The sequence below is a fragment of the Pseudolabrys sp. Root1462 genome (assembly GCF_001426945.1).
GTDB lineage: Bacteria > Pseudomonadota > Alphaproteobacteria > Rhizobiales > Xanthobacteraceae > Pseudolabrys.
In genome coordinates, this window is record NZ_LMFS01000001.1 from 369,962 (window position 1) to 427,632 (window position 57,671).

Here is a 57,671-nt window from a genome sequence, read left to right on the forward strand (position 1 = left end):
GTCGATCGTTTCGCTCATCGGCCTGTCTGACTATGCAGCGGCGCAGACCGCCGCGCCGCCTCTATATCAGGGGCGCCGGGGGCGACCCATCCCTTTTTGCGCGGGGGGCGGGCTGCAGACAGGTCAGGAATTGAGGATCAGTTCCGCGGCCCTGGCGCCCACCATCATCGCCGGCGCGTTGGTGTTGCCCGAGGGCACGGTCGGGAAGATCGAGGCATCGGCGACGCGCAAGCCTTCGACGCCGTAAACCCGCAGCGCCGGATCGACGACGCAATCCGCCGGGTCGACGCCCATGCGGCACGTGCCGCTCGGATGAAACACCGAATAGGCGCGCTGCCGGATATCGTCGAGCAATTCGGCATCGGAATGCCGAGCCGCGCCGGGCGCCAGCTCTTCCCTGACGAGATCGTTGAAGGTCGGCGTCCGCGCCAGCGCGCACAGAAAGCGCGCACCCGACAGCAACGTGTCGACGTCGTCCTGATGCGACAGATAATTCGGCGCGATCTCCGGCGCCACGGTCGGATCGGCCGAGCGGATGGCGACATGGCCGCGGCTCTTCGGCTGGCATGGTGATACGCTGGTCGAGAAGCCGGAGAACGGATCGGGCTTCATCAGCGCGCGCACGCGCGGCGGCGCCTTGGTGTAGCTCAGTGGCGAGAAGTAGAGCTGGATATCGGGTCGCGCCAGTTCCGGTCGCGAACGATAGAAGCCGCCACCCTGGTTCACGCTCAGCGACAGCGGGCCGCGGCGGCCCAGCAGATAGGCCAAGCCGACGCGCAGTTTGCCGGCGAGCGGCAACAGATCGTCGTTCAGGCTCGGCCGCGTCGATTTGTAGACGTGGTCGTAGCAGAGGTGGTCCTGGAAATTCCGACCGACGGCAGGACTGTCGCTGATGACGTCGATGCCGTGCTCACGAAGCAAGGCACCGGGGCCGATGCCGGAAAGCTGCAAGAGCTGCGGCGAATTGAACGCGCCGCCGCAGAGAATGATCTCCGCGTTGGCGTGAAAGGTTTTCACTTCGCCATGTTGCCGGCATTCGACGCCGACCGCGCGGCGGCCGTCGAATAGAATGCGCGTCACCAATGTTTCTGCTTCGACGCGCACCCGCCCGGTGCGCATCGCCGGGCGCAGGAAGGCGCGCGCCGCGGATTCGCGAATGCCGCGACGGGTCGTAATCTGATAGGTGCCGACGCCTTCGGTCGTCGCGCCATTGAGATCGGGATTGAACGAAAGGCCCACTTCGGCGCCGGCCTTGATGAACAGCGCTGTGAGCGGATGCGCCGTCGACGCGATATCGGTGATATGCAGCGGGCCGCCCGCGCCGTGCCATTCGGATGCGCCGAGGTCATGATCCTCGATGCGGCGATACAGGCGCAATACATCCGGCCAGCCCCAGCCGCGGTTGCCCAGCGCTTCCCAGCCGTCATAGTCCTCGGCCTGGCCACGCGAATAAACCATGGCGTTGATGGCGCTCGAGCCGCCGACGACCTTGCCGCGTGGCTGATAGATGCGCCGGTTCGCCAGTCCGGGTACCGGCTCGGTTTCGTACATCCAGTTGACGGCGGGATTGTAAAACATCTTGCCGTAGCCGATCGGCAGATGCAGCCACGGGCTGCGGTCGTGCGGGCCGGCTTCGAGCACCAGGATTTTGCGCGTGCCGGCGGCCGCCAGTTGACCGGCGATCACGCAGCCGGCTGAGCCGGCGCCGATGATGATGGTGTCGAAAGAATCCAAGCCGCAATCCTCCGTCGCGTGCGCGACTTTAGGCAGGCCGGCGGCGAATGCAGAGGTCCATTCTCGCGTTAGCGTCGGACCAGTACCGGCTGACGGTCATGAGGGCTTGCAAGTCATGCCGACTTGGCGCGGACCGCCGGCGAGAGATCGGCGAACACGTCCTTGAGCGCAGCGATCCCGGTCTCGATCTGTGCCGGGGAGAAGCCGCTGAAGCCGAGAGCGAAACCCTGGCGGTCGTTGGGCGCGATACAGAAACGCCCGATCGGCGTCAGGGTCAGGCCGCGCTCAGCGGCACGCTGGGCGATCATCTCGGCATTCAGGCCCGGTGCGAGATAGGCCACGGTGTGCATGCCTGTAGTCGAAGGCCTGATGTCGAGATAATCGCCGAGATGTTTCCGCACGCCCTGATAAAGCGCCTGGTAGTGCTCGTGATAGGCCTTGCGCATCCGGCGAATATGCGTGGCGAAATGCCCTTCAACGATGAAGTCGGCGACGATGGCCTGGATCGCGGTGGGCACGCCCGGCAAGAACGCTTCGAGGCTGGTCCGGAAATGCTCCATCAGCGCCGGCGGCGCCAGGATGAAGCCGAGGCGCAGCGACGGAAACAACGACTTTGAAAACGAGCCGACATAAATGACGCGGCCCGCCTGATCCATACTCTGCAAGGTCGGCATCGGCATGCCGGAAAAACAGAACTCGCCATCCCAATCGTCTTCGATGATCCAGGCGCCGTTGTTCTGCGCGGCGGCGAGCAGCGCGACGCGGCGCTCCAGCGACATGCTGACGCCGAGCGGTTGCTGGTGCGACGGCGTCACGAAGGCGAGCCGGAAGTCGGGCGCCTTGCGCAGCGCGTCATCGACGTCGAGCCCATCGTCATCGACGCGCACCGGCACCAGATCGGCGCCGGAGACGACGAAGCTGTTGCGGGCGCCAATCGCGCCGGGATCCTCGAACCAGACCTTGTCGCCGGGATCGATCAATGTCGAGGCGATAAGCTGAAATGCCTGCTGCGCACCGGCGACGATGAAGATCTGCTGCCAGTCGCAGCGGATGCCGCGGTTGATTCGCAGATGATCGGCGATCGCCTTTCGCAGCAAGTCATGACCGTGCGGGTCCGGATAACCGAGCACATCCTTGCGTGCCTCGCGCCAGTGCTTGCCGGACAGCCGCGCCCATTGCGCCATCGGGAAGGCGTCGTAAGCGGGAATAGCGGTGGTGAAGGCGCGCGGTTCATGCACCAGCCGCGGCACGAAGCGGCTCGACGCGGACGTCATGGATTGCGCCAGGCGTGCGCTCTTTTCCGACACCACGGGCTTTTGCGTCGCGACCGGCAGCCGCTCATGCTTGAGCGCTTCGCTGACATAGGTGCCGGCGCCGACGCGTGACTCGATCAGGCCCTCGGCGGCCAACTGGTCGAAGCATTCGACGATGGTGGCGCGCGCCACATTGAGTTCGTTGGCCAAGGTCCGCGTCGAGGGTAACCGCCCGCCGGCCTTGAGCGAACCGGACAGGATGAACTCGCGCAGATGCGCGCAGATTTGAACGCTCAGGCCGTGCGAGGCCTCGCGATCGATGGCGATCGACTGCAGCAATGCGCCTCCCGCCCGCTTGACCACTCAGTCTCCCCACGTCGCATGTTGCCGGAATAGGCCACCTTGTCCCGCGCCAAGCGGAGTGGCCTTCTTATTCGGTCAGAATGGACCTTAAGAGCAGACCATTTCAACTCTAAAAGTTGGAGAACGACGGACAAGAGTGCTGGGCCCTCGGCCCGGGCATCGCTTCCGCCGCCTGTAGGTTGAATGGCGAAGCCGATGAAAATCACGAAGCTCGAGACGTTTTCGAATACCTCTGTCGGTTTCGTGCGGGCCACAACGGAAAGTGGGGCGCAAGGGTGGGGGCAATTCTCGCCCTACAATGCTGACATCACGGCAGCAGTCTTTCACCGCCAGATCGCGCCATATTCACTGGGCGCCGACGCTTTCGACATCGCCCATCTGGTCGCGACCATTCCGGAGCGCGAACACAAGTTTCCGGGCTCGTATCTGTTCCGGGCGCTGACCGGGCTCGATACCGCGCTTTGGGATCTGCGCGGCCGCATCGAGAACAAGAGCGTCTGCGAACTTCTCGGCGGCACGCCGCGGCCGTTTCCGGTCTACGCGTCGAGCATGAAGCGCGGCGAGATCACGCCCGAGGCCGAGGCGGAGCGGCTCAAACGGCTGCAGGGCGAATTCGGCTACACCGCATTCAAGTTTCGCGTCGGCAAGGAATGCGGCCACGACATCGACGAATGGCCGGGGCGCACCGACGCCATCGTGCCGCAGGTGCGTGCCGCCCTCGGCGACGAGGCGCGGCTGCTGGTCGATGGCAACAGCGCCTATACGCCGGCCAAGGCCATCGAAGTCGGTCACATGCTGCAGGATTACGGCGTCATCCATTTCGAAGAGCCGTGTCCCTATTGGGAGCACGGCTGGACGTCGGAGGTCAGGCAGGCGCTGAGCCTCGACGTGACGGGCGGCGAACAGGACTGCGATCTGACGCTGTGGCGCTACATCATCGACAACAAGGTCGTCGATGTCGTCCAGCCCGACGTTTGCTACCTCGGCGGCGTGACGCGGATGTTGAAGGTGGCGCGCTGGGCCGAAGCTGCCGGGCTGCCGTTCACGCCGCACTCGGCCAATCAGTCGCTGGTCACTGCGTTCACACTGCACATCATGGGCGCGATCCCGAACGGCGGACCCTATGTGGAATTCTCCATCGAGGGCTACGATTACTACCCGTGGGAGGAGGGGCTGCTGCTCAACCCGCTGCGGGCCAAAGACGGCATGGTGGAAATCCCGGCCGGTCCGGGCTGGGGCCTCGAAATCAACCCGGCCTGGCTTGACGCCGCGGAATACACCGTGAGCGAACTGCCATGAGCGGTCCGGCTGACGCCCTGGTCGCGGAGGTCATGACGACCGGCACGCTCACCGGGCTGCCGCAGGGCCATTACATCGGCGGCCGCTTCGTCCCGGGGCTGTCCGGCAACACGATGGAGAGCTTCGACCCGGGCCGCGGGCGGGCTTTCGCGCGATTTGCCGCTGGCGACGCCGCCGACGTCGACGCCGCCGTCGCCGCCGCCAGGACCGCGCTCTGCGGTCCGTGGCGACAGATGGGGCCGGCCGAGCGCGGCCGCATCCTTGCCAGGGCCGCCAGCCTGCTGCGCGAGCGCGCCGCGCGCTTCGCCGTGGTGGAGAGCCTCGACAGCGGCAAGCGCCTCACCGAGGCCGAGGGCGACCTGCGCGGCGTGGCGCGGGCGTTCGAGTATTACGCCGGCGCCGCCGACAAGCTGCATGGCGACAGCCTGCCGCTCGGCCGCAACTATGTCGGCTTCACCACTGAGGAGCCGATCGGCGTCGCCGCCCAGATCATCCCCTGGAACTATCCGCTGTCGACTGTGGCCCGTGGTATTGCGCCCGCCCTGGCGGCCGGCTGCACGGTGGTCGCCAAGCCCGCCGAGCAGACGCCGTTCACCGCCCTGATGCTCGCCGAGCTGCTGCACGAGGCGGGCCTGCCCGACGGCGTGCTGAATGTGGTCACCGGGACGGGCGCCCAGGCCGGCGCGCCGCTGGTCGCCCATCCGGGCATCGATCACATCACCTTTACCGGCTCCGTCGCGACGGGGACGGCGGTCATGCGCGCGGCGGCCCAGCACGTGACGCGGTTGGTTCTCGAGTTGGGCGGCAAGTCGCCGCTGGTCGTGCTCGCCGACTGCGACATGGACGCCGCCGTCAACGGCGTGATCGAGGCGATCTACGAGAACGCCGGCCAGATCTGCTCGGCCGGATCGCGCCTCGTTCTCGACCGCGCCATCGCCGTCGCCTTCATGAGCCGGCTCACGACGCGGGTGAAGGGCCTGCGGATCGGCCACGGCCTGACGAATCCCGATCTCGGCCCCGTCAACTCGCTGCGGCAACTCGAGACCATCGACGGTCATGTCCGGCGCGCGGTCGCCGCGGGCAATCGCGTCTATGCGGGCGCTGCGATCGCAAAACCCGAGGCCGGCGGTAGCGGCTGGTTCTACGAGCCGACCATCATCGAAGCGCGCGGTGCGGACGATCCTCTCGTCCAGGAAGAGATCTTCGGTCCGGTGCTGGCGGTGCAGATCGTCGATGGCGCGGACGAAGCGCTGGCGGCGGCGAACGCGACGTCCTACGCCCTCGTCGCCGGCATCTATTCGAAGAACATCACCGACGCATTGCGCTTCGCCCGCGATGTCGATGCCGGGCAGGTGTTCATCAATGAATGGTTCGCCGGTGGTATCGAGGTCCCGTTCGGCGGCAACCGGAAATCCGGCTTCGGCCGGGAAAAGGGCATGGCGGGACTGCGCAGCTATTGCAAACTGAAAAGCGTCGTCGCACGGATCTGATGACAATAGGACCGGTACACGTGAACGCAGCACTCTTCACCGATGATTTCAAACCAGCGCCCTACTGGTGGGATCATGTGCCGCGGCCCGAGCTGGCAACCAAGACTCCTCCGGCGCGCGCCGATGTCGTCGTCATCGGCTCCGGCTACACCGGGCTGCACGCCGCGCTGCAGACGGCGCGGGCCGGGCGCCATACCGTCGTGATCGATGCCGAGGCGGCGGGCTTCGGCTGCAGCACCCGCAATGGCGGGCAGATCTCGACCAGCATCAAGCCATCCTACGCCGCCCTGGCGCGCCGCCACGGGCCGCAGCGCGCGTTCGACATCGTGAAGGAGGGACAGAACTCCCTGCGCTTCATGGGCGACTTCGTTCGCGACAATCGCCTCGATTGCAATTTCGCGGTGGTCGGCCGGTTCCATGCCGCGCACAACGCGAAGCAATACGATGTGCTGGCTGCGGCGGTGAAGAACCAGCCCAAGGGGCTTGAGGTCCCGGCGCACATGGTGCCGCGCAGCGAGCAGCGCCGCGAGATCGGCTCCGACGGCTATTTCGGCGGCGCCGTGTATGAGCAGCACGCGTCGGTCGATCCGGCGCGCTATCACCAGGGGCTGCTCGACCTCGCCGCCGCTGCAGGCGTCGACATCGTCGTCTATTGTCCGGCGGTCGCGATCGAGCGCAGCGGCGACAGGTTCATCGTCAAGACGACGCGGGGCACCATCGACGCGCGCGACGTCGTCATCGCCACCAACGGCTATACCGGCGGCGTGACGCCATGGCTGAAGCGGCGCGTCATCCCCATCGGCAGTTATGTGATTGCTACGGAAATGCTCGATCGCTCACTGGTCGACGAGCTCATTCCGCAGAACCGTATCGTCAGCGATACCCGCAAGGTCGTTTACTACTATCGCGCCTCGCCGGATCGCCGCCGAATCCTTTTCGGCGGCCGCGTCTCCTTGAGCGAGACCGATCCGATGCTCAGTGGCCCCAAGCTGCATGCCGACATGGTCGGCATCTTCCCGCAGCTGGCATCGAAGAAGATCAGTCATTCCTGGTGCGGCTTTATCGCCTACACGTTCGACGAACTCATGCACATCGGCCGGCAGGACGGCATGTATTACGCCATGGGCTATTGCGGCTCGGGGGTCGGCATGGCGAGCTATTGCGGCATGCGCCTTGGGCACAAGGTGCTCGGGCTCAGTGAGGGCCGCACCGCCTTTGACGATCTGTCGTTCCAGACGCGGCCATTTTACACGGGCAATCCTTGGTTTCTGGCGCCGTCGGTCCTGTACTATCGCTGGCGTGACCGGCGCGGATGAGACGATGGCAGGTTTGCGCCGCAGCCACACGGGGAGTGGACCCCTCCTATTTCCAGACTGGCCCTTCTTTCCCGTCCGGGAATACGGACCGATAAGGCGCGGGTTTAGGATCGGCGATAAGACCAATTAAACAACGGTCGCCCCTGAAAACCCGGGCTGACATTCATGAGCAGGGTGAGGAGCACGGAATGACGATCAATCGATCCCAACTAGCCATCGCTTCATTGGCCATCTTCGCCGCCGTCGGTCTGGTCGGCGCGACCGCCGGCGCGCAGGAACTGACCGTCGTTTCGTTCGGCGGCTCGTACCAGGAAGCGCAGAGCAAGGCGCTGTTCCAGCCGGCCGCCAAGGCGCTCGGCATCAAGCTCAAGGAAGAAACCTACACCGGCATCTCGGACGCGGTCGTCAAGGTCAAGGCGGGCGCCGTGACGTGGGACGTGGTGGCGAGCGGCTCGGGCAGCGCGGCGCGCGCCGGCGCGGCTGGCTATCTGGAGAAGCTGGACTACAACGTCATCGACCGTTCGACCTTCGTGCCGAACACCGCACAGGACTATTGCGTCGGCGGCGACGTGTTCTCGACCGTGATGGCCTGGAACACCAAGACCTATGACGACAATCACCCGAAGTCGTGGGCCGACTTCTGGGACGTCAAGAAATTTCCGGGCAAGCGCTCTTACCGCAAGGGCGTGGCCGGGGCGCTTGAGCCGGCGCTGATGGCCGACGGTGTGCCGGCCGGCAAGGTCTATGAGGTGCTGTCAGCGCCGGGCGGCATCGAACGCGCCATCAAGAAGATCAAGGAGCTCAAGCCGCACATCAGCGTGTGGTGGACCTCCGGCGCGCAGCATGCGCAACTGATGAAGGATGGCGAAGTCGATATGATCACCGGCTGGAATGGTCGCTTCGACGTGGTCGCCAAGGATGGCGGCAAGGTCGCCTACACGTTCAACCAGGCACTGCTCGACTACGATTGCTACGCCATTCCGAAAGGCGCACCGCACAAGGACTTGGCGATGAAGTTCTTGAGCGAGATATCCAAGCCGCAATATCAGGCGGAATTCACCAAGTACATCACCTACGGGCCGACCAACAAGAAAGCCTACGAAATCGGCGCCATCGACGCGACCTACGCCAAGAAGCTGCCGTCGCATCCCGACAACGTGAAAGAGCAGCTTTCGATCGATCTCGACTGGTATATCAAGAACGAAGAGAAGGCCGCGGCCGCCTATCAGAATATGCTAACCGAGTAGCAAGTGCAGCCGGGGCGCGGCTCAAGGTGCCCCGGCCGACCACTTCAAGGAACAGGCGACAGTCGCTCATTTTATGGCATCCGCATCGGCACTCGACATTCATGCCCGACAGGTCACCAAATCCTACGGTGCCATCGTCGTGCTCGATCGGGTCGACCTGCATGTTCAGGCCGGCGAGTTTCTGACGCTGCTCGGCCCGTCCGGATCGGGCAAGACCACGCTGCTGATGGTGCTCGCCGGTTTTACCCGTCCCGATTCAGGCAGCATCCTGTTCGGCAGCGAGGAGGTCATCCGCCTGGCACCGCAGAAGCGCGATCTGGGGATGGTGTTCCAGAACTACGCGCTGTTTCCCCATATGAACGTGGCGGGCAATATTGCTTTCCCGCTGCGGCTGCGGAAAGTCGGCGCCGCTGAAATCGCCAAGCGCGTCGAAGCCGCGCTCGAGATGGTGCAACTCGGCGGCTACGGGACACGCGGCATTCATGAACTGTCCGGCGGCCAGCGCCAGCGCGTCGCGCTTGCGCGCGCTCTCGTCTTCGAGCCACGCATCATCCTGATGGATGAGCCGTTGTCGGCACTCGACAAGCAGTTGCGCGAACTGATGCAGCTCGAACTGCGCCGCCTGCACGAAAAACTTGGCACGACGACGATCTACGTGACGCATGATCAGCGCGAGGCGCTGACGATGTCGGACCGCATCGCCGTGATCAATAAGGGCAAGCTCGCGCAGCTCGACTCGCCGCGGCACATCTATTCCAAACCGAATAGCCGCTTCGTCGCCGAGTTCATCGGCGAGTCCACTTTCCTCAATGTGGCGGTGAGCGGCGGCGTCTGCCGTTATCGCGACACGGTTATCAAAGCCGACGCCGCGCCGGTGCGTGACGGCCGCTGCCTGTTGATGATCCGGCCCGAGCAGGTGCAGATCGTCGATGGCGCGGCGTCCGACAATATGAACTGCTTCAGCGGCCGCACCGTCGGCCGGGTATTCCAGGGCGATACGCTTCGCATCGACGTCGATCTCGGAGGCGGCGACGCGATCACGCTGCGCGTTCCGGCGAACAGCGCCGGCCTGCAGTCGGTGCCGGCGGATCGCGAGTCCATCACGCTCGGGCTGTCGGTCGCCGACACGACGCTGCTGCCGGCCGAGGATTGAGCCGGCCATGAGCGTAACCACCGGACCCGCAGCAATGTCTCTCGGTGACGGTCACGCCGCAGCGTTGCGCCGGGACCGCACGATCGAGCGCTGGCTGATGCTGTCGCTCGCGGCGCCGGCGCTGTTGCTTGTATTCGTATGCTTGATCGTGCCGGTCGGCTGGCTGTTCTATCTGTCGTTCTTCACCGATGGCGGTGTCGCCACGCTGCACAACTACCGGAACCTCGTCGAACAGCCGTCCTATGCGCGCATCTTCTGGACCACGTTCAAGGTGAGCGCGCTCACCACGGCGATCTGCGCCGTGCTTGGCTATCCGCTGGCCTATTTCATGTCGCAACTCTCGGCGCGCGCCGCCAATCTGTGCATAATCCTGGTGCTGCTGCCGTTCTGGACGTCGCTGCTGGTGCGCACTTATGCGTGGCTGGTGCTGCTGCAGCGCACCGGTCTGATCAACACCTGGGGCATGCAGCTCGGCCTGTGGTCGGAACCGCTGGCCCTGGTCAACAACATGACCGGGACATTGATCGGCATGGTCCACATCATGCTGCCGTTCATCGTCCTGCCGCTGTACGGCAGCATGCGCACGATCGACCGTACGCTGGTGCAGGCCGCGGCCAACCTCGGCGCCAGCCCGGTGCAGAGTTTTGTCCGAGTGTTCCTGCCGCTATCGCTGCCGGGGCTGACCGCCGGCGCGCTGGTCGTGTTCATTCTTTGCCTCGGCTTCTACATCACGCCGGAGGTGCTCGGCGGCGGCCGGGTCACCATGGTGTCGAGCCGGATCGCAACCGATATCGACACTTTCCTGAACTGGGGCTCGGCCAGCGCGCTCGGCGCGGTGCTGCTGCTGCTGACGCTGATTCTGCTGTGGGTAGCCTCGCGCCTCGCGAAAGGTCTTTCGTTGGTGGGAGCGGGGCACTGACATGAGCTGGCTCGACAAGCCCGCGACGGAAACGCAGATCACGCATCGTTCGCGGCTGTGGCTCTATGCGCTGGTCGTCGTGCTGTTCGCTTTCCTGGTGCTGCCGACGCTGCTCGTCATTCCGATGTCGTTCTCGGAATCGCAATATCTCGAATTTCCGCCGCGGCATTTGTCGTTGCGGTGGTATGAGGCCTATTTCAACTCGCGCTCGTGGATGCATGCGACGGCGACGTCGTTCAAGGCGGCGACGCTCACCGTGATCGTGGCGACTCCGCTCGGCACCATCGCGGCTTATGGGCTGTACAACGCCGAGCTGGCGACGGCACGGCTGGTGTCGCTGCTGCTGATCACGCCGATCGTCATTCCGATCATCCTGGTCGGCACCGCGATCTTCTATGCGTATGTGCGACTCAAGCTGGTCAACTCATTGATCGGCGTCGTGCTGGCGCACAGCATTCTGGCGATCCCGATCGTCATCATGATCGTGACGTCGGCGCTGAAGAGCTTCGACATGAATCAGGAGCGGGTCGCGCGCAGTCTCGGCGCCTCGCGGGTCACGGCGTTTTTCACGGTGGTGATGCCGCAGATCAAGTTCGCGGTGCTGACCGCCGCGGTGTTGTCGTTCCTGACGTCGTTCGACGAAGTCATCGTCTCGCTGTTCGTGTCGGGCGGCGAGAATTCGACGCTGACCCGCATCATGTTCACGGCGCTGAGAGATCAGATCGACCCGACCATCGCCGCGATTTCCACGATCATGATCGTGGTCACCAGCCTGTTGCTGGCGCTGGCACAGATGTTCGGCCGGCAAGCGAAGCCCTGAACGCAGCGCCACCGGCCGTCTCTCTTACTTCATCTCGCCGCGAAAGGCCTTGTCGAGCAGGGCGCGCGCCGCCGCTTCGGTCAGCGGCACCGGATTGCCGCCGGCTGTAGGATCGTCCGGCGCCATCCTGGCGACGAGATCGAATTGCGATTCATCGACGCCGAATTCCTTCAGCGTATGCGGCACGCCGAGCGCTTTGCGAAAATCCATGACCCAGGCGAGGAAAGCATCGAAGTTCGGCGCAAGTCCAAGATAGGCGGCAAGCCGCCCGATCTTGGCTTCGATCGCCGGGCGGTTGAACACCAGCACATAAGGCATGAACACCGCATTGGTCATGCCGTGATGCGTGTCGTACAGCGCACCGACCGGATGCGACAAGGCGTGAATGGCGCCGAGGCCTTTCTGAAAGGCGGTCGCACCCATCGCCGCCGCTGACATCATGTGCGCGCGTGCCTCGAGATCGCTGCCGTTTTGATAAGCGCGCGGCAGATAGTCTTTGGCAAGGCGGGCGCCTTCGACCGCGATGCCGTCACCCATCGGATGATAGAACGGCGAACAATAGGCTTCGATACAATGTGCCAGCGCATCCATGCCGGTGCCGGCAGTGATCTTCGGCGGCATGCCGGCGGTCAGTTCCGCGTCGCAGATCGTCACCTTCGGCATCATGCCGGGATGGAAGATCACCTTCTTCGAATGCGTTGCCTGCTGCGTGATGACGCCGGCGCGACCGACTTCCGAGCCGGTTCCGGCAGTGGTTGGTACGGCGATCACCGGTGCGATGCCTTTCGGATCGGCGCGCGTCCACCAGTCGCCGATGTCTTCGAAGTCCCACATCGGCCGCGTCTGTCCGGCCATGAAGGCGATGACCTTGCCGGCGTCAAGCGCCGAACCGCCGCCGAAGGCGATAACGCTGTCATGGCCGCCGGCCTTGAGCACCTTGAGCCCGGCTTCGACATTGGCATCATTCGGATTGGATTTGACGTCGGAGAACACGCCGACGCCGAGCCCGGCGTCGCGCAATCCCTTGACGACGGACTGCGTCATCGGCTGCGCCGCGAGGAACGGATCGGTCACCAGCAAAGGCTTGGCGAAACCGAGATCCTTGCAGACCTGCGGCAGTTCCTTGATGCGGCCGGCGCCGAAGCGCACCGACGTCGGATAATTCCAGTTGGCGGTAGGCGAGGTGGACATTGAAAACTCTGTTGCGTGAGTGTTGAGATGAGCGGAAACGATATGAACGCTCAGGACAAGGCCCTGAGATGGAAGCTCTTGGCGCGCGTGAGCATGTCGTAGCCGATTTCCGACAGGCTGACGCCGCGGCCGGTATCCTTGACGCCGGTCCAGGCGAGCGCCGGATCGAGATAATCGCAGCGGTTCATGAATACGGTTCCGGTCTCAACCTGCTGGCCGATCGACAACGCGGCGGCTTCGTCGGAAGTCCAGATTGCCGCGGTGAGGCCGTAAGGGCTGTCATTCATCAGCCTGATCGCTTCGTCGTCGTTTGAGACTTTCATGATGCCGACGACCGGTCCGAAGTTCTCGACCGTCATCAATTCCATGCTGTGATCGACTTCGGTGAGCACTTGCGGCATCACGTAGGTGCCACGGCCTTCATCGGCAGGAAACAGCTTCGGATCGATGTGGCTGCGCGTGCCTTTGGCGATAGCGTCCTTGATCTGGCGGCGCACGACGTCGGCGCCGCGTGGCGTCGCCATCGGCCCGAGCGTCGTCGTCTCATCAAGCGGATTGCCGAGCTTGTAGCTGCTGGTCAGTTCGACGAAGCCCGCGACGAAGTCGTCATAGAGCGAGTCGTGGACATAGATGCGCTCGATGCCGCAGCAACACTGCCCGGAGTTGAAGAAGGCGCCATCGACCAGATTTTCCACGGCGTGCTTGAGGTTGGCGTCGGCGCGCACATAGGCGGGGTCCTTGCCGCCGAGTTCGAGCCCGAGCGTTGTGAATGTCCCTGCCGCCGCGCGTTCGATCGCCTGTCCGCCGGCGACCGAGCCGGTGAAGTTGGCGTGATCCACCGCGCCGCTCGACAGAATGCGCGCGGTGTCGTCATGGGTCAGCACCAGATTGGCGAACAGGCCGGGCGGCAGATCGGCGGCGCGCATCGCCTTGTCGAAACGCTCGCCGACCAGAATGGTTTGCGCCGCATGCTTGAGGATGACGGCATTGCCCGCGACCAGCGCCGGGACGACGCTGTTGACCGCGGTGAGATACGGGTAATTCCACGGCGCGATGACGAGAACGACGCCGGCCGGCGTTTTGTCGATGAAGCGCGTGAAGCCTTCGATCGGTTTGGGCACATGCGGCTTGAGCGCGTCCGGCGCGATCGCGATCATGTGGCGTGCGCGTTCTTCGAATGGCCTGAATTCGCCGCCCCACTTCACCGGGCGGCCCATCTGCCGGGCGATCTCCGGTACGACCTCCTGGTTCATCGCCAGCATGGCATCGACAAAGGCGGTCATCTTCGCCATGCGGGTCGCGAGCGGCACTTTTGCCCACTGCTTCTGTGCCTGACGCGCGGCGGTGAGAGCGGCATCAATGGTGGCAGCGCTGGCGGAGGGCCGGCGCGCGACTTCGCGGCCGTCGATGGGCGAGATGCAGACAACGTCGGTCATGGTGAGGTCCGGAACAGGAGAGAAAGGAAAAGCGAGGCGCGCGATCGCGGCTTCGGCTCAGATGATCTCGAAGTAGCGTTGCATTTCCCAGTCGGTGATGGCGCGGCGGAATTCGCGTTCTTCCCACTCGCGCGTCGCGGCGTAGTGCTCGACGAAGGCATCGCCGTACAAGGCGCGTGCCGGAGCCGACGCCTTAAGGCGCTGCGCGGCGTCCCACAAGGTGCGCGGCAGCGCGCGGTCCGCCGGCAGCTTCACCTCATAGGCATTGCCGGTCATCGGCGCACCGGGCTCGATGCGGTGCTCGATGCCCCACAGGCCCGAGCCGATCGCCGCCGCCATGGCGATGTACGGATTGATGTCGGCTGCGGCGACGCGATACTCGACGCGCTGCGATTTCTCCGAACCTTCGATGACGCGCAGCGCCGTGGTGCGGTTGTCGACCGACCAGGCGGAGTCGGTCGGTGCCCAGAAACCGGGGATGAGCCGCGTATAGCTGTTCACCGTGCAGGCCACCATCGCCAGCAATTCCGGCATCAGCGCCTGCTGGCCGCCGACATACCAGCGCATGATGTCCGACATGCCGTGCGGCTTGCCGGCGTCGTGGAACACTCCCTTGCCGGATTTGAGATCCTGCAGCGAGGTATGCAGGTGGCCGGATTGACCCGGCCATTCATGCGACGACTTGGCCATGAACGAAGCCATCCAGCCGCGCTTCTGCGCCAGCACTTTGGTGTAGGTCTTGAACAGCGCCGCCTTGTCGGCGGCAATCAGCGCCTCATCGACGCGGATCGCGGCCTCGAGCACGCCGGGACCGGTCTCGGTGTGCAGGCCCTCGATCTCGAAATTCATATCGCGCGCGAGATCGAGCAAGTCGCGATAGAAGTCGGCATGCACCGAGCTGCGCAGCATCGAATAACCAAAGTAGCCCGGCGTGATGTTCTTCAGGTTGCGGTAATTCTTCTCGCGCACCGAATGCGGCGTCTCTTCGAACAGAAAGAACTCGAACTCCGCCGCGGCGTTGACGCGAAAGCCCATGTCCTTGGCACGTTGCAACACGCGGCGCAGCGTGCCGCGCGGGCAAACCTCCTGCCACTTGTCGGCGAATTCGCAGAGCACCAGCGGCAGGTCGTCCTCGAGCGGCAGGATGCGCAACGTCTCGGGCAGCATGCGCACCGCGGCGTCCGGATAGCCGGAGTGCCAGCCGGTGACTTTGACGTTATCGTAAAGCTGATCGTTGCTGTCCCAGCCGACCACCACGTCGCAAAAGCCGAGGGCTTTATCGATCGAGCTTTCGAATTTGTCGCGGCCGATATACTTGCCGCGGAACACCCCATCGATGTCGAACAGGCCGACCCGGACATAGGGCAGGTCGCGCTGGCGCACGTAATCAATCGCTTCCTGAGCGGATTTAATGGTCGGAATGTCTCGCATGGTGCCCCTCGAAAACCTCTAGAAAGGATAGCAAAAAGGGGACGTTTCCGACAGGGAAAAAGAAGAATATTCAGTAGCTTACATCAATATTGGCGCCTGTTTTTCAGGCCTTGAATCTCTCCCAGGTTGCGATTTCGATGCGGTCAACCCCGCGCGCTGCTTTATCTCGAACGGGCTCGTCGGGCGCGACGCTTTTTAGGAGTTAAAGCCGCAAAACGTCGATAGAGGGGGCGCGCGCAAGCCAGCATAGGTGCGCGTCATGGCTTGCGCCCGCGGGCGGCGAATTCGTCAGGCCTCGACCACAACCTGCGGTTTTCCGTCGGCGATGTCGCCGATGATGCGCGCGGCGGGGTAGCCGGCGGCCTTGATGGTCCCCAGAATCGTGTCGGCTTGCACCGCCGCGCAGGCCACGAGCAGTCCGCCCGAGGTCTGTGGATCGCACAAGAGCTGACGCTGCCAGTCCGGCATGTCGTTCGGCAGCACGACGCTGCTGTCGTAGCTTTTCCAGTTTCGCCCCGAGGCGCCGGTAACGAAGCCCTGCTGTGCCAGGCTCGCCGCCTCATTGAGAAGCGGCAGCGCCTCGGCTTTCACGTTCACGGTCTTGCCCGAGCCGCGCGCCATCTCCAGCGCGTGGCCGAGCAGGCCGAAGCCGGTGACGTCGGTCATCGCGTGCACGGCACTTTCCCTGGCGAGCTTTGCCCCGACGCGATTGAGCAGGGTCGTCGTCGCAATGAACTCATCGTAGGCCTGGCGCGACAGCGCGCTTTTCTTGAACGCCGCCGAATAGATGCCGACGCCGAGCGCCTTGGTGAGGATGAGCTTGTCGCCGGCCTTGGCGTCGGCGTTCCGGCGGATGTCGCTTTTCACCGCGGTGCCGATGACGGCGAGACCGTAGATCGGCTCCGGCGAGTCGATCGAGTGGCCGCCGGCGATGGGAATGCCGGCCGTTTCGCAAACCGCAACGCCGCCTTCGAGGATCTGTCGCACCATTTCCGGCGGGATCTTGTCGACCGGCATGCCGAGAATGGCGAGCGCCATGATCGGCGTGCCGCCCATGGCATAGACATCGGATATGGCGTTGGTGGCGGCGATGCGGCCGAAGTCGCGCGCGTCATCCACCATCGGCATGAAGAAGTCGGTGGTGGCGATGATGCAAGTCCCGTTGTCCAATTCCCACACCGCGGCATCGTCGCCGGTTTCGACGCCGACCAGCAACTGCTTGTAGGGCGACACCGTCGGATGGCTGGACAGCAATTGCTGCAGCACCGACGGTGCCAGTTTGCAGCCGCAGCCGCCGCCGTGAGAGAGGTGGCTGAGCCGGATCGGTTGTTGAATGTTCACGGCGAATCTCCTTGGTCAACTGGCTGCGCGCTCGAGATTGGCGGGATAGAGACCGCGCCACGCCGCGGCGAGCAACGTGGCGGTGCTGTCGATGTCTTCGGCTGTCGTATGGCGGCCGAGCGAAAGCCGGACCGTACCAAGCGCGGCATCGCGCGGAATACCGAGTGCCAGCAGGATCGCCGAAGGCTCTTCGCTATCGGCGTGGCAGGCGGAGCCGTTTGACGCGAGCACGCCCGGGCAGCAGGCAAGCAATTGCCGTCCCGATACGCCGGGAAACAGGACGTTCAGCGTGTTCGGCAGCCGTTCGGTCGGATGGCCGACCAGCGCCAGGCCGGGCACGGTCTGAGTGAGCTTATCCAACAGACGCGCGTTGAGCGCGCGCATGCGCGGCTCGGCTTCGGCGAGCGCCGCGCGCGCCAGCCGGCAGGCTTCGCCGACGCCGACGATGTAGGGCACGTTTTCGGTGCCGGGCCGGCGGCCGTGCTCCTGGCCGGCGCCGACCAGCAGCGGCGGAAGTTCGACGCCGTCGCGGATATAAAGCACGCCGATTCCCTTTGGCGCATAAAGCTTGTGCGCGGCGATCGACAACAGATCGCCGCCGAGCGCATCGACATCGACCGGTATCTTGCCGAGCGATTGCGCCACATCGACATGCACCAGCGCGCCGGCGGCGTGCGCCTGCCGGGCGATGTCCGCGACAGGCTGCAGCATGCCGATCTCGTTCTGCGCGTGGATAATGGTGACGAGCGCGGTGTCGGTGCCGATCAGGGCGGAAGCATCGGCGGCATCGACCCGGCCGTCGACCTTCGCCGCGAGGCGGCGGATCGGATGACCGGCGCGTTCGAGCAAGGCGCAGCAGGCGTCGGTCGCCGGGTGCTCGATGTTGGTGGTGACGACCGCGCGGCGCGCCGGGTTCATGGTTGCGGCGCCGCGGATCGCCATGTTGCTGGCTTCGGTGCCGCCGCTCGTGAACACGATCTCATCGGCGGCGGCGCCGATCAGCGCCGCCACTTCAACTCGCGCGCGCTCAACTGCATCATGCGCCGGCTCGCCGAGCGCATGCGCCGAAGACGGGTTGCCGAATCGTTCGCGCAGATAAGGCAACATCGCCTCCAGGACCTGCGGATCGATTGGCGTCGTCGCATTGTTGTCGAGATAGATTGGTTGAAGCGGCGGCGCCATCGTTCAACCTCGCTTCACGATGGTGAAGACGTAGAGCTCGGCCTTGCGCTCTTGCGCGCTCAACGTGTTGCCGGTCTGACGGCAGAAATGGGGAACGTCGATGACGGTGAGCGGGTCGGTGCATTCGAGCACCAGGGCGTCTCCCGCCGCCAAGTTGCGCAGCGCTTTCTTGGCGCGCAGCACCGGCTGCGGACAACGCAAGCCGCGTAGATCGAGAATGGTCTGGGCCGGCGCGGTCATTGCAGGGGGGCCGCGCCGGCGCAGCGCGACGCCGGGATTATTCCGGCGTCTGGCTCGGCGGGAATTGTTTGGCCGGCCCCTTGAGGTCCTCGCCGGTGGCGACCGGGGGCTGCGTCTTCGCGGCGTCTTGATCGTAGGCGGGGCCGCCTTGTCCGGTCGTCGAATGACCCGGATTGGTCTTGTCGAGCGTGCTGCCGCCGGTTTCCGGATGCGCACCGGTCCAGCCGGTCGAGCCCTTGTTCTGCGGCGCGTCGCCGCTGCTGCCAGAACCGCTTTGCGCCAGCGCCATCGACGAAAACGCCAATGAAACCGCTGCTACCAATATGACTGTTCGCATAGCCGTCTCCGATGAAGAAGATGACGGCCAATGCGCCAGCCGCCGGAATAGTTCCGGGCTGGGATGTGATAGTCCGAAGCGGACGCCGCAAGAACGGCGTCCGCAGATACTGGTCGTAAGAAATCACGCTGCTGTGACTTCCTTGGCGATGATGCTGTATTTGAAATTATCCGGGTCGAGGCAATCGGGCCGGTTCGGGCCGCATTCCGCTTGCGGATACATCAAGAAGCCGAGCCGCGGTCCATCCGAGCCCGGCAGCGCCACGTCGTGGGCGAAATTGTAAGCCAGCCAGTTGCCTTCCCAGCCGCCGAGCAGCGTCTTGCGCGCATCGACGACCTTCGGATTATCGATCGTCAGATTGCCCGGCGGCTCCTCGAGCATCACCTTGCGTACGTCGGCCGGATCGCTGGCGATCCAGCCGTGGCCGGTGATGAAGGTTTCGGCGCGGCAGTGCTGCGCTTTGGTAATGTTAGCGGAGCTAGCGCCCAGGCTCTTGTAGCCGAATTGCGACGGCGCCACGCGGATGCCATAGACATCGCGCGCCGGCAGATCGCTGGCACGGGCCAATCCGACATAAAGTGCATTGAGGTCGGCGCACTTGCCGGAGAGGTTGCCGGTCTTGAGCATCGAGGCGATGTCGCCGATGCCGCAACCGCGGGTCTTGGGATCGCGAACCGTGTTCTCCACCACCCATTCGTAGATCGCGCGGGCCTTGTCGAGATCGGTCTTGGCGCCGGCGGTGATCTTGTCGGCGGTCTGCTTGACGATACCGTCGATCGGAATCAGGTCGGTGCCTTCGGTATAGTGCTTGCGGTCGGCCGCCGACAGGTCGGCAACGGTGCCGGGATTGCTCAGATCGACGGCCCGGTCGCGAGTCGAAATCCGGCTGGTCACCTGGATGACCGGAGCGGCTTCGCCGTCCTTCCACTCAGCGGCCACGAATTCCGCACCATATTTCGGCTCGCGCGCCAGTGTCGCGCCGCCATTGGTGGTCCATTCGCTGCCAAGCGACTTGAACCATTCGGCTTCATTGACGGCGGGAACGGGAATCCAGGCCCGCGTTTTGCCTTCTGGTTTGGCGATTTCCAGTTTCGTCACGATCTCGAAGGTGCGCCAGTTGCCCGGCGTTGGATTGAAAGTGCCGGCTGCGGAAGCAAAGCGCGGCAGGCCGGCAGTCAAGGTGACGGCGGCGCCGGCCTTCAGAAGCGTGCGACGATCGAGATTCATCGTGGTTCTCCTTGAGTGATTAGGCTTTGTTGGACGGAAATGTGAGGGCGCGGCGAAGCAAGCCGCTCTATCAGTTTCGTCGGGTCGACCGTGTCCCACGCAAAATCGCTCTCGACGATCAGCCTGGACTCGTGTCCCGCATTTAGGACGACGGTTGATGGCAATGCCGAGATGGACCAGGCGCGCGCCACGGCCCGGTCGCGGTCCATCAGGACAGGAAAGGTGACGCCGGTGGCCTCGATCAAGCGCCGTAATGGCGCATCGACGTCGGCAACGGCGATGGCGATCACCCTCAAGCCGGGCGCGCCGCGGTCGGCCAGGCGTTTGAGCGCGGGCAGTTCGTCGCGGCAGGATTCGCACCAGCTCGCGAAGAAGTGAACCAGGATCGTGTCGCCCGACTGCTCGGCTAATGACACCGCCGCGCCCGGTGCGGCGCCAAATTGCGGCAGCGTGAAAGCGGGAGGAGGTGGGCCCGCCCAGGGCGCCATCTCGGCTGCGCGCACGGGCGCAGCAAACACGGCAAACACCATGAGCGCGACAAGAACCGTCGTCGCACTCGTCAAAGCGTCGACCGAACGAAAGTATGATACGCCCCGAAACTCGGGAGCTGCGCATGACACCACAACAAGAATACTGCTCTCGTCGTTGGCCGGCGGTCAATCGGTCAATACGTTGTAGGCGTGCGCGATGGTAACGTCATATGCACGCGCTTGGCCGTCGCCATGAGCCTTGGCGGCACACCAAAGCCTTCAATGTAGTCAGAACATTAAAGTCGATAGAACGAGACTATGAATTTTCGCGAATGCGGATGCATTTTCGCATTTCGCATTGCGGTAAGCTATCAAACTACTGTGACAAATTCGCACGTAGTTTGACATTGTAACCCTTCAAAAATAGCTTTCCTTGTGCGCGTGTTCGCGCGCCGCGGCAGGTTTGGAGAAACGCCGTCGCGTCTGTCCCCTGGCAGGGGCCAAAGCTCTCGAGGAGGGCAAAGTCGATGAATATGGAGCTCTCGCGGCGCCAATTGTTGAAGGGCGTCAGCGTGGGTATTGCCGGTACGACGCTCGGCGCGCTTGGCTTCGGAGATATTGAAGAAGCCTTCGCAAGTTCCATCCGACCCTGGAAGCTTGCGAACCTGACCGAGACCCGCAACACCTGCACCTATTGTTCGGTCGCCTGCGGAATCATCATGTATTCCAAGGGTGATCTGAAGAAGGGCGAAAAAGCCGACATCGTTCATATCGAAGGCGATCCGGACCATCCAACCAATCGCGGCACCTTGTGCCCGAAGGGCGCCGGCCTCCTCGACATGGTTCACGCCAAGACGCGCACGCTTTATCCGCAAGTCCGCAAGCCGGGCTCGGACAAGTTCGAGCGCATTTCGTGGGATCAGGCGCTCGATCGTATCGCCCGCCTGATGAAGGACGATCGAGACAAGAATTTCGTGGCCAAGAACGCCGATGGCGTCACCGTCAACCGGTGGCTGACCACGGGTTTCCTGGCCGCATCCGCGACAACCAACGAAACGGCCTGGGCCACTTACAAAGTGGTGCGCGCGGCCGGCATGCTGGCGTTCGATAACCAAGCGAGAGTCTGACACGGACCGACGGTGGCCAGTCTGGCCCCAACATTCGGTCGCGGTGCGATGACGAACTCTTGGACGGACATCAAGAACACCGACCTCGTTGTCATCATGGGTGGCAACGCCGCGGAAGCGCATCCGTGCGGCTTCAAGTGGGTCACCGAGGCGAAGGCCAACCGTGGCGCCAAGCTGATCGTCGTCGACCCGCGCTTCACGCGCTCGGCTTCGGTCGCGGACTATTACGCGCCGATCCGCCAGGGCACCGACATCGCGTTCCTGCTCGGCGTCATCAACTACTGCATGGCGAACGACAAGGTGCAGTGGGACTATGTCAAGGCGTTCACCAACGCGCCTTACATCGTCAAGGAGGGCTTCACCTACAAGGACGGCCTGTTCACCGGCTATGACGAGGCCCGGCGCGACTACAATCGCTCCACCTGGGACTATGAGCTGGGCGACGACGGCTATGTAAAGTCCGACCTCAACCATCCGCGCAGCGTCTGGAGCCTGCTCAAGCAGCATGTTTCGGTCTATACGCCCGAGATGGTCGAGCGCATTTGCGGCACGCCGAAGGACAAGTTCCTGAAGGTCGCGCAGATGATCTCGGAGTGCTCGACGCCGACCAAGACGATGACGTCGATGTACGCGCTCGGCTGGACCCAGCACTCCAAGGGCTCGCAGAACATCCGCGCCATGGCGATGCTCCAGTTGATCCTGGGCAATATCGGCGTGCGCGGCGGCGGCATGAACGCCTTGCGCGGTCACTCCAACATCCAGGGGCTGACCGACCTCGGGCTGATGTCGAACTTGATCCCGGGTTATCTGACGATCCCGACGGAGAAGGAAACGACCTTCGACCAATATATGTCGACCCGCGGCTTCAAGCCGTTGCTGCCGAACCAGATGAGCTACTGGCAGAACTACAAGAAGTTCTTCGTCAGCTTCCTGAAGTCGATATGGGGCGACGCCGCGACGGCGGAGAACGGCTTTGCCTACGACTATCTGCCCAAGCTCGACGTGCCGAGCTACGACGTGCTGCGCATCTTCGAGCTGATGCACGAAGGCAAGGTGAACGGCTACTTCTGCCAGGGCTTCAACCCGCTGCTGTCGTTCCCGAATCGCAAGAAGCTCACTGCGGCGCTGTCGAAGCTCAAGTTCCTCGTCATCATGGATCCGTTGCAGACGGAGACCGCGCGGTTCTGGCAGAATCACGGCGAATACAACGACGTCAACTCGGCCTCGATCCAAACCGAGGTGATCGAACTGCCGTCGACCTGCTTCGCCGAGGACGAGGGCTCGCTCACCAACTCCGGCCGCTGGCTGCAGTGGCATTGGGCCGGCGGCACGCCGCCGGGCGAGGCCAAGCACGACACCTGGATCATGGCGCAGATCTTCCTGCGTCTGAAGGCGCTGTACGAGAAGGAGGGCGGCGCCTTTGCCGAGCCGCTCGTCAAGCTCGACTGGCGCTACAAGGATCCGGGCGAACCAACGCCGGAAGAACTGGCCAAGGAGATGAACGGCTCCGCCATCGCCGACGTGCCGGATCCGAACGATCCCACCAAGCTGGTGCTGCAGAAAGGCAAGCAGCTCGTGTCCTTCGCCGCCCTGCGCGATGACGGCACGACAGCCTGCGGCTGCTGGATCTACTCCGGCTGCTTCAACGAAGCCGGCAACAACATGGCGCGCCGCTCGACCGCCGATCCCGACGGCACCGGCGCCTATCTCAACTGGTCGTGGTCATGGCCGGTCAACCGCCGCATCCTCTACAATCGCGCCTCCGCCGACATCAACGGCAAGCCGTGGGACGACAGCCGCAAACTGCTGTGGTGGGACGGCGCCAAGTGGACCGGCTACGACGTGCCCGACATTGCCCCGACGGCAAAGCCGGGCGAGGTCGGACCGTTCATCATGAACCCGGAGGGCAGCGCCCGTCTGTTCACCCGCGGCATGATGCGCGACGGCCCGTTCCCGGCGCATTACGAACCGTTCGAGGCGCCGATCGCCAATGTGCTGGCACCCAAGGTTCGCGGCAACCCGGTCGCCCGCGTGTTCAAGGGTGACATGGAGCAGTTCGGCGACGCCAAGGAGTTCCCTTACGCGGCGACCTCCTACCGCCTCACCGAGCACTTCCACTTCTGGACCAAGCATTCGCAGTTGAATGCGTCCATGCAGCCGGAGTTCTTCGTCGAGATCAGCGAACAGCTGGCCAAGGAGAAGAACATCACCAACGGCGGCTGGGTGCGGGTGTGGTCGAAGCGCGGTTCGGTGAAGGCGAAAGCCGTCGTCACCAAGCGCATTCAGCCGCTGATCTGCGACGGCAAGGCGGTCCACGTCGTCGGCATTCCGCTGCACTGGGGCTTCATGGGCGAAACCAAGAAGGGCTTCGGTCCGAACTCGCTCACGCCCTATGTCGGCGACGCCAACATCGAGACGCCGGAATACAAGGCGTTTCTCGTCGATATCGAGCCCATCGCGTCCGGGCCGGTGGCATAGGGGGAGGAAACGATGGCGAACTTCGAATTCGTTCTTCCTCCGGCGCCGACCAAGGACATCAAGGTCGGGCTCGGCGACGGCGATCTGGTAAAGCGCTCGGCGTCGACCGTATCGCCGCCGGCGAAAGCTCTGACGCCGGTGGCCAAGCTCATCGACGTGTCGAAATGCATCGGCTGCAAGGCCTGCGAGGTGGCGTGCCTCGAGTGGAACGACAAGCGCACGCCGGTCGGCGTCAATGTCGGATCGTACGATTTTCCGCCCGATCTGACGCCCGACATGTTCACGGTGATGAAGTTCACCGAGTGGGTGAACCCTGAGACCAAGAACCTCGAATGGCTGATCCGCAAGGACGGCTGCATGCATTGCGAGGACCCGGGCTGCCTCAAGGCTTGTCCCGCGCCCGGCGCCATCGTGCAGTACAGCAACGGCATCGTCGACTTCGACCACGACAAGTGCATCGGCTGCGGCTACTGCGTGAAGGGTTGTCCCTTCAACATTCCGCGCATCAGCGAGGTCGATCACAAGGCCTACAAGTGCACTCTCTGCTCCGATCGCGTCGCCGTCGGCCAGGGTCCGGCTTGCGCCCATGCCTGTCCGACCCACGCGATCGTGTTCGGCACCAAGGACGAAATGAAGAAGCATGCGGACGACCGCATCAAGGATCTCAAGTCCCGCGGTTTTGCCAATGCCGGGCTGTACGACCCGCCGGGCGTCGGCGGCACGCATGTCATGTACGTCCTGCATCATGCCGATCAGCCGCAGATCTACGCCAACCTGCCGAAAGACCCGCGTATCAGCCCGATCGTTGAACTGTGGAAGGGCATGACTAAATATGCGGGCCTGGCGGCGATGGGCGCCTTTGCGGTGATCGGTCTCGTCCACCATGTCGTCACGGGCGCCAATCGCGTGTCGCCCGAGGATGAGGCCAATGCCGAGAAACTCACCGGGGACCGGCGATGACAACCTATGACGTCGAGAGTGGCGATCAGGTCCATCCGGGCCAGCCGGTGACCGTGGACCGCTACACGGCGGGCGCGCGGCTCAACCACTGGATCACCGCGATCTCGCTGGTGTTGCTGGCGCTGTCGGGGCTCGCGTTGTTCACGCCGAGCCTCTACTTCCTCACCGGCTTGTTCGGCGGCGGCCAGTGGACGCGGACGATCCATCCGTGGATCGGCGTCGTGCTGTTCGTCTCTTTCTTTGGGCTGTTCGTCAGGTTCTGGCGAGCGAACCTGTGGAAGGCCGAGGACGGCACCTGGATGGCGCGCCTGCGCGACGTGATCGGCGGGCACGAGGAGAATCTGCCTGAAGTCGGCAAGTACAATGCCGGCCAGAAGGTGGTGTTCTGGGCGATGTCGATCCTGATCCTCGTCCTGATCGTCAGCGGCTTCGCCATCTGGGATCAGTACTTCGCGCAATATACCACCATCGATCAGAAGCGCTGGGCTGTCCTGATTCACGCCATGGCCGCGGTCACAATCATTTGTGTCTGGATCGTTCATGTCTATGCGGCGATCTGGGTTCGCGGTACCATCGGCGCCATGACCAAAGGGCAGGTGACCGGCGGCTGGGCCTGGCGGCATCACCGCAAGTGGTTGCGCGAGTTGGTGAGCAAGAAGTAATTCGATACGGGAGCGCCGTCGCCTGTGGCGGCGTTCTCCAAACCACGTGACCCGGAGGGTTCGTGAAGTGAGTAGCATCAGTACGCCTCGGCATGAGCCTATCCCGATCGGGGAGATCGCCGAGCCGCCCTTTGCCAGACTCCCGGATCCCTCGACATTGTTCGCAACGCGCGCCGAGCGCTTCCGCTCTTTGGCGGATGGGCATCAGCTTGCGCCTTATCTGAATTTCCTTGCCGCGCTCAGCATGGCGCAGCATGAGGTCCAGCAAGGCCTGCCGGTGCCGGATATGCCGACGCCGGAAGCCAGGGCGCGGGCGAGCGAGCTCGGTATGCCGCCGCTGGATCGTGGCAAATTCACTACGGAGCCGGCCTTCGACGAGACGCTCGACGGTCTGTTCGCCCGCGCCGCTTCCATCGAGATGCCGGACGCGGCTCGCGTCGCGCTTCAGCGCGCCGGCGCCGCGGATGGCGGCAAGCGTGCGGCTATGGTGCGTGCCGTGCTCGACGACGCCATTCCGGTCGAGGCCCTGGCCGATCATCTGTTCGTCGCCGCCGCCCTGCAGGTGCACTTCGTGCGTCAGGCGGCAATGCTCGATGCCAAGAGTCTCAAGGAAGTCGGCGACGGCGCCTGTCCGTCCTGCGGCGGTGCGCCGGTGTCTTCGCTGGTGGTTGGCTGGGCCGGCGCGCACAACAGCCGCTATTGCGTCTGCTCGCTGTGCGCCACGCAATGGAATTATGTGCGCATCAAATGCACCTTGTGTGGTTCGACCAAGGGCATCAGCTATCACCACGTCGAACATGACAAGACGGTTCGCGCCGAGACCTGTGACACCTGCCATGGTTACGTGAAGATCATGCAGCAAATCCAGAATCCGGCACTCGATCCGGTCGCCGACGACGTGGCGAGCCTGGCGCTCGACCTCCTGGTGCGCGACCTCGGTTATCGCCGCGGTGCCGTCAATCCATTCATGCTCGGGTACTGAGACACGCGATGGACAAGCCTGTCTCTGCCCTTCGCAAACTGCCTTCGGTCGATGAGGTCATGCGCAGCGCGGCACTCGCCGAGGCTGTCACTCGTTACGGGCGCAGCGCGGCGGTGACAGCGGTTCGCGCGGTGCTCGGCGAAGCGCGGGAGCAGGGTGCAGCGTCGGCCGACGTGACGGAAGTGGCCCGCAGCGCGATGGCGCGGCTCGAAGCCGAGGCGCAGCCGAACCTCAAGCCGGTGTTCAATCTCACCGGTACGGTGTTGCACACCAATCTTGGCCGGGCGCTGATCGCCGAATCTGCGATCGAGGCGGCGACGGTGGCGATGCGCAATGCGGTGGCGCTGGAATTCGATCTCGGCGGCGGTCGTCGCGGCGAGCGCGACGAACTGGTGCGCGACCTGTTGTGCGAACTGACCGGCGCCGAGGACGCAACCATCGTCAACAACAATGCCGCGGCCGTGCTGCTGGTGCTCAACACCTTCGCCAAGGGCCGCGAAGCGATCGTTTCGCGTGGCGAGTTGATCGAGATCGGCGGCGCTTTCCGCATGCCGGAAATCATGAGCCGGGCCGGGGCCAAGCTGCATGAGATCGGCACCACCAACCGCACCCACAAGAAGGATTACGTCGCCGCGCTCTCGGACAAAATCGGCCTCATCCTGAAGGTGCACACCTCGAACTACCGTATCGAGGGCTTCACCAAGGAAGTGTCGCCGCGTGAACTCGCCGCGTTGGCGCACGAGCACTCGGTGCCGCTGGTCAACGACCTCGGCTCCGGCACCCTGGTCGATCTCACGCGTTTCGGCCTCAAGCACGAGCCGACGGTGGCGGAGGCAGTCGCCGAAGGCGCCGATCTCGTGACCTTCTCCGGCGACAAGCTGCTGGGCGGGCCGCAGACCGGCTTCATCGTCGGCCGCAAGGCGCTGATCGAGAAGCTCAACAAGAATCCGATGAAGCGCGCGCTGCGGGTCGACAAGATCCGGCTGGCCATGGTCGAGGCGACCTTACGGCTGTATCGCGATCCCGATCGGCTGGCCGAAAAGCTGCCGACCTATCGGCTGCTGGCGCGGCCCATCAAGGAGATGGAGGAGGTGGCGCGCCGCATCGTGCCAGTGTTGCAAGAGAAACTCGGCGCAGGCTTTGCGGTGAAGACAACGCCGTGCACCAGCCAGGTCGGCTCCGGCGCCTTGCCGGTTGAAACCTTGCCGAGCCTCGCTGTCGCTGTAACGGTTTCCGGTCGCGGCGGCGGCCGCGTGCTCACTTCGTTGTCGAACGCACTGCGCAAGCTGCCGGTGCCGGTGGTCGGCCGCATCGAGAAGGACGCGTTGCTGTTCGATCTGCGCTGCCTTGAAAACGTCGATGGCTTCCTCGCCAATCTCTCCACACTCAATGCGCCGGAGGCCGCGTGATGGGCCTGTTCGACGCACTGGCGAGACGAAAGCCGGATCCGTCGGTCGCCGAGCAGATGACGGCGGCTTATGAGGCGGCCGATCGCGGCGATTATGAGCGCGCCTTGGCGATCTGGACGCCGCTCGCGCACAGTGGCGTCGCCCGCGCCGCCAATAATATCGGCGCCTGCTTCTCGGAAGGCCTCGGCGTCGCGCGCGACGCGAAACTGGCCGAACGCTGGCTCACCGTTGCGGCCGATGGCGGTGACACGGTCGGTCAGCGCAATCTCGCCGCGCTCTATTTCAAGGGCGACGGTGTGATGCAGGACAATGGCCGCGCGCTGGAGCTGTACCGCGCCGCCGCCGAACAGGGCGACGCCGTCGCGCAGGACATGTTGAGCTGGATGCTGCTCGAAGGCGAGGGCATCGACAGCGATCCGGTCGCGGCGCGGCGGTGGGCCGAAGCCGCGGCCGCGCAGGGCGTTGCCGCGTCGATGACGCGGCTGGGCATGATCTTCCACAACGCGCTCGGCGTCGAACGCGATGCGGCGCAAGCGGTGTGGTGGTGGCAGCGAGGCGCCACGCGCGGCGACGCCGATGCCCAGGCTATGCTGGGCGCCGCCTGCCACATGGGCATGGGTATTGCGCGCGATGCGCTGGCGGCGATGACCTGGCTGCTGCGCGCCCGCAATGGCGGTAGCGCGCTGGCGCCGCGGTTTTTCGATGCCGCGCGCGCGTCATTGTCACCGGCGGAGTTCATCGAGGCCGAGCGGCGCGCCGCGCTGCCGCTGGAGCCGGCATCATGATTATCGGCACTGCCGGCCATATCGATCACGGCAAGACGACGCTGGTGCGGGCGCTGACCGGCGTCGATACCGACCGCCTCAAGGAAGAGAAGGCGCGCGGCATCTCGATCGATCTCGGCTTTGCCTATCTGCCGGCGCCGGATGGTTCGGTGCTCGGCTTCGTCGATGTGCCGGGCCACGAGAAGTTCGTGCATAACATGCTGGCCGGCGCCACCGGCATCGACTTCGTGCTGCTGGTGGTCGCTGCCGATGATGGCGTCATGCCGCAGACGCACGAGCATCTGGCGATCGTCGATCTCTTGGGGATCGAGCGCGGCGTCGTGGCGCTGACCAAGGCCGACCTGGCCTCGCGCGAACGGCGAGCGGCGGTGACTGACGAGATCCGCCAGACTCTGGCGACGACGGGCCTCGCCGGCGCCGACATCGTTCCGGTCTCGACGGTGAGCGGCGAAGGCATCGACGGCCTGCGGCAGCGGCTGTTCAGCGAAGTGCACGCGCAAACTCAGAGGAGCACGCAAGGCCGCTTCCGTCTTGCCATCGACCGCTGTTTCACGCTGTCCGGCACCGGTACGGTCGTCACCGGCACAGTGCTGTCGGGCGCGGTGGCAGTCGGCAATCATGTCATCGTCAGTCCGAGCGGCCTCGCGGCCCGCGTGCGTTCGATCCACGCGCAGGACCGGCCGACCGAGCGCGGTGTGGCCGGTCAGCGCTGCGCGCTCAATCTCGCCGGCGACGGCGTCAGCAAGGACGCCATTACGCGCGGCGAGATGGTGCTCGATCCGGCGCTGCACAAGCCGACCGACCGCATCGACGCGACATTCAAGCTCTTGCCCGGCGAAAGCAAACCGGTGACCCAATGGATGCCGGCGCGGCTGCATCACGCTTCGGCCGAGGTCGGAGCCCGCATCGTGCTGCTTGGCGACGCGCCGATCGCGCCGGGCGCCGAGGCGCCGGTGCAACTGGTGCTCGACCAGCCGATCGCCGCCGCGGCCGGCGATCGCTTCGTGCTGCGCGATACCACGGCACAACGCACCATCGGCGGCGGCAAGTTTCTCGACCTGCGCGCGCCGCCGCGCAAGCGCCGTACGCCGGAGCGGCTGGCGCAACTCGCGGCTTACGCGCTGTCCGATCCGCACCAGGCGCTGGCCGCGCTGCTGGAGCGGCCGCCTTGTTACGTCGAATTGTCGTCCTTTGCGCGCGACCGCGCTTTGACCGATGCCGACGCCGCCGGGCTGGTGACAAAATGTGACGCGGTAACTGTTGTGACACCGAGTGGCGTGCTGACACTGTCGGCAGCGCGCGCGCTCGGCCTGAAGCGCGCCGTGCTGGAGACGTTGGGTCAGTTTCACACCTCACATCCCGACCTGCCGGGGCTCGGCCTCGAGCCGCTGCGCCTGCAGATGCAGCCGCGACTGCCGGCGCCTGGATTTATCGCGTTCCTTCAAGGGCTTGCCAAAGGCGGCGACATTGCTTTGGACGGCGCCTGGGTGCGGCTCAAGGGTCACGAGGTGCGCCTGACGCCGGAGGATGAAAGTCTCTGGAGTCGCATGAAGCCGCTCATCGGCGGCGACGAGCGCTTCCGGCCGCCGCGGGTGCGCGATATCGCCGGCCTGCTCGGCGTCAAGGAGCCCGAGGTGCGCCGCCTGCTCAAGCTCGTTGGCCGCATGGGGAAAGTGGACGAAGTGGCGCATGACCACTTCTTCCTTCGCGCCACCGTCGCCGAAATGGTTGAGATCATTGTCGATTGCGCGGCGCAGGCGGAGGGCGGGCAGTTCACCGCCGCGCAGTTCCGCGACCGCGTCGACAACGGTCGCAAGGTGGCGATCCAGATTCTCGAGTTTTTCGACCGTCACGGCGTCACCTTGCGCCGCGGCGACCTGCGTCGCATCAACAGGCACCGGCTCGATCTGTTTCGCCGGCTAAGTGAAGGCGAGCCGAAATCAATTGGAAGAGAATCGTCCCCGGTGGGGCGGCCGGACTTCAAATCCGGGAGGGGCCGCGAGACGGCTCTTGGTGGGTTCGACTCCCTCTCTCTTCCGCCAGGTTCCAGGAGAGCGGGATGACACCGGCATCATCCTTCCTCGATGCGCTGAAAGCGGCGGCTGAAGATGCGGCTCGCGCGGAAGGCGATTTCCAGCGTGAAGTTGCCGAGCGCACCAAGGCGCTGGAGCGCGAGCGTGCCTTCGCGCATCGGCGGCTGAATTTCATGCGCGCCATCGCAGACGCGGTGGCCTGCGCCGAAGACGAGGCGATGGCGGTCGCCGCGGCCAACGCCGTGGTGCAAGCGAAACTCGGCTGGGCGAGCGACAGCGAGGCGCGCGGCGAAGTACTGAGTTTCTTCGCCCCGGTGGCGAAAGTCGTGTTCGACAGCCTCGATCCCGAGCAAGGCGCGTCACCGCCTGATGTTGTTGCCGCGCTGCACGATTTCGAGAGCTGGTACGCGAGCACGCGCGGCAGCCCCTTCTGGATTTTGTTCGACAACTACATGCCGGAGACGCCGCGTGTCGATTTCTGAGCGCGGGACCAAGCGCCGTCTCGTCGTCATGCTGCTGAACACCGATCCGCGGAATCCGGAAGAGCTGGCGGCGCCATTCTATTACGCCGCCGTCGCAGCCGCGATGGATTATGAGGTCGACCTCTTGTGCACGGCCACCGCCGGCCGGCTGATGTTTCAAGGCGTCGCCGAGGCGCTGCACGTCAAACCGGGCGATCCGAAGACGGTGCATGACTGGATCAAGGAAGCGCGCGAGCAGGGCGTCCGGCTGTGGGCATGCCCGGCTAACCTCGAATTGTTCGACAAGGAGGAGGCCGATCTGATCGCCGAGTGCAACGGCATGATGGGCGCGGCGGCCGTGATTCAGACAATCATGGACGACGATTGCCGCGTCCTGACGTTTTGAGGCGCGTTGTGGCAATCGTCCAAGGCTACGAGTTTCCGGAAGATCGGCTCTACGACATCGAGAATCAAATCTGGTACCTGCCGCTTGGCGACGGCACCTTGCGCGCCGGATTTACCGCGTGGTCGGCAGCGCTGATGGGTGAAGTGCTGGTGTTTACGCCGAAGCGACTCGGCCACAGCTTCGAGAAGGATCGCTGGTTCGCGATGGTCGAGGGCGGCAAATGGATCGGAGCGGCGCGCGCAGGCTTTGATGGCGTTATCGTTGCACAGAATGAAGGGCTGATCGATAAGCCGGAATTGCTGACGAAGGGTCCCTTCGGGGATGGCTGGATGCTGATTGTTCGCCCGGCCGGCCCTGACTGGCGCGCTGGACTTGTCACCGGCGTTGACGTCGGCCCCGCTGTCGAAGCGTGGATCGCGACTGGGTCATACAAGAGCCGCGCCGGATAAGCCTCGCCGCCGCGCCGTCAGGCGTAGCGCGCAGGCCGGAACGGCGTCGCTTCGACATAGGGCTTCTCGCCCATCATCAATTCGGCGAGCATGCGCGCCGTCGCCGGGCCGAGCGTAAAGCCTTGATGGCCGTGGCCGAAATGCAGCCAAAGGCCGTTGTGCTTAGGCGCGGCGCCGACGACCGGCAACATGTCCGGCATACAGGGCCGCACGCCGGCCCATGGCCGGTTCTCGACCGGCGCGCCGAGCTTTAGAATCGTTGCCGCAGCCTCTTCGGCGCGCCGCAACTGGACCGGCATCGGCAATGCCTCGTTACCGGTCAATTCGGCGCCGGTCGTGATGCGTAATCCTTTTGCCATCGGCGCGATGACGTAACTGTTCGCATCATCCATGATCGGCAGGTTGAGCGTGCCCTGCACGCGATAGTGTCGGTGATAGCCGCGCTTGCGGACCATCGGAAAGTGGTAGCCGAACCGGGCGAGAATTTGCGGCGACCATGGCCCAAGCGCGACCACGATATGTTCGGCCTCGAGGTGGCCGTCGTCGGTGGTAACGCGCCACGCGCCGGATCCGATCTGCTCCAGGCTGGCGGCATCGCCATGGACCAACTGCCCGCCGCGCTGCTGGAACAGCTTGCCATACGCGGCGGTAAGCGCGCCGGGATCGCTGACGGTCCAAGGCGCCAACCAATGAATGGCGCCGGCGCCGGTGCCGATCAGCGACGGCTCCGCCGCGGCAAACTCGGCGGGCGATAGGGCCTTGAAGGCGACGCCGTATTCGGCCTTGAGCCGCTCGGCTGTCGCGGTGCCGCGATCCATCGCCGCCTGCGTCCGGTGCAGCACGCGGAAGCCTTCGCGGCGGACGAGATGCTCCATACGCGCTTCGGCGATCAGCGGTGCGTGCTCGGAGGTTGCCTGCGCGATGATGGTGGCGTAGGCTGCCGAAATGCGCTGGTAGCGCGACGGCGCTGAATTCCACCAATAGCTCAGCAGCGAATTGAGGTGCTGCGGCAGCGTCAGCGGGCGGTAGTGCACGGCGTTGGACGTGCCGAGGGCGATCGACAGCAGCGTGGCGATGTCGCGGGGCATGGCGTAGGGCTCGACTGCCTCGCTCTGGATGATGCCGGCGTTGCCGTAGCTGGTTTCCAATCCCGGCTCGGTGCGATCCACGAGGGCGACAGACCAGCCGCGCTTGCGCAATTGCAATGCGATGGAAACACCGGCCATTCCGGCACCGAGCACGATGACATCCGTCATGAATTATTTTCCTTCGGCCGCGTGGATCCGGCGCAGCATTCGCTTGGCCAAGCACATAGCGCAAATTGCGCGGCCGCGTCATGTTCGGCGCGCGCACACGCAGTATGCCGGCACAAGTTGTCTGGAAATAGGGGCTGGAGCCGCTCTAGGTGGTGCGGCCGCGGGCGGCGACAGGCGCGGCGCCGGAAACATGCCCTTCGGTCATGAAGTACACCTGATCGACCATGTTGGTGACGACGCAGGCGTGGTTGGGCACGATCCGCACCTGGTCGCCGACCTTGAGGCCAATCGGGCCGTCGCTGACCAGCCGGCCGTGTTCCTCCGAGAGCTGGTCGATGCGGATGTCGTCGCGGCCGAGGACATGGCCGTAATCCCGCAAGCCGAGCAGGTCCGAGGTCAGGGTCTTGCTGCCGGCGTCGATGATGGCGCGGTTGGCCGCCGGTACCGAAACCACGGTGGCCAGCACGGTGAGCGCGCAATCGTCCCAGGTGCAAGCGCCGCGGGCGACCAGCGAGCGGTCGTTATAGACATAAGTACCGGCCCGGTATTCGGTGGTGACCGGGGCGTCGCCCGCTTTTGCCATCGACGGCGTGCCGCCCGAAGTGATGACCGGCACCGCGACGCCCCTGGCCTCGATCAGCGTCTTGGCCCGGGTCATGAAGTCCTGCACGGCGGCGGCGCCATCCGCCGGCGGGTAGGTCATCAACCCGCCAAAGCTCAGGCCCGGCGACGCGGCAATGACCTGCGCGAGCGCCGCGGCATCCTCCGGCGTCGCCACGCCGCAGCGATGCGCGCCGGTATCGCATTCGACCAGCACGGCGAGCGGTTTGGCCTCGCCGGCGAAGCGCCGGCTCAGGCCGGCGACCACCGTCTCGTTGTCGGCGACGACGCTAAGCTTCACTCTCTTCGCCAGCGCGGCCAGCCGCTCGAGCTTCTCGGCGCCGAGGATGTTGTAGGTGATCAGCACGTCCGTGATCTGCGGCGTGCCGGCGACCATCGCCTCGGCTTCGGAAATCTTCTGACAGGTGACGCCGATGGCTCCTGCGCGAAGCTGCATTTCGGCAATCTGCGGCAGCTTGTGCGTCTTGATGTGCGGACGCAGCTTCAAGCCGTGCGCGTTGGCGTAGTCCTGATGCCGCCGGATGTTGCGTTCGACCTTGTCGAGGTCGACGACGACGGCCGGGGTCGTCAGTTGTGCCAGCGCTTGCGTTCTGTCGTCCACTTCGGTCTCCTGATCACGCGAGGCGGCGATCCTAGACCAGAAACCGCCTCGATAGAATCAGATCATCGCGACATCCGCCGTTCAAGGCCGATTGCGGTGCTTTTCTTTCTTCGACTTCTTGAATTTCGGCTTCTTGAAATCGCCTTTTTTGAACTCGGGCTTTTTATCCGATTTGTCGAAGCGGCCTTCGTCGCCTTCGCGCTTGGCGGTCGATGCCAGGTGCTCCTGCTGCCGTTTCTTGAAATGCGGCTTGGCCGCCTTCTTGTCGGGCGCGCCGCGATCTCCGTCCCGGGAGGATGGTGTGCCGCCGCCTTGCGGGCCGTCCGGCAGCCGTTCGATGCGGATGTTTTCGGCATCGGGCGCCTGAACCTTGGCGGTGAACTTGTCCGCCACGTTGGCGGAAATCTCGAACTCGGTGACGGTGTCGTAAATCTTGATGGCGCCGATGTCGCCTTTGGCAATGCCGCCGCGGCGGCAGATCATCGGCAACAGCCAGCGCGCTTCCGCATTCTTGCGCCGGCCGACACCGGCTTTGAACCAGACGCTGCCGCCCTCCATCGGGCGGCGGAAGCCGGTGCGCTTTCCCATCTCGCGGGGCGCGCCGTCATTGCCTGCGGCGGCGTCACGGTCGCGCGGGTGGTGCCTGTCGTTGCGGTCGTCGCGAAACCGGCTGCCGCGATCGGTGCCCGGATCGATGACGTCTTCCGGCGAGGGCAGGCGGGCGCGATAAAGCCGCGCCAGCGCCGATGCGATCTCCTCGCCGGATTTCTCGGCGAGCAGGATGCGCGCCAGAGCGAGATCGTCCTCGCTCGGCGGTTCGGTGAACACCTCATCCTGCATCATGCGCTGCTGGTCGAGCTTGCGGATTTCATCGGCCTGCGGCGCGGCGGCCCAGACCGCATTCACGCCGGCCTGACTGAAGAACATTTCGGCGCGGCGTCGCCGGGAGTTCGGCACCAGCAGAACGCTGACCCCCTTCTTGCCGGCGCGGCCCGTGCGACCCGAGCGGTGCTGCATCACTTCCGGATCGTTCGGCAGCTCGGCATGGATGACGAGATTGAGACCCGGCAGATCGATGCCGCGCGCGGCGACGTCGGTCGCGACGCAGACACGGGCGCGGCCATCGCGCAGGGATTGCAGCGCGGTGGTGCGTTCGTTCTGCGTCAGCTCGCCGGACAGCGCGACCACCAGAAAGCCGCGCTCCAGCAGCGCAGCCTGCAAGTGCTTTACGGCGCTGCGGGTATTGCAGAACACCAGGGTGCTCGGCGCTTCGTAAAAGCGCAGGATGTTGACCACGGCGTGTTCGGTCTCGTGCGCGGCTACGCGAATGGCGCGATATTCGATATCGGCATGACCGGCCTCGTCACCAAGGACTTCGACGCGAAACGCGTTTCTTTGATATTGCTTCGCCAGTGCAACGATGCCGCGCGGCAAAGTCGCCGAGAACAGCAGCGTCCGCCGCTCCGCGGGGGTGGCTTCGAGCAGAAGCTCCATGTCCTCGCGAAAACCGAGATTGAGCATTTCATCGGCCTCGTCGAGGACGATGACTTTCAATTCGGAGAGGTCGAGACGGTTGCGCCGCAAGTGATCGCACAGGCGGCCGGGCGTGCCGACGACGATGTGCGCGCCCTCAGTGAGTTCACGCTGTTCGCGTCGCGGGTCCATGCCGCCGACGCAGGACACGACGCGAGCGCCGCAATACTGGTAGAGCCAGGTCAATTCGCGCTCAACCTGGATCGCCAATTCGCGGGTCGGCGCCACGATGAGGGCCAAAGGTTTGCCGCCGCGTCCGAAGCGTTCGGCGCCATCCAGAAGATCGGCGGCGAACGCGAGGCCATAAGCGACGGTCTTGCCGGAGCCGGTCTGTGCCGAAACCAGCAAGTCGCGTCCGGCGGCATCGCCGGCCAGGACCGCTTTCTGAACCGGCGTTGGTTCGGTGTAATGGCGCTCCGCCAGAGCGCGGGCGATCTGGGGTTGGTCGGACATAAATGTCATGGACGAAAGCGCCTTGGGGTTCGCGGCACGAAAGCGGAAACGCGGCGGGTCGAGGCCCGCGGTTCCGCCATAGACGTTGGAAATGGTGCCGGCGGTCTATTCCTTTAGGCGGCGGCCGTAAAGGGCTGCCCGCGGCGCGCGCGAGCGGCCAATATCCGCCCGGGCCGGAATTGTCCCAACGATGGGAGTCGCCGGCTACCGGTTACCGGCGGGATGCCACCAGTGGCCCCGCAGCGCGATGCCCTCGACCAGGATCCGCTTGTTGCCGTTCATCCGCTCGCCGGTGGAGTCGATATACGGGAAGCTGCCTTCGCCGACCGTGAAGATCGTGGCATCGCCGGCCGAACCGGGGCGCAAGGTGCCGAGTTCGGGCCGGCGGATGGCGGTGGCGACATTCGCCGTGGTGGCGCGGATGACATCGGTCAGCGGCGTGCCGAGGCATAGGAATTTCGACAATGTCGTGGCCTGGTCGAATACCGGCCCTTCCAGATTGAGGCTGTGCACGTCCGACGAGATCGTGTCCGGCATGAAGCCGGCGTCGAGCATGGCGCGTGCGACCTTGAACGAAAACGAACCCATGCCGTGGCCGACGTCGAACAGCACGCCGCGCTTGCGCGCCTCGAGCACCGCGGTCTTGACCGCGCCTTGTCCGGTAATTGGAGAATTGGGGAAGGGGCGGAAGCAGTGGGTGAGCGTATCGCCCGGCCGCAAGCGGACGAGTACGTCCTCATAGGTCGGCGGCGGCTCGTCGATATGCACCATCAGCGGCATCGACAATTCCTCGGCGACCTGCACGGCGATATCCAGCGGTGCGATGCCCGAGGCGCCGCTGGCATTACGGCCGACCCGAACCTTGATGCCGACGATGGTGTCGCGGTTCGCGTTGGCGACCTCGACCGCGTCGGCCGGGCTCATCAGCCGCATGTCGCTGCTTTCGCCGACCATGATCCGCTTCGAAAAGGCGAAGATGCCGGCGAACGAGACGTGGATGTAGGCGAAGATGCGCGGCTCGCTCGGTTCGATGACGTGCTTGAGGAAGCCCTTGAAGTTGCCGGGGCCGGAGCTGCCGGCGTCGATCAGCGTGGTGACGCCGCTGCGGCGTGCGAAGTCCGCGGCATCGACGCCGAGCGAGGTTCCGCCCCAATAGACGTGGGTGTGCAGATCGATGAAGCCGGGCGCCACGATTCGTCCGCTGACATCGCGGACATCGGCGCCGTTCGTGGCGGCGATGTTCGGTTCGATTGCCGCAACCTTGCCGCCGGCGAAGGCCACATCGGTCACAGTGTCCATGCCCTGCGCCGGATCAATGACGCGTCCCCCTTTGAGGATCAGGTCATAAGTCATGTCATGTCGTCCTGTATGCGTGAGTTGGAGGGCAGCGATGGGAAAATCCGGTTGCGTCAATCGCCGAGGGGGCCGTCGGCGTCCTCATTGGTCGCCTTCATCAATTCGTATTTGATGCGCCGCATCCGCTCCTGCGCTTCGCGCGGCTTGAGATAAGCGGTCGAGGTCGCGAGAAGATCGATAGCCGCGAGCAGGGCGTAGCGCGATGCCGTCGGTTTGAGCGCGTCCGGAGCTTCGGGAACGTGGAAGCCGAGAGCGATGTCGGCAACCCTGGCCAGCCGGCTTTGCGGCTTCGTGATTGCGATCACTGTGGCGCCATACTGCTTGGCGACGGTGGCCGCCTCGATCACTTCAGCAATGTTGCCGCTGGTCGACACCGCAAGCACGACATCGTCGCGTCCCAGCGTTGCCGCGAACATGCGCATCAATCGCGGATCCGAAGTGTGATTGACGGCGATGCCGAGCCGGAAGAACCGGTTCTCGACTTCGGCCACGGCAACCGTCGATCCGCCGCCGACGCCAAAGGCGGCGAGCTTCGAGCAGCGGGCGATTGCCTCAGCCGCTTTCTCGACGTCGTCTTTCTGCAATTGCTGTTCGACGGCATTGATGGCGTTGCGAATCTCCTGGAACACCGAACGCCACAGCGCCGGGCGCGCGAGATCGGTGCCGACATGCGGCGGCAGTTCGAGATAGATGCGGCCGACGGCCGCCGCCTGCGCCAACTTTACCTTGAGTTCGCGAACGCCGCGGCAGCCGACCGAACGGCTGAAGCGCGTGACCGTCGGTTCGCTGACGCCGGCACGGCGGGCGAGTTCGGCATTGCTCGAATGGACGGCGAAATCGACATCGGCGAGCAGCGCCGTTGCGACGCGCTGCTCGGACGGGCTCAGGGTCGGCCCGATCTGCCGGATCACCGAGATAATGTCGCCGGCGCCGAAGCCGTCCTGACCAGCCGGCGTCGCCGCGCGCGCCTTATGGCCGCCGGCCGCCCGGTGAAGCTGCTTTGCCGATCGTGCCATTGCCCGCCTTTTCGCCTGTCGAACCACGGCCTTGTCCTTCCTGGATCAAAGAGCGCGTTGGTAATAAAGTTTCAATCGCGGGCGACCGCAATGCAAAAGTGGGCCGTTTCCTCGATTTTGGTCTTGAACTTTACCACAGAGTGTATGTAACTTTCAAACAAAGGATCATAATGATGGTGGAAACAATCGGCACGGCGGAATGGCCGTGCCACGAATGAGACTGGACAGCGAAGCCGGCTAGTAGCGTTCCGCAAAGGGGAGGATGACCATGAAATCCGGATTTGGGCTTTTGGCGCGCGGCGCCGCAGCCATCGTCACGGCATTGTTTTTGAATGCACAGGCCCTCGTTCCGGCCCATGCGGCCGGCGTGCTGCGCGAAGCCACCATCGGCGAACCGCCGCCGCTCGACGTCATGGTGACAACGGCTGACGTCGCCACGGTGATCGGCCGCCATATGTTCGAAACCTTGTACGCCTGGGACTCCAGCTATACGCCGCAGCCGATGCTCGCCGACAGCGATCGCGTCGAGGACGGCGGCAAGACCATCATCATCAAGCTGCGCGAAGGCGTTCAATTCCATAACGGCAAGGAAATGACCGCCAAGGATGTCGTCGCGTCGATGGAGCGCTGGGGCAAATTCGGCGCCCGCGGCAAGCTGCTGATGGGCAGCGCAACCTCGGTCGAGGCCACCGGCAAATACGAAGTCACGCTGAAGTTGTCTGCGCCAAACGGTGCCTGGAAGAACCTGGTGTCGGACGTCAATGGCGGCCTTGCCATCTATCCGGAAGAGATCGCGTCGAAGGCCACCGGGCAGCCGATCGATCAGAAGGATTACATCGGCACCGGGCCGTACAAGTTCAAGGAATGGCGGCCGAACCGCTATGTCGAACTGGAGAAGTTCGCCGGCTACAAGCCGCGCAAGGAAAAGGGCGATGGCTTTGCCGGCGCCCGCGTCGCCAACTTCGACAGCATCCGCTTCATTCCGGTGCCGGACGTCGGCACCCGCGTCAGCGGCGTGCAGGCCGGCGATTACGATTACGCCGAGATGATCTCGGGCGATCTTTACGACGGGCTGAGCAAGGACAAATCGGTCCAGGTGCAGCGGACCAATGCGCCGATCTTCGGCCTGTTCTTCATGAACTCGAAGGAAGGGATCCTGAAGGACAATTTCAAACTGCGCCGCGCCATCCAGACCGCGCTCGATAAATCGCAGGCGCTGCGCGTTGCCTTCGGTCCGCAGGATCTGTGGAAGGCGGAAGGCTCCATCGTGCCGAAGGGCACGCCGTGGTACTCGACCGCAGGCATCGAGGCCTACAGCCCGCACGATGCCAAGAAGGCGAAGGAGCTGGCCAAGGAAGCCGGCTACACCGGCCAGCCAATCCGCCTCCTGGTTTCGACCAACTATCAGGCGCACTACGACGAAGCGGCCGTGTTCACCAAGCAATTGGCGGAAGCGGGCATCAACGTGCAGATGAATGTCGTCGACTGGGCGACGCTCTTGAAGATGCGCGGGCAGGCCGACCAGTGGGACATCTTCGTCACCCACCACTCGTTCTTCCCCGATCCGATCCTCTTTACCTTCCTCAATGCCAGCTATCCCGGCTGGTGGGATACGCCGGAAATCCAGAAGCTGCGCACTGAGCTGGTGAATTCGTCCGATCAGACCGCCCGCAAGGCGACCTGGGACAAGATCCAGGCCCTGATCTACGAGCAGGTGCCGGTGATGAAGGTCGGCGATGCCTATACTTACGACATCGCGTCTTCGAAGCTGAAGGACCTCAATCCGAACGGCCCCGCTTTCTGGAACGTATCCACGAAGTAGGGCGTCGGTTGCCGACTGCGGCGGTTCAGGCCTTGCGTGGCGCCTGAACCGCCTGTCGCATTGCCGTCGATGCGGGTCACCCGGCAGGTTTGAATGTGGTCATATGCACTGAAGCGGGCAGGGGCGACGGCGGTCACGCTTTGGGCGGCGTCGGTGATCATCTTCGCCTTCATCCACGTCATTCCCGGCGATCCGATCTACGTGCTGCTCGGCGACACCGCGACCCCGGATCAGATCGACCGGCTGCGCCATGAACTCGGGCTCGATCAGCCGATCGTCGTGCAGTATCTGCAGTGGGCCGGGCACGCGCTGACCGGTGATCTCGGCCGCTCCATCTTCTTCCAGGCGCCGGTCGCCTCGGTGATCGCCGACGGCGCCGAGACCAGCATCCTGCTCGCCACGATGACGATGGTGTGGGTCGTGCTCATCGGCGTGCCGATCGGCACCATCGCGGCGGTGCGTCATGGCACCTGGCTCGACCAGGGCCTGTCCGGCGCCGCCATGTTTTTCGCCTCGGTGCCGACGTTCTGGGTCGGGCTCTACCTGATCCTGATTTTCGCCGCGACGCTCGGCTGGCTGCCGAGCTCGGGCTATCCGTCGATCTTCGAAGGCGGGCTCGGCAATCTGCGCTACCTGCTGCTGCCGAGCCTGACGCTGGCGGCGCCGAATGCAGCACTGATCCTGCGTCTGACGCGCGCCAGCATGCTCGACGTCGCGCGCGAGGATTATGTGCGCACCGCGCGCGCCAAGGGCATCAGGCCGTGGCAGGTGGTACGCCGGCACATCCTGCGCAACGCGCTGCTCACCGTGGTATCGGCCTTCGGCTTCACCTTCGCCGCGCTGATGTCGGAAGCGGTGGTGACCGAGACGGTGTTCGCCCTGCCGGGCATCGGCCGGCTCGTCGTGCAGTCGATCCTGCGCCGCGACTATCCGGTGATCCAGGGCATCATCCTGGTCATCGTCGTGATCTATCTCATCATCAACCTGCTGGTCGATCTCGCCTACCGTCTTCTCGATCCGAGGGTTGAGCTGCAATGAACCGCGACGGCATCGCATTGTGGCTGACGCCGTTCCTTGCGCGGCCGATCGCGCTCGCCGGGCTTTGCGTGCTGCTGGCCATGGTGATCGCCGCGGCCTTCGCGCCATGGCTGGCGCCTTACGATCCCTATGCGATCGATCCGGTTTCGCGCCTGATGCCGCCGGACGCCGTGCACTGGTTCGGCACCGATCAGTTCGGCCGCGATACGCTGTCGCGCGCCATCTATTCGGCGCGCATGGCGCTGCTGATCGGCGCCGGCGTGGTGTTCTTCGCGCTGATCACCGGAATTCCGGTCGGCGTGCTGTCGGCGCTGTTTCCGCGGCTCGGCCATGTGCTGATGCGCATCGTCGATGTGCTGATGGCGTTTCCGTCGCTGCTGCTGGCGCTCGGCCTGATCGTCATTCTGGGCCCGAGCGTCGCCAACTCCATTCTCGCCATCGGCGCCGGCTTCATGACGACGACGACGCGTATCATCTACGGCCTGGCGCTGCGGCTGCGCGCCGAGACCTATGTCGAGGCCTCGCGGAGCATGGGTTCGGGTACCTGGTGGCTGGTGACCAGACACATCCTGCCCAATCTCATTTCGCCGCTCCTGGTGCAGGCAAGCTTCGTGTTCGCCTTTGCCCAGCTCGGCGCCGCCTCGCTCGATTTTCTCGGCCTCGGCGCGCCGCCGGATATTCCAAGCTGGGGCAATATGCTGGCGGAATCCCGAACCTTCATCACGCGCGCGCCGTGGCTTCTGTTCTTCCCGGGCATGTTGATCGTTCTGACGGCGTTCTCGCTGAACCTGGTCGGCGACGCGCTGCGCGACCGGCTCGACCCGCGCTTCCGCGACGTCTTCGGCGGGGAGGGCTAGATGATGCTCTCGGTCCGCGATCTGACGGTTTCCATCGGCCCGGAGACGGCGCCGATCGATATCGTATCCGGCGTGTCGTTCGACATCGGCAAAGGCGAGATCCTCGGGCTGGTCGGCGAATCCGGATGCGGCAAGAGCATGACGTCGCTGGCGGTCATGGGCTTGCTGCCGCAGCCGGGCCCGCGCATTCGCGGCGGCCGCATCGATCTGGTCGGGGCCGATGTTACCCAGCTCCAGCCGTGGCAGCGGGTTGAGGCCGGCCATGGCCGTATCGCCATGATCTTCCAGGAGCCGATGACGTCGCTTAATCCGGTGCGCCGGATCGGCGACCAGATCGCGGAAGCGGTGCGCGTTCACGACGGCGTCTCCGGCGCCGCGGCGCAGGCGCGGGCGCACGAGCTGCTCGACCTGGTGCGCATCCCCGACGCCGCGCTACAGCTTGCGGCCTATCCGCACCAGCTATCGGGCGGGCAACGTCAGCGTATCATGATCGCAATTGCGCTGGCCTGCCGGCCGCAGGTGCTGATCGCCGACGAGCCGACCACGGCGCTCGATGTTACCATCCAGATCCAGATTCTCGGACTGCTCCGCGACCTGTGCAACCGCCTCGACATGTCGATCCTGTTCATCACTCACGATATGGGCGTGATCGCGCAACTCGCCGACCGCGTCGCCGTGATGTATGGCGGTCGCATCGTCGAGACTGCCGATGTCGGCGCGCTGTTCAATGAGCCGCGCCATCATTACACGCGGGGGCTGATGGACTGCATGCCGGCGCGCAATCTCGGCGCCCGCCGCCTGCCGACCATTGCCGGCCAGGCGCCGCGGCCGGGCGCGATCAGAACCGGCTGCGTGTTCGCGCCGCGCTGCGCGGCCGTGCAGGATCTGTGCCTCGTGGCCGCGCCGCCGCGGATCGTACTGAGCGAGGGCCATGAGGCGTTGTGCGCTTTCCCGCTACAAGGTGAGAGGCCATCATGAGCGAGACCCTGCTCGAGGTCCGCGACCTCAAGACCTCGTTCAACGTCAAGCGCTCCGGCCGCAAATATCGGCTCAAGGCAGTCGACGGCGTATCGCTGTCGCTTGTCTCCGGCGAGGTGCTCGGCATTGTCGGTGAATCCGGCTGCGGCAAGACCACGGTCGGCCGCTCCATCGTGCGGCTCGTGCAGCCCGACAGCGGCGCCATTCAGTTCAGAGGCGGCGATGTGCTCGGCGCCCGTGGCGCGGCGCTGCGCGATGTGCGCCTCAATCTGCGCATGGTGTTTCAGGATCCTTATGCCTCGCTCAATCCGCGCCGCTCGATCGGTGACTCGGTGGCCGAGGCCGGCGACATCAATGGCGTATTCAAGAGTCGTGCCGATCGCGCGGCGCGGATCGCCGAGACGCTGTCGGCGGTCGGGCTCGAGCCGTCCTTTGCGACACGCTATCCGCATGAACTGAGCGGCGGGCAGCGCCAGCGCGCCGGCATCGCGCGCGCCATTCTGCCGGCCCCGGCGGTGATCATCGCCGACGAACCCGTGTCCGCCCTCGACGTCTCGGTGCAGGCCCAGGTGCTCAACCTGATGATGGACCTGCGTGAGCGGCTCGGATTGTCGATGTTGTTCATCTCGCACGACATCGGCGTGATCGGGCAGATAAGCGACCGTGTCGCCGTGATGTATATGGGCCGGGTCGTCGAACTGTCGGATGCGCGCACCATCCTCGATCGCGCCATGCATCCTTATACGCGGGCGCTGATGGCCGCGGTGCCGAAGCCCGATCCATCGCAGCGTATCGTCGGTGTCGTCGAGACCGGCGAACCGCCGAGCCAGTTCAACAGACCGACAGGCTGTGCTTATGCGGCGCGCTGTCCGCTGGCCAGTGAGCGCTGCCTTGCCGAAGCGCCGCTGCTGCGGCCGATCGGTCCGGACAACAGGCTCGTCGCCTGCCACAACCTGTAGCGCTCGTCAGGCTGCCGAGCGGTTCGCGCCGGCCAGCCGACGCTCCGCCGACCCGATGGTATTGGCGAGCAGCATGGTGATGGTCATCGGGCCGACGCCACCGGGCACCGGGGTAATCAGCGACGCCTTCTGCGACACGCCGGCGAAATCGACGTCGCCGACCAGTTTGCCGTCCGGCAGACGATTGATGCCGACATCGATGACCACAGCGCCGGTCTTCACCATTTGCGGCACGATCAGGTTGGGCTTGCCGGCGGCAACGACCAGGATGTCGGCGAGGATGGTGAACTGAGCAAGGTCGCGCGTCTTGGCGTGGCAGATGCACACCGTGGCCTCGCGCTGCATCAGCATCAGCGCCATCGGCTTGCCGACGATGTTGCTGGCGCCGACCACGACGACATTCTTGCCTTCGATCTCGACACCTTCGTGCTCGAGCAGCTTCACGACGCCATAGGGCGTACAGGGCGGGAATACCGTGTCGCCGATGACCAGACCGCCGACATTATAGAGGTGGAAGCCGTCAACATCCTTTTCCGCCGAGATTGCCTGCAGCAACAGCGGGATCGGGAAATGCGGCGGCAGGGGCAACTGCACCAGAATGCCGTGAACGGCCGGGTCGGCGTTGAGTGCCTGAATGCGTGTCAGGACCTCGGCCGGATCGACGTCGGCGGGGAAGTCGAACCGCGACGACCGGATGCCGACTTCATGACAGGCCCGAATCTTGTTGCGCACATAGACGGCCGAGGCGGCGTTGTTGCCGACCATGATGACGGCGAGGCCGGGCTGCTCGCCGGCGGCGGTCAGGCGGCTGGCGCGCTCTTTCAGTTCGGATCGGATCTTGGCGGCGACGGCGACCCCGTCGACGAGTTTGGCAGTCATGTCTCTGGCCTTGTTGATTGGACGGCGCGGGCCACCCTGCGGCGACTGGTAGCCAAGACCGCGCAACAACGCAATTCGTCAGATCGCTTTCGCGCGTGGGTCTGCAACTGCCCATCCAAGGCCGCCGTTGCTCCCACCGTGGGCCGGAAGGGCGGCCGTGTCAGTCGTCCTTGGCCACGGTCTTCGGCGCCTGAAATACGGGCCGCATGGTGACGATTTCCCCGAGCCGCGCGTAGTTCGGTCCGGCGATGCGCACCAGCGGGTCGAGCGCCATGGTGTCGATCTTGCCGTTCTCGATCAGGCCGCCGCGGGCGTGGATCATCACGACCTCGCCAATGATGAAGCGATTGCGTGTTTCGCCGAATTCCAGGCATTGCCGGAACCGGCATTCCATGGCGATCGGTGCGGCCGCGATCCGCGGAGGGGCGATTTTCTCGCTGGGCAGGGTCTCGAGCTTGAGGTGTTCAACTTCGCTGACGTTGGCCGGAAATTCGGTCGAGCTTTCGTGCACCGCATCGATGAGGGCGCCGTCGGCGATGTGAATGACGTATTCCTCGGTACGCAGGATATTCTGCGCGGTGTCCTTGTAGGTGCGGCCCCGGCGCCCGACGCTGAACCCCAGCATCGGCGGCTTGGCCGACAGGAAAGTGAACACGCTGAACGGCGCGACGTTCACGCCACCGGTACTGGACAGTGTCGTGACCCAAGCAACTGGTCTCGGCACGACGATGCCGGTGAGCAGACGATAGCATTTGTCGGCGTCGAGCTGTGTCGGGTCGATCCGCGTCGGCTCCTTGTGTGACGATGCATCCACGTGACTTGGACCCTTGCTTCCTGCGCTGTGCTCCGGCGCCGCGATATCGGCGCCGGGAATGAGGTGTCTTTACGGCTGCACGGCCTCGATCGACCACGGCAGCGTTTCGCCACCGCGGAACACGACGACCTCGTCGTCGCCGACGCTGACCGCCGGCGGCATGGTGCCGGCGCGGCGCTGCAGCGTGATCGTGCCGGTGTTGACGGGCAGGCCGTAGAAACGGGCGCCGTTGAGCGAGGCGAAAGCCTCGAAGCGGTCGAGCGCGCCTTCTTCGTCGAACACCTGTACGTAAGTCTGCAGTGCGGTCGCTCCGCCGAACACGCCGGCCGAGCAGCACTCGCGTTCCTTGTTGCTGCGGGTGTGCGGTGCCGTGTCGGTGCCGATGAAGAAGCAGGGATCGCCCGAAGTCGCCGCGGCGCGCAAGGCCAGCCGGTGCCTCTCGCGCTTGGCGACCGGCAGACAGTAAAGATGCGGGCGCAGGCCGCCCTGAAAGATCGACGTCCGGTTGATGATCAGGTGATGCGGCGTCAGGGTCGCGGCAGCGTGGTCTTTGTGAGCGCGGACGATGTCGAGGGTCTCCGCGGTGGTGGCGTGCTCGACGACGACTTTCAGGCCGGGGTGCCGCTTCAGCAACGGAAGCAGCTCCTTCTCCATGAAATCGGCTTCGCGATCGAAGATGTCGACGGCCGGATCGGTCGCTTCGCCATGGACCAGCAGCTTCATGCCGATCTTTTCCATGCGCTGCAGCACCGGCGCGAGGCCGGCAATGCTGGTGACGCCGAAATGGGCATTGGTGGTTGCGCCAGCCGGATAGAGTTTCGCCGCCACCCAGATGCCGTCCCGGTAACCGCGCTCAATGTCGTCCGCGGATGTGGTATCGGTGAGATAGCAGGTCATCAGCGGCGTGAAATCACTGCCGTCGGGCCGGGCGGCGAGGATGCGCTCGCGATACGCCGCGGCCATGGCGCTGGTGGTGACCGGCGGTACCAGGTTCGGCATGATGATGCCGCGGGCAAACTGAGCGGCGGTAAAGGGCAGCACGCTGCGCAGCATGTCGCCGTCGCGCAAGTGCACGTGCCAGTCGTCGGGCCGCTTGATGGTGATGCGATCGGCCTGCGCCTTGGCCGGCCGTGTCGCGCCGCTGTCGAACAATCGATCGAGTGTCACCGTGTCGTCTCCATGGCGCCTAGAAGTCCAGCGGGCGGTTGTCGACGACTTCCTTCATGACGAAGAAAGTCCGGGTCTGCCGCACGCCGGGCAGGGCGATCAGCTGTTCGCCATGCAGCCGATTGAAGTCGTCGATATCACGCACCCGGATTTTGAGAAAGAAGTCGAAATCGCCGGCCACCAGATGGCAGTCAAGCACGACCGGAAGCTTGACGATGGCGGCTTCGAAGGTGGCGAAACTATCCGGCGTCGAACGGTCGAGTACGACGCCGACGATAACCAGCGTGCCGCGCTCGACCAGACGCGGCGCGACCTCGCCGCGTACCGAGCGGATGAAGCCTTCGTCGAACAGCCGCTGGGTGCGGCGGTGGCAGGTCGCCGGGCTGATGTTCACGGCCTTGGCCAGGTCGGCATTGCTCATCCGGCCATCGCGCTGCAGGCGCTGGAGAATGCGGCGGTCGGTACGGTCGAGCACCTGGCTGGAAGATTCTTTCATAACATGGCCATTAGTCGAGAGGTAAATCGCTCAAGACGCGATCGTGCGATTGGAATAGTAAAATATTGGGGAAATAATAGGAAGCACCTTTCCCGTCACTTTGGCTAGGTTTCCGCGGTATTTCGGCCGTCCGTGGCCCTCGGAGACCTATCGATGCTCAGGCTCGACAAGTTCGAACGCTATCCGCTGACCTTCGGCCCGACGCCGATCGAGTTCCTGCCGCGCATGACCGCGGCGCTCGGCGGCAAGGTGCAGATCTACGCCAAACGCGACGACTGCAACTCCGGGCTGGCCTTCGGCGGCAACAAGCTGCGCAAGCTCGAATACATCGTGCCGGACGCGATCGCCTCGAACGCCGATACCCTGGTGTCGATCGGCGGTGTGCAATCGAACCACACGCGCATGGTGGCGGCGACCGCGGCCAAGATCGGCATGAAATGCGTCGTGGTGCAGGAAAGCTGGGTGCCGCACGAGGACGCCGTCTATGACCGCGTCGGCAATATCCTGCTCACCCGCCTGATGGGCGCCGACAGCCGCATCGTTCCCGATGGCTTCGACATCGGCATCCGCAAAAGCTGGGAAGACGCCATCCAGTCGGTGAAGGACGCGGGCGGCAAGCCCTACGGCATTCCGGCCGGCGCCTCGGTGCATAAATATGGCGGGCTCGGTTACGTCGGCTTCGCCGAAGAGGTGCGGGCGCAGGAAGCGCAGATGGGCGTCAAGTTCGACTACATCATCGTTTGCGTCGTCACCGGCTCAACGCAGGGCGGCATGGTCGTCGGCTTCGCCGCTGACAACCGTGCGCATCGCGTCATCGGCATCGATGCCTCCGGCACGCCAAAACAGACCCGGGACCAGGTGCGCGAAATTGTCGATAACACCGCCGAACTGGTCGAACTCGGTCGCGACGTGCGCGACGATGAGATCGTTATTCTCGACGACTATGCCTATCCGGCTTACGGCGTACCGAGCCACGAGACCAACGAGGCGATCCGCTTTGCGGCGCGCACCGAGGCGATGATCACTGACCCGGTTTACGAAGGCAAATCCATGCAGGGCATGATCGATCTGGTGAAGAAAGGCTACTTCCCGGATGGCGCCAATATTCTCTACGCCCACCTCGGCGGCGCACCGGCGCTCAATGGCTACAGCTACACCTATCGCAACGGCTGATGCGTATGCGAGCGCCGCGCCGTTCAAAGTGCTGTCGCTGCTCAGCCCGATTTCATCGGGTTGACGGAATTGGCCACTTCGATCAGGCGCGGCGCAATCTCGCGCTTCACCTTGTCGAGACTCCAGCGCAGGCTCGACACCGAACACTGCACCGCGGCGATCGGCCGGCCGTCATGGCCGAGGATCGGCGCAGCGATGCCGATTTCGTTCAGGATACTTTCGTTCTGTGTCAGGCCGTAGCCGGTCTTCACCGCGTCTTCGACCGCCGCGGCGATCTTGGTCCGGTCACGCGTCGTCTTCGGCGTCAGCGCGACGATCGGCCAGGTTCGGATCGCCTTGCGGCGTTCCGGCTCCGGGAAGCGTGCGATCATGGCGCGGCCGCTTGATGTCGTCAGCGCCGACAGGCGGCGGCCGGCGATCATGGCTTCGAAGCGCGTCAATTGAGTGGGAATGCGAACGACATAGACGATTTCCTGTCCGTCGAGACGCGCGAGATTGATGCGTTCATGGAACTTCTTGCCGAGCTCGATGAGCTTGGGCATCGCGAGTTGGATCAGCGGATCCGACCACCAATAGGCGTTGGCGAGTTCGAGGAACTTCAGTGATGGACTGTAGCGTCGCGTGCTCGGATCCTTGTTCAGATATCCGATCTTGTGCAGAGTATTGCTCAGGCGCTGGGCCGCGCTCTTCTCCAGGCCGGTACGCTCGGCGAGCTCGGTCAATCCCATCGCCGTGTGGTTGTGGTCGAATGCGGCCAGCACGCGCATTCCCTTTTCGAGGGAGCCGACGAAGAGCGTGTTCTGCTCGCGTTTGCTCAAGGTTCGATCTCTGGACTAGGCGGACTGCCCTGAATTGATGCGCGGAGCGGCGCCGCGTTTTCTTGACAGCCCAAAGGACCACTTCTACGCTTCATTATCATTTAATTGCCGGTATTACAATTTAATAACAGAGGGACGGCGCGCAAGCGCCGGTGATGTGGAGGCATGAGGATGAAAGTGCACCATTTAATCGCAAGCGCGGCGGCGTTGTTGATCGGCGTCGGTGCAATGAGCCAGGCCGCATTGGCGAACAAGGCCAATGACACGCTGATTTATGCCTCGGATTCCGAACCGGAAAACGTCAGCCCGTACCACAACAATCTGCGCGAAGGCGTGATCATCGCCCGGCATGTGTTCGATAACCTGATCTATCGCGACCCGAAGACCGGCAAATACCAGCCGCAGCTCGCGACCAAGTGGACCTGGGTCGATCCGCAGACGCTCGACCTGACGATCCGCAAGGGCGTCACCTTCCACAACGGCGATCCGCTCACCGCCGACGATGTCGTGTTCACGCTCAATTACGCCGTGAGCCCGGACGCAAAAGTCGTCACCAAGCAGAACGTCGACTGGATCAAGAGCGCCGAAAAAGTCGGCGACGATCAGGTCCGTATTCATCTCGTCGGTCCGTTCCCGGCAGCGATCGAATATCTCGCCGGTCCGGTGCCGATCTATCCGGAAAAGTATTTCAAGAAGGTCGGCCTCGATGGCTTTGCCAAGGCGCCGATCGGCTCCGGTCCCTACAAGGTGACCGCGGTGACGCCCGGCAAGGGCGTGACCATGGAAAAGTACGCCGGCTACTGGAAGGGCAGTCCCCTCGGCGAGCCGTCGATCGGCAAGCTTGTTTTCCGCGTCATTCCTGATGCCGAAACGCGCATGGCCGAACTGATGACCGGCGGCGTTGACTGGATCTGGCGCGTGCCGGTGGACCAGGCGGCGCAATTGAAGTCGGCGCCGAACGTATCGGTGCTCTCGGCCGAGACGATGCGTGTCGGCTTCCTGCAGTTCGACTCGCTCGGCCGCTCGCAGGGGTCGGTGCCGTTCAAGGATGCGCGCGTACGCCAGGCTGTCGCCTATGCGATCGACCGCAAAGCCATGATCGACAATCTGGTCGGCGGCGGCTCCCGCATCATGAATTCGGCCTGCTTCATCGATCAGTTCGGCTGCACCGATAAGGGCGTGCCGACCTATTCGTACGATCCGGCCAAGGCCAAGAAACTGCTTGCCGAGGCCGGCTACGCCAACGGATTCACCACGGATATGGTGGCCTATCGCGAGCGTGAATATGCCGAGGCGGTGATCGGCTATCTCGCGGCGGTCGGCATCAAGGTCAACCTCAACTATCTGAAGTACGCAGCAATGCGCACGCTGATCCGTGAAGGCAAGGCGCCGATCGCATTCCAGACCTGGGGTTCGTTCTCGGTCGCCGATGCTTCCGCCTTCACCGGCGTCTATTTTAAAGGTTCGGCCGACGACATGACCCACGACGCGGAAGTGGGTAAAGTCCTTGCCGAAGCCGACACGGCGGTCGACACCGACAAGCGTCTGTCGCTCTATCAGCAGGCGTTGAAGACCATCGCGGAGAAGTCATATCTCTTCCCGCTGTTCTCCTATCCGGCCAACTACGCCTTCACCAGTGACCTGTCGTTCTCGGCGGAGCCGGACGAGTTGCCGCGCTTCTACGCGGCGCACTGGAAGTAATCGGCCGGCGCCCGGCTTTCGTCGAAGCCGGGCGCCACTTTCAAACAGTGCCGCTTGCCGCGCGGGCGGCCGCGCAAGCGCAAATGAAGCGATTCATCGAGGCGTCTCATGCTCGCGTACACCATGCAGCGTTTGATCGTTGCACTTTCCGTGGCCTTCACGGTTTCGGTGGTCGCATTCTTCCTGCTGCATTTATCCGGCGATATCGCGATTTCGATCGCCGGGCCGGAAGCGAGCCCGGCGCAGGTCGAGGTGGTGCGGCACCAGTTCGGCCTCGACCGGCCGTTGCTCGTGCAATATCTCGACTGGTTGTGGAAGGCCGTACGCTTCGACTTCGGCGACTCCTTCTACTTCCGCGACACCGTTGTCTCGCTGATCGCCTCGCGCATCGGCGTGACGCTGACGCTCGGTGCCATCTCCCTGTTGCTGTCATTGGTGGTGGCTGTGCCGCTCGGCGTGTTGGCCGCGGTCTATAATGGCACGATCATCGACCGACTGGCGCTGTCGTTCTCCGTCATCGGGCAGGCGATCCCGACGTTCTGTCTCGGCCTTGGCCTCATCATCGTGTTTTCGGTAACGCTGCGTTGGCTGCCGGTGTCAGGCGCCTCGAGCTGGAAGCATTACATTCTGCCATCGATCGCGCTCGGCTGGTACGCCGTGCCGGCCGTGATGCGGCTGTCGCGCAACGGCATGCTGGAAGTGCTGTCGGCAGATTACATCCGCACCGCGCGGGCGAAGGGCCTCGCCCCGGGGGTGGTCATTTTCAAGCATGCGCTCCGCAATGCCATCATTCCCGTCGTCGCACTCGCCGCGGTGCAGTTCGGCTTCATGCTCGGCGGCTCGATCGTCATCGAGGCGGTGTTCTCGATGCACGGGCTCGGCTACCTCGCCTGGGAAGCGATTGCGCGCAATGATTTCCCGGTGGTGCAGGCGGTGGTGCTCATTCTGGCGACGATCTACGTTGCGCTGACGTTCCTGGCCGATGTCGCCAATGCCTTCCTCGATCCGCGGATTCGCCTGGCATGAGCGATTTGGCACCGACGACGATCACGATGCCGGGAGACGACGCGCCGTTCGATGCGCCGCGGGCGCGGCAATCGCCATTCGTTGGCTTCCTGCGCCGCAGCCGCCGCCACGGCGGTTTGATGCTCGGCGCAACGGTCCTATTCGTCATCATCGTGGCCGCGCTCGCAGCGCCGCTGATCGCGCCGCACGATCCTTACGCACAGAATCTCGCGCAACGCCTGATCCCGCCGATCTGGCATCCCAAAGGCACCTGGGATCACGTTTTGGGCACCGACAAGCTCGGCCGCGATTATTTCAGCCGACTGCTGTTCGGCGCCCGTATCTCGCTGCTGATCGGCCTGGTGACCGTGGCGATCTCCGGCACCATCGGAACCTTGCTTGGCATCTGTGCCGGCTATTTCGGCGGTAAGGTCGATGCCGCGCTGAGCTATGTGATTACGACGCGTCTGGCGCTGCCGGTTGTACTGGTCGCGCTCGCCTCGGCGGCCCTGGTCGGCGGCTCGCTGCAGGGAGTCATCATTGTGCTCGGCCTTTTGCTGTGGGACCGCTTCGCCGTGGTGACACGCTCAGCGACGCAGCAGATCGCGCGCGCCGATTATGTCGCGGCGGCACAGGCGATTGGCTGCTCGACGCCGCGCATCCTGTTCTCGGAAATCCTGCCCAACATTCTCAACGCCCTCATCGTCGTCGCGACGCTGGAGATGGCGCACGCCATTCTTCTGGAGGCGGCGTTATCGTTCCTCGGCCTTGGCGTGCAGCCGCCGCTGCCGTCTTGGGGCCTCATGATCGCCGAGGGCAAGCAATACATGTTCTTCAGCCCGTGGGTGATCGGAGTGCCTGCGGTGGCGCTGGTGTTCCTGGTGCTGGCGATCAATCTTGTCGGTGACGGCGTGCGCGACGTCACAGCGCCAGAGAACCGGACCTGACCGCCATGGCGCTGCTCGACGTTCAGGACCTTGTCATCGATATTCCGGTCGGCGGCGGCGTGCTCCACGCGGTCAACGAGGTTTCGTTCGCCGTCGAGCGCGGCGAGACTTTGGCCATTGTCGGCGAGAGCGGCTCCGGCAAGTCGCTGACATCGCTCGCCGTCATGGATCTGCTGCCCCGCGTGGCGCGACGACGAGCGGCTCGGCTCAGTTTCGATGGCACCGATCTTCTGACTATTCCCGAGCGGCAAATGCGCAAGCTGCGCGGCAGCCGTATGGCGATGATCTTCCAGGAGCCGATGACGTCGCTGAATCCGGCCTACACGATCGGCAATCAGTTGAGCGAAGCCCTGCGCTGCCATGAGGATGTGAGCGCCGAGGCGGCGCGCGCCCGTGCTATCGAGCTGCTGGAGCGGGTCGGCATTGCCGGCGCCGGGCGCCGCCTGTTGCAGTATCCGCATCAGTTGTCAGGCGGTCTGCGTCAGCGCGTGATGATCGCGATGGCGCTGATGTGCAAACCCGATCTGATCATTGCCGACGAGCCGACCACGGCGCTCGACGTCACCATCCAGGCGCAAATCCTGCGGCTGCTCGCCGAGCTCAAGAAGGAGCTCAACATGGCGATGATCCTCATCACTCACGATCTCGGCGTCGTCGCCCGCGTCGCCGATAAGGTGGCCGTGATGTACGCCGGCGCGCTGGTCGAGCGCGGTTCGGCGCGCGCGGTGTTCAAGGCGCCGTCTCATCCTTATACGCGGGGGCTTTTGAACTGCATCCCGGTGCCGGGTCGCACCGCGCCGGGCGCGCCCCTCGGCGCCATCCGCGGCCAGGTGCCGAACCTGATCGGCCGGCTGCAAGGCTGCGCTTTCCGCAATCGCTGCGACTTTGCCGCGCCGGAATGCGCTGGCGATATTCATGTCGAGGCCGTATCGCCGGGACACGACGTGCGCTGCGTGCGCCTTGAGGCGCAGAACAGGGCGGTCGCATGAGCGATATCGTGCTCGAACTCAAGGACGTAACGCGGCGGTTCGATGTGTCGCAGGGCGTCTTCAGGCCGAAGGCGACGCTGACCGCCGTCGCCAACGTCTCGCTTCAAGTCAAGCGCGGCGAAGTCTTTACGCTGGTCGGCGAAAGCGGCTCCGGCAAATCGACGCTCGCCAAAATGCTGCTCGGGCTGCTGTCGCCGTCATCGGGCGAAATTCTCATCGACGGCGTCCCGATCGCGGCAAGCAATCGCATCGCCGTGGCGCGGCGCATCCAGCCGATCTTCCAGGACCCGTATTCCTCGCTCAACCCGCGCAAGTCGATCGCCCAGCTCGTCGGCCTGCCGCTGCTCGTCCACAATGTCGGCGATGCCGCCTCGCGCCGTGCCAAGGTCGTCGAGATGCTCGATCTCGTCGGCCTGCCGCGGCGGATGCTCGACGTCTATCCGGGTCAGTTGTCTGGCGGCCAGCGGCAGCGCGTCGCCATTGCCCGCGCGCTGGTGATGCGTCCCGAGGTGGTGATCTGCGACGAGCCGACCTCGGCGCTGGACGTCTCGGTGCAGGCGCAGATCCTGAACCTGCTGCTCGAGCTGAAGCGCGAGCTCGGGCTCACCTATTTCTTCATTAGCCATAACCTTGCGGTGGTCGAACACCTCGCCGACCGCGTCGCCGTCATGTATCTCGGCCGCATCGTCGAGGAACGGACACGGGCCGGCCTGTTCGCCCGGCCGGGACATCCTTATACCCGCGCGCTGCTCGAATCCGTGCTGACGCCGGATCCGGACCTCGGCGTACCCGAAACCCATATCGGCAGCGCCATGGCCAATCCGATGGCCGAGCACGCCGGTTGTCCGTTCCAGCCGCGCTGTCCGAGCGCGATCGACATCTGCCGAACCACCGCGCCAGCCGTCTCATCGTTGCCGGACGGCTGGGCCACATGTCATCTGCTGCAACAAGAGGCCGTAGCTTCATTATGACACGCCAGGATGCCGTCGCCCGCGCGGCTGAATATTTCGACAGCGGAGCGTTCAAGGACGTACTTGCTCGCCGGATTGCCATTCCGACCGAGAGCCAGGGCGGCGATCGCCTCGATGTGTTGCGCTCGTATCTCACCGACGAGATCGTTCCCTCGGTCGAGCGTCTTGGCTTCAAGTATCGCATTCTGGAAAACCCGACGCCGGGTTACGGTCCGTTCCTCATCGCCGAACGTCATGAAAGCGACAACCTGCCGACCGTGCTCACCTACGGGCACGGGGATGTCGTGTTCGGCCACGCCTCGGCGTGGCGCGCCGGTCTCGATCCCTGGAAGATCACGGTCGAAGGCGACCGCTGGTACGGCCGCGGCACGGCCGATAACAAGGGACAGCACTCGATCAATCTGGCCGCGCTCGAACAGGTGATGACGACGCGCGGCGGCAAGCTCGGCTTCAATTGCAAGCTGCTGCTCGAAATGGGCGAGGAGGCGGGCTCGCCCGGTCTGCGCAAGCTCGCCGCCGAAGAGCGGGACCTGCTGGCGGCCGACGTGTTGATTGGCTCCGACGGGCCGCGGCTGTCGGCGCAGCGCCCGACGGTGTTTCTCGGCTCGCGCGGCGCCATGAATTTCGAAATGGTCGTCGAACTGCGCGAAGGCGGCCATCATTCCGGCAACTGGGGCGGCGGTTTGGCCAATGCCGGCACGCTGCTGGCGCATGCCATTGCTTCGCTGGTCGATGCCAAGGGCAAGATCCTGCTCGATGCGCTCAAGCCGAAGAGCCTGCCGGACGCGGTGCGGGCCGCGCTTGCCGACGTCAAGATCGGCCAGGAGCCGGGCGATCCGGAGGTCGATCCGGATTGGGGCGAGCCGGGCCTGAGCACCGAAGAACGGATCTTCGGCTGGAATACCCTGGAAGTGCTGGCCTTCAAGACCGGCACGCCGGAGGCGCCGCTCAACGCCATTCCACCTTCGGCGAAGGCGACGATGCAGTTGCGCTTCGTCGTCGGCACCGACCCCGACACCATTCTGCCGGCGGTGCGCAAGCATCTCGATGCTCACGGCCTGCAACGCGTGGCGGTCAGGCCGGCGCGCATGGAGACTTTCCCGGCGACCCGCCTTGACCCGACCGATCCGTGGGTGACCTGGGCGCTTGCCTCGATGTCGAAGACCACCAACAAGAAGCCGGCGCTGCTGCCGAATCTCGGCGGCTCGCTGCCCAACGACGTGTTTGCCGACATTCTCGGCCTGCCGACGATCTGGGTGCCGCATTCATATCCGTCGTGCTCGCAGCACGCGCCCGATGAACATCTGCTGGGCTCGGTTGCGCGCGAGGCCCTGCAAATCATGGCCGGGTTGTTCTACGATCTCGGCGAAGACGGACAGAAGATCATGAAGGCGAGGGCGAAATGACGGGTCAATCGACGGCGTCGGCCGACCGCGCGGCGCTGACCGAAAAGGTGATAGCGTGGCTGGAGCCGCGCGCCGCCGAAATGGAAGCCCTGCTCAAAGAACTGGTGAACATCGACTCCAACAGCTTCGACAAGGTGGGGACCGATGCCGTCGGCGAGCACATCGCCAAGTTGCTGACGGGCGAAGGCATTACCGTCACCCGCATCGCCAAGGCGGATTACGGCGACGTCTTCAAGGCCGAGGTGGCGGGCCATGGTCAGAACCAGCATGTGCTGATGCTTGGCCATCGCGATACGGTATTCGCCAAAGGCACCGTCGCGACGCGCGGTTACTCGCGGCAGGGGGACATGGCTTTCGGCCCCGGCGTCGCCGATATGAAGGGCGGCCTCGTCGCCAATATCTTTGCGCTGCGCGCCATCAATGCTGTCGGCGGACTGCCGTTTCCCGTCGTTGCCCTGTTCACCGCGGACGAGGAGATCGGCTCACCGACCGGACGGGCGGAGATCGAAGCGGCGGCGCGCGGCGCGCGGGCCGTGTTCAATACGGAGCCCGGGCGCGTCAGCGGCAATGTCGTGACCGGCCGCAAGGGCGGCGCTTCGTTTCATATCACGGTG

Annotated in this window: 51 protein-coding genes, 1 tRNA gene and 1 pseudogene (2 of these 53 running past the window's edge); 31 read left to right on the forward strand and 22 right to left on the reverse strand. The window is 64.4% G+C overall.

Annotation, left to right across the window (positions count from 1 at the left end):
* The 3 genes from ASD45_RS01670 to ASD45_RS01680 all read right to left on the reverse strand — a co-directional run.
* Positions 1-18 carry the 5' portion of a sugar kinase gene (locus ASD45_RS01670; protein ID WP_056909887.1) on the reverse strand. It extends 924 nt beyond the left edge of the window, so 18 of the gene's 942 nt are visible here — the first part of the coding sequence; its start codon is at positions 16-18; its stop codon lies beyond the left edge, outside the window.
* 105 nt (positions 19-123) lie between these two features.
* Positions 124-1,734 (reverse strand): GMC family oxidoreductase N-terminal domain-containing protein, encoded by a 1,611-nt coding sequence (locus ASD45_RS01675; RefSeq protein ID WP_056909888.1) that lies wholly within the window; start codon positions 1,732-1,734, stop codon positions 124-126.
* 113 nt (positions 1,735-1,847) lie between these two features.
* Positions 1,848-3,326, reverse strand: a complete 1,479-nt coding sequence (locus ASD45_RS01680) for a PLP-dependent aminotransferase family protein (RefSeq protein ID WP_244485167.1) — start codon at positions 3,324-3,326, stop codon at positions 1,848-1,850.
* Positions 3,327-3,545: 219 nt separating this feature from the next.
* On the opposite strand from ASD45_RS01680, the gene ASD45_RS01685 reads away from it, so the two are divergent.
* From ASD45_RS01685 to ASD45_RS01715, 7 genes are all read left to right on the forward strand, one after another.
* The gene (locus tag ASD45_RS01685; RefSeq protein ID WP_056912537.1) at positions 3,546-4,649 is read left to right on the forward strand and encodes a mandelate racemase/muconate lactonizing enzyme family protein; all 1,104 of its coding nucleotides are present in this window, start codon (positions 3,546-3,548) and stop codon (positions 4,647-4,649) included.
* Positions 4,646-6,139 carry an aldehyde dehydrogenase family protein gene (locus ASD45_RS01690; protein WP_056909890.1) on the forward strand — a complete coding sequence of 498 codons (1,494 nt, stop codon included), beginning with the start codon at positions 4,646-4,648 and terminating at the stop codon, positions 6,137-6,139. The genes ASD45_RS01685 and ASD45_RS01690 overlap by 4 nt, the downstream gene beginning before the upstream one ends.
* A gap of 20 nt (positions 6,140-6,159) precedes the next feature.
* Positions 6,160-7,455, forward strand: a complete 1,296-nt coding sequence (locus tag ASD45_RS01695) for an FAD-binding oxidoreductase (RefSeq protein WP_244485169.1) — start codon at positions 6,160-6,162, stop codon at positions 7,453-7,455.
* Positions 7,456-7,643: 188 nt separating this feature from the next.
* On the forward strand, positions 7,644-8,702 hold the full coding sequence (locus tag ASD45_RS01700) for an ABC transporter substrate-binding protein (RefSeq protein ID WP_056909892.1): 1,059 nt from the start codon (positions 7,644-7,646) through the stop codon (positions 8,700-8,702).
* Between the two features lie 73 nt (positions 8,703-8,775).
* Positions 8,776-9,855, forward strand: a complete 1,080-nt coding sequence (locus tag ASD45_RS01705) for an ABC transporter ATP-binding protein (protein WP_056909893.1) — start codon at positions 8,776-8,778, stop codon at positions 9,853-9,855.
* A gap of 7 nt (positions 9,856-9,862) precedes the next feature.
* Positions 9,863-10,774 carry an ABC transporter permease gene (locus tag ASD45_RS01710; RefSeq protein WP_056909894.1) on the forward strand — a complete coding sequence of 304 codons (912 nt, stop codon included), beginning with the start codon at positions 9,863-9,865 and terminating at the stop codon, positions 10,772-10,774.
* Between the two features lies 1 nt (position 10,775).
* Entirely contained in the window at positions 10,776-11,594 is an 819-nt protein-coding gene (locus ASD45_RS01715) for an ABC transporter permease (protein WP_056909895.1), read from the forward strand.
* Positions 11,595-11,618: 24 nt separating this feature from the next.
* Here the strand turns inward: ASD45_RS01715 and ASD45_RS01720 are convergent, their stop codons facing one another.
* From ASD45_RS01720 to ASD45_RS01760, 9 genes are all read right to left on the reverse strand, one after another.
* Positions 11,619-12,785, reverse strand: a complete 1,167-nt coding sequence (locus tag ASD45_RS01720; RefSeq protein WP_056909896.1) for an iron-containing alcohol dehydrogenase — start codon at positions 12,783-12,785, stop codon at positions 11,619-11,621.
* A 50-nt stretch (positions 12,786-12,835) separates the two neighbouring features.
* On the reverse strand, positions 12,836-14,221 hold the full coding sequence (locus ASD45_RS01725) for an aldehyde dehydrogenase family protein (RefSeq protein ID WP_056909897.1): 1,386 nt from the start codon (positions 14,219-14,221) through the stop codon (positions 12,836-12,838).
* Between the two features lie 57 nt (positions 14,222-14,278).
* Positions 14,279-15,652 carry a glutamine synthetase gene (locus tag ASD45_RS01730; protein ID WP_056909898.1) on the reverse strand — a complete coding sequence of 458 codons (1,374 nt, stop codon included), beginning with the start codon at positions 15,650-15,652 and terminating at the stop codon, positions 14,279-14,281.
* Positions 15,653-15,940: 288 nt separating this feature from the next.
* Positions 15,941-16,987 carry a selenide, water dikinase SelD gene (selD, locus tag ASD45_RS01735; protein WP_156380905.1) on the reverse strand — a complete coding sequence of 349 codons (1,047 nt, stop codon included), beginning with the start codon at positions 16,985-16,987 and terminating at the stop codon, positions 15,941-15,943.
* Positions 16,988-17,008: 21 nt separating this feature from the next.
* On the reverse strand, positions 17,009-18,175 hold the full coding sequence (locus ASD45_RS01740; RefSeq protein WP_056909900.1) for a cysteine desulfurase family protein: 1,167 nt from the start codon (positions 18,173-18,175) through the stop codon (positions 17,009-17,011).
* A gap of 3 nt (positions 18,176-18,178) precedes the next feature.
* Positions 18,179-18,415, reverse strand: coding sequence for a sulfurtransferase TusA family protein (locus ASD45_RS01745; protein WP_056909901.1), 237 nt, complete (start codon positions 18,413-18,415; stop codon positions 18,179-18,181).
* 37 nt (positions 18,416-18,452) lie between these two features.
* A complete protein-coding gene (locus ASD45_RS01750; protein ID WP_156380672.1) occupies positions 18,453-18,752 on the reverse strand; it encodes a hypothetical protein in 300 nt (99 codons plus the stop codon).
* Between the two features lie 123 nt (positions 18,753-18,875).
* Entirely contained in the window at positions 18,876-19,979 is a 1,104-nt protein-coding gene (locus ASD45_RS01755; RefSeq protein WP_056909903.1) for a transglutaminase-like domain-containing protein, read from the reverse strand.
* A complete protein-coding gene (locus tag ASD45_RS01760) occupies positions 19,976-20,542 on the reverse strand; it encodes a TlpA disulfide reductase family protein (RefSeq protein ID WP_056909904.1) in 567 nt (188 codons plus the stop codon). The genes ASD45_RS01755 and ASD45_RS01760 overlap by 4 nt, the downstream gene beginning before the upstream one ends.
* Positions 20,543-20,976: 434 nt before the next feature.
* On the opposite strand from ASD45_RS01760, the gene fdnG reads away from it, so the two are divergent.
* From fdnG to ASD45_RS01815, 11 genes and pseudogenes are all read left to right on the forward strand, one after another.
* Complete coding sequence (gene fdnG / locus ASD45_RS01770) at positions 20,977-24,054, forward strand: formate dehydrogenase-N subunit alpha (protein WP_156380673.1); 3,078 nt, start codon at positions 20,977-20,979, stop codon at positions 24,052-24,054.
* Positions 24,055-24,066: 12 nt separating this feature from the next.
* Positions 24,067-25,014 (forward strand): formate dehydrogenase subunit beta, encoded by a 948-nt coding sequence (gene fdxH / locus ASD45_RS01775; protein WP_056909906.1) that lies wholly within the window; start codon positions 24,067-24,069, stop codon positions 25,012-25,014.
* Positions 25,011-25,676: a formate dehydrogenase subunit gamma gene (locus ASD45_RS01780; protein ID WP_056909907.1), complete on the forward strand. Its 666-nt coding sequence runs from the start codon at positions 25,011-25,013 to the stop codon at positions 25,674-25,676. Before fdxH ends, ASD45_RS01780 begins: the two co-directional genes overlap by 4 nt.
* A 67-nt stretch (positions 25,677-25,743) precedes the next feature.
* Positions 25,744-26,658 carry a formate dehydrogenase accessory protein FdhE gene (gene fdhE, locus ASD45_RS01785; RefSeq protein ID WP_056909908.1) on the forward strand — a complete coding sequence of 305 codons (915 nt, stop codon included), beginning with the start codon at positions 25,744-25,746 and terminating at the stop codon, positions 26,656-26,658.
* Between the two features lie 8 nt (positions 26,659-26,666).
* Positions 26,667-28,067 carry an L-seryl-tRNA(Sec) selenium transferase gene (gene selA / locus ASD45_RS01790; RefSeq protein ID WP_056909909.1) on the forward strand — a complete coding sequence of 467 codons (1,401 nt, stop codon included), beginning with the start codon at positions 26,667-26,669 and terminating at the stop codon, positions 28,065-28,067.
* A 56-nt stretch (positions 28,068-28,123) separates the two neighbouring features.
* Complete coding sequence (locus tag ASD45_RS01795; protein ID WP_244485420.1) at positions 28,124-28,852, forward strand: tetratricopeptide repeat protein; 729 nt, start codon at positions 28,124-28,126, stop codon at positions 28,850-28,852.
* Positions 28,849-30,681: pseudogene (selB, locus tag ASD45_RS01800) on the forward strand (selenocysteine-specific translation elongation factor); the annotation flags it as partial. The gene ASD45_RS01795 and the pseudogene selB, both read left to right, overlap by 4 nt.
* 117 nt (positions 30,682-30,798) lie before the next feature.
* Positions 30,799-30,894: transfer RNA gene (locus tag ASD45_RS23275), tRNA-Sec, on the forward strand.
* Positions 30,895-30,911: 17 nt separating this feature from the next.
* Positions 30,912-31,367 carry a hypothetical protein gene (locus tag ASD45_RS01805; protein ID WP_156380674.1) on the forward strand — a complete coding sequence of 152 codons (456 nt, stop codon included), beginning with the start codon at positions 30,912-30,914 and terminating at the stop codon, positions 31,365-31,367.
* On the forward strand, positions 31,354-31,752 hold the full coding sequence (locus ASD45_RS01810; RefSeq protein WP_244485171.1) for a DsrE/DsrF/DrsH-like family protein: 399 nt from the start codon (positions 31,354-31,356) through the stop codon (positions 31,750-31,752). The genes ASD45_RS01805 and ASD45_RS01810 overlap by 14 nt, the downstream gene beginning before the upstream one ends.
* An 8-nt stretch (positions 31,753-31,760) precedes the next feature.
* Positions 31,761-32,201, forward strand: coding sequence for a hypothetical protein (locus ASD45_RS01815; RefSeq protein WP_056909914.1), 441 nt, complete (start codon positions 31,761-31,763; stop codon positions 32,199-32,201).
* Positions 32,202-32,218: 17 nt separating this feature from the next.
* On the opposite strand, the gene ASD45_RS01820 is transcribed toward ASD45_RS01815, so the two are convergent.
* The 5 genes from ASD45_RS01820 to ASD45_RS01840 all read right to left on the reverse strand — a co-directional run bounded on the left by ASD45_RS01820 (position 32,219) and on the right by ASD45_RS01840 (position 39,037).
* Positions 32,219-33,457 carry an FAD-binding oxidoreductase gene (locus ASD45_RS01820; RefSeq protein WP_056909915.1) on the reverse strand — a complete coding sequence of 413 codons (1,239 nt, stop codon included), beginning with the start codon at positions 33,455-33,457 and terminating at the stop codon, positions 32,219-32,221.
* 145 nt (positions 33,458-33,602) lie between these two features.
* Complete coding sequence (locus ASD45_RS01825; RefSeq protein ID WP_200949621.1) at positions 33,603-34,679, reverse strand: D-TA family PLP-dependent enzyme; 1,077 nt, start codon at positions 34,677-34,679, stop codon at positions 33,603-33,605.
* Between the two features lie 81 nt (positions 34,680-34,760).
* The gene (locus ASD45_RS01830; protein ID WP_082540587.1) at positions 34,761-36,674 is read right to left on the reverse strand and encodes a DEAD/DEAH box helicase; all 1,914 of its coding nucleotides are present in this window, start codon (positions 36,672-36,674) and stop codon (positions 34,761-34,763) included.
* A 195-nt stretch (positions 36,675-36,869) separates the two neighbouring features.
* Positions 36,870-38,018, reverse strand: coding sequence for an amidohydrolase/deacetylase family metallohydrolase (locus ASD45_RS01835; RefSeq protein WP_056909916.1), 1,149 nt, complete (start codon positions 38,016-38,018; stop codon positions 36,870-36,872).
* 56 nt (positions 38,019-38,074) lie between these two features.
* A complete protein-coding gene (locus tag ASD45_RS01840) occupies positions 38,075-39,037 on the reverse strand; it encodes a MurR/RpiR family transcriptional regulator (protein ID WP_056909917.1) in 963 nt (320 codons plus the stop codon).
* 268 nt (positions 39,038-39,305) lie between these two features.
* Here ASD45_RS01840 and ASD45_RS01845 point away from each other — a divergent pair, with 268 nt between their 5' ends.
* The 5 genes from ASD45_RS01845 (at position 39,306) to ASD45_RS01865 (ending at position 44,691) form a co-directional block, all read left to right on the forward strand.
* The gene (locus ASD45_RS01845; protein WP_056912540.1) at positions 39,306-40,859 is read left to right on the forward strand and encodes an ABC transporter substrate-binding protein; all 1,554 of its coding nucleotides are present in this window, start codon (positions 39,306-39,308) and stop codon (positions 40,857-40,859) included.
* Between the two features lie 93 nt (positions 40,860-40,952).
* On the forward strand, positions 40,953-41,897 hold the full coding sequence (locus ASD45_RS01850; RefSeq protein ID WP_056909918.1) for an ABC transporter permease: 945 nt from the start codon (positions 40,953-40,955) through the stop codon (positions 41,895-41,897).
* Positions 41,894-42,754 carry an ABC transporter permease gene (locus ASD45_RS01855; protein WP_056909919.1) on the forward strand — a complete coding sequence of 287 codons (861 nt, stop codon included), beginning with the start codon at positions 41,894-41,896 and terminating at the stop codon, positions 42,752-42,754. Before ASD45_RS01850 ends, ASD45_RS01855 begins: the two co-directional genes overlap by 4 nt.
* Positions 42,755-43,732 (forward strand): ABC transporter ATP-binding protein, encoded by a 978-nt coding sequence (locus ASD45_RS01860; RefSeq protein ID WP_244485173.1) that lies wholly within the window; start codon positions 42,755-42,757, stop codon positions 43,730-43,732.
* A complete protein-coding gene (locus ASD45_RS01865; protein ID WP_056909920.1) occupies positions 43,729-44,691 on the forward strand; it encodes an oligopeptide/dipeptide ABC transporter ATP-binding protein in 963 nt (320 codons plus the stop codon). The genes ASD45_RS01860 and ASD45_RS01865 overlap by 4 nt, the downstream gene beginning before the upstream one ends.
* 6 nt (positions 44,692-44,697) lie before the next feature.
* Here ASD45_RS01865 and folD read toward each other — a convergent pair whose 3' ends face one another.
* The 4 genes from folD to ASD45_RS01885 form a co-directional block, all read right to left on the reverse strand.
* On the reverse strand, positions 44,698-45,570 hold the full coding sequence (gene folD / locus ASD45_RS01870) for a bifunctional methylenetetrahydrofolate dehydrogenase/methenyltetrahydrofolate cyclohydrolase FolD (protein ID WP_056912542.1): 873 nt from the start codon (positions 45,568-45,570) through the stop codon (positions 44,698-44,700).
* A gap of 160 nt (positions 45,571-45,730) precedes the next feature.
* Entirely contained in the window at positions 45,731-46,384 is a 654-nt protein-coding gene (locus tag ASD45_RS01875; protein ID WP_056909921.1) for a flavin reductase family protein, read from the reverse strand.
* Between the two features lie 69 nt (positions 46,385-46,453).
* On the reverse strand, positions 46,454-47,551 hold the full coding sequence (pyrC, locus tag ASD45_RS01880) for a dihydroorotase (RefSeq protein ID WP_082540588.1): 1,098 nt from the start codon (positions 47,549-47,551) through the stop codon (positions 46,454-46,456).
* A gap of 19 nt (positions 47,552-47,570) precedes the next feature.
* The gene (locus ASD45_RS01885) at positions 47,571-48,047 is read right to left on the reverse strand and encodes an Lrp/AsnC ligand binding domain-containing protein (RefSeq protein ID WP_056909923.1); all 477 of its coding nucleotides are present in this window, start codon (positions 48,045-48,047) and stop codon (positions 47,571-47,573) included.
* 153 nt (positions 48,048-48,200) lie between these two features.
* Here ASD45_RS01885 and ASD45_RS01890 point away from each other — a divergent pair, with 153 nt between their 5' ends.
* Positions 48,201-49,220: a 1-aminocyclopropane-1-carboxylate deaminase gene (locus ASD45_RS01890; RefSeq protein WP_056909924.1), complete on the forward strand. Its 1,020-nt coding sequence runs from the start codon at positions 48,201-48,203 to the stop codon at positions 49,218-49,220.
* 41 nt (positions 49,221-49,261) lie between these two features.
* On the opposite strand, the gene ASD45_RS01895 is transcribed toward ASD45_RS01890, so the two are convergent.
* Positions 49,262-50,038 (reverse strand): IclR family transcriptional regulator, encoded by a 777-nt coding sequence (locus tag ASD45_RS01895; RefSeq protein WP_056909925.1) that lies wholly within the window; start codon positions 50,036-50,038, stop codon positions 49,262-49,264.
* Positions 50,039-50,203: 165 nt separating this feature from the next.
* On the opposite strand from ASD45_RS01895, the gene ASD45_RS01900 reads away from it, so the two are divergent.
* From ASD45_RS01900 to ASD45_RS01930, 7 genes are all read left to right on the forward strand, one after another.
* The gene (locus ASD45_RS01900; RefSeq protein ID WP_056909926.1) at positions 50,204-51,739 is read left to right on the forward strand and encodes an ABC transporter substrate-binding protein; all 1,536 of its coding nucleotides are present in this window, start codon (positions 50,204-50,206) and stop codon (positions 51,737-51,739) included.
* Between the two features lie 108 nt (positions 51,740-51,847).
* A complete protein-coding gene (locus tag ASD45_RS01905; protein ID WP_056909927.1) occupies positions 51,848-52,765 on the forward strand; it encodes an ABC transporter permease in 918 nt (305 codons plus the stop codon).
* On the forward strand, positions 52,762-53,691 hold the full coding sequence (locus ASD45_RS01910; protein ID WP_056909928.1) for an ABC transporter permease: 930 nt from the start codon (positions 52,762-52,764) through the stop codon (positions 53,689-53,691). The genes ASD45_RS01905 and ASD45_RS01910 overlap by 4 nt, the downstream gene beginning before the upstream one ends.
* Positions 53,692-53,696: 5 nt before the next feature.
* Positions 53,697-54,680, forward strand: coding sequence for an ABC transporter ATP-binding protein (locus ASD45_RS01915; RefSeq protein WP_056909929.1), 984 nt, complete (start codon positions 53,697-53,699; stop codon positions 54,678-54,680).
* On the forward strand, positions 54,677-55,651 hold the full coding sequence (locus tag ASD45_RS01920; protein ID WP_056909930.1) for an oligopeptide/dipeptide ABC transporter ATP-binding protein: 975 nt from the start codon (positions 54,677-54,679) through the stop codon (positions 55,649-55,651). Before ASD45_RS01915 ends, ASD45_RS01920 begins: the two co-directional genes overlap by 4 nt.
* Positions 55,648-57,057, forward strand: a complete 1,410-nt coding sequence (locus tag ASD45_RS01925) for a M20 family metallopeptidase (RefSeq protein WP_056909931.1) — start codon at positions 55,648-55,650, stop codon at positions 57,055-57,057. The genes ASD45_RS01920 and ASD45_RS01925 overlap by 4 nt, the downstream gene beginning before the upstream one ends.
* Positions 57,054-57,671, forward strand: the 5' portion of a protein-coding gene (locus ASD45_RS01930) for a M20 family metallopeptidase (protein WP_082540589.1). Its footprint extends 561 nt past the window's final position; 618 of the gene's 1,179 nt are visible here — the first part of the coding sequence; its start codon is at positions 57,054-57,056; its stop codon lies beyond the right edge, outside the window. The genes ASD45_RS01925 and ASD45_RS01930 overlap by 4 nt, the downstream gene beginning before the upstream one ends.

Bases quoted from the DNA above. Each gene is read 5' to 3' on its own strand.
- ASD45_RS01685 (WP_056912537.1), top strand. From the start codon at position 3,546: ATGAAAATCACGAAGCTCGAGACGTTTTCGAATACCTCTGTCGGTTTC.
- ASD45_RS01690 (WP_056909890.1), top strand. From the start codon at position 4,646: ATGAGCGGTCCGGCTGACGCCCTGGTCGCGGAGGTCATGACGACCGGC.
- ASD45_RS01700 (WP_056909892.1), top strand. From the start codon at position 7,644: ATGACGATCAATCGATCCCAACTAGCCATCGCTTCATTGGCCATCTTC.
- ASD45_RS01705 (WP_056909893.1), top strand. From the start codon at position 8,776: ATGGCATCCGCATCGGCACTCGACATTCATGCCCGACAGGTCACCAAA.
- ASD45_RS01710 (WP_056909894.1), top strand. From the start codon at position 9,863: ATGAGCGTAACCACCGGACCCGCAGCAATGTCTCTCGGTGACGGTCAC.
- ASD45_RS01715 (WP_056909895.1), top strand. From the start codon at position 10,776: ATGAGCTGGCTCGACAAGCCCGCGACGGAAACGCAGATCACGCATCGT.
- ASD45_RS01720 (WP_056909896.1), bottom strand. From the start codon at position 12,785: ATGTCCACCTCGCCTACCGCCAACTGGAATTATCCGACGTCGGTGCGC.
- ASD45_RS01725 (WP_056909897.1), bottom strand. From the start codon at position 14,221: ATGACCGACGTTGTCTGCATCTCGCCCATCGACGGCCGCGAAGTCGCG.
- ASD45_RS01730 (WP_056909898.1), bottom strand. From the start codon at position 15,652: ATGCGAGACATTCCGACCATTAAATCCGCTCAGGAAGCGATTGATTAC.
- ASD45_RS01740 (WP_056909900.1), bottom strand. From the start codon at position 18,175: ATGGCGCCGCCGCTTCAACCAATCTATCTCGACAACAATGCGACGACG.
- ASD45_RS01745 (WP_056909901.1), bottom strand. From the start codon at position 18,415: ATGACCGCGCCGGCCCAGACCATTCTCGATCTACGCGGCTTGCGTTGT.
- ASD45_RS01750 (WP_156380672.1), bottom strand. From the start codon at position 18,752: ATGCGAACAGTCATATTGGTAGCAGCGGTTTCATTGGCGTTTTCGTCG.
- ASD45_RS01755 (WP_056909903.1), bottom strand. From the start codon at position 19,979: ATGAATCTCGATCGTCGCACGCTTCTGAAGGCCGGCGCCGCCGTCACC.
- fdxH (WP_056909906.1), top strand. From the start codon at position 24,067: ATGGCGAACTTCGAATTCGTTCTTCCTCCGGCGCCGACCAAGGACATC.
- ASD45_RS01780 (WP_056909907.1), top strand. From the start codon at position 25,011: ATGACAACCTATGACGTCGAGAGTGGCGATCAGGTCCATCCGGGCCAG.
- selA (WP_056909909.1), top strand. From the start codon at position 26,667: ATGGACAAGCCTGTCTCTGCCCTTCGCAAACTGCCTTCGGTCGATGAG.
- ASD45_RS01795 (WP_244485420.1), top strand. From the start codon at position 28,124: ATGACGGCGGCTTATGAGGCGGCCGATCGCGGCGATTATGAGCGCGCC.
- ASD45_RS01805 (WP_156380674.1), top strand. From the start codon at position 30,912: ATGACACCGGCATCATCCTTCCTCGATGCGCTGAAAGCGGCGGCTGAA.
- ASD45_RS01820 (WP_056909915.1), bottom strand. From the start codon at position 33,457: ATGACGGATGTCATCGTGCTCGGTGCCGGAATGGCCGGTGTTTCCATC.
- ASD45_RS01830 (WP_082540587.1), bottom strand. From the start codon at position 36,674: ATGACATTTATGTCCGACCAACCCCAGATCGCCCGCGCTCTGGCGGAG.
- ASD45_RS01835 (WP_056909916.1), bottom strand. From the start codon at position 38,018: ATGACTTATGACCTGATCCTCAAAGGGGGACGCGTCATTGATCCGGCG.
- ASD45_RS01840 (WP_056909917.1), bottom strand. From the start codon at position 39,037: ATGGCACGATCGGCAAAGCAGCTTCACCGGGCGGCCGGCGGCCATAAG.
- ASD45_RS01845 (WP_056912540.1), top strand. From the start codon at position 39,306: ATGAAATCCGGATTTGGGCTTTTGGCGCGCGGCGCCGCAGCCATCGTC.
- ASD45_RS01850 (WP_056909918.1), top strand. From the start codon at position 40,953: ATGTGGTCATATGCACTGAAGCGGGCAGGGGCGACGGCGGTCACGCTT.
- ASD45_RS01855 (WP_056909919.1), top strand. From the start codon at position 41,894: ATGAACCGCGACGGCATCGCATTGTGGCTGACGCCGTTCCTTGCGCGG.
- ASD45_RS01860 (WP_244485173.1), top strand. From the start codon at position 42,755: ATGATGCTCTCGGTCCGCGATCTGACGGTTTCCATCGGCCCGGAGACG.
- ASD45_RS01865 (WP_056909920.1), top strand. From the start codon at position 43,729: ATGAGCGAGACCCTGCTCGAGGTCCGCGACCTCAAGACCTCGTTCAAC.
- folD (WP_056912542.1), bottom strand. From the start codon at position 45,570: ATGACTGCCAAACTCGTCGACGGGGTCGCCGTCGCCGCCAAGATCCGA.
- ASD45_RS01885 (WP_056909923.1), bottom strand. From the start codon at position 48,047: ATGAAAGAATCTTCCAGCCAGGTGCTCGACCGTACCGACCGCCGCATT.
- ASD45_RS01890 (WP_056909924.1), top strand. From the start codon at position 48,201: ATGCTCAGGCTCGACAAGTTCGAACGCTATCCGCTGACCTTCGGCCCG.
- ASD45_RS01900 (WP_056909926.1), top strand. From the start codon at position 50,204: ATGAGGATGAAAGTGCACCATTTAATCGCAAGCGCGGCGGCGTTGTTG.
- ASD45_RS01905 (WP_056909927.1), top strand. From the start codon at position 51,848: ATGCTCGCGTACACCATGCAGCGTTTGATCGTTGCACTTTCCGTGGCC.
- ASD45_RS01910 (WP_056909928.1), top strand. From the start codon at position 52,762: ATGAGCGATTTGGCACCGACGACGATCACGATGCCGGGAGACGACGCG.
- ASD45_RS01915 (WP_056909929.1), top strand. From the start codon at position 53,697: ATGGCGCTGCTCGACGTTCAGGACCTTGTCATCGATATTCCGGTCGGC.
- ASD45_RS01920 (WP_056909930.1), top strand. From the start codon at position 54,677: ATGAGCGATATCGTGCTCGAACTCAAGGACGTAACGCGGCGGTTCGAT.
- ASD45_RS01925 (WP_056909931.1), top strand. From the start codon at position 55,648: ATGACACGCCAGGATGCCGTCGCCCGCGCGGCTGAATATTTCGACAGC.